The following is a 57,671-nucleotide window of genomic DNA, read 5'->3' as shown; positions in this document are numbered from 1 at the left end:
AACTAAAATACGATTGTTGGGGTCTAGCGATACCACGTCAGCGACAGTGCCTAGTGCGACTATATCAAGTAGTTCAGCTAAATTAGGTTCTATAATACCTTGCACCGCATACCAGTTGCGGCTGCGAAGCTCTGCACGAATTGCTGTCATTAAATAAAAAGCGACCCCAACACCTGCAATGGATTTACTGGCAAATTGGCAACCAGGCTGATTAGGATTAACAATGGCATCAGCTTCGGGTAAGATTTTGCCCGCAAGATGATGATCGGTCACAACCACTTGCATACCGTAAGCTTTGGCAGCTTTTACGCCGTCTATCGACGAGATACCATTATCAACCGTGATAAGTAGTTGCGCCTTTTTACTGTGGGCAACAGCGACAATTTCAGGACTCAAACCATAACCGTAGTCAAAACGATTAGGGATTAAATAATCCACTTGAGTCGCACCCATCATTCTCAAAGCGAGTAAACAAACACAAGTAGACGTGGCGCCATCGGCATCAAAGTCACCCACGATTAATATTTGCTGCTGAGCATGCATCGCATCGGCTACTAATTTAGCGGCAACATCTAACCCTTTCATGGTATTAGGACGCAGTAATTTAGCTAACACTAGCTCACAATCATCTTGCCCCACACCACGTCGAGCATATAACTGTCTCAATAAGGGAGGTAAAGTAATAGGAAGATGTGAATCATCAACTTGAAGACGACGAGTGATTTTATGAGACAAAACAAACCCTAATGCAGTGATATGTGAAAAAGGTGACCAATAAAAAGGTGAGCTATTGCTCACCTTAGTCAGTTGACTATCGAGATTCGAGGGTTTTCAATAAGTCATTTGGAGGCTGATAACCTGGCACCATGCTACCGTCTGCAAGTATCATCGCTGGCGTACCGTTAACGCCAAATGAACGTCCAAGATCAAATTGTTTGCTAATATCAATATCACACGATGCCGCTTTAATATTCTTACCTTCTTTAGCATCAGTCATTGCTTGCAATGGATCTTTAGCACACCATACAGCTTGCATTTCATCGGCGTTAGCTGAAGGGATCCCTGCGCGAGGATAAGCTAAGTAACGGATCGTAATGCCTAAGTCATTATATTCACTCATTTGATTGTGCAGTTTACGGCAATAGCCGCAGTCTACATCAGTGAATACCGTGACCACATGCTTTTCATTTTTAGCTTTATAAACCAACATGTCTTTCTCAAGTGGTTTAAGCATATCTATGCGAGGCCCGGCTAAAGCAGCCTCAGTTAAGTTGTTCATGCGGTTATTTAGGTCATACATATTGCCATGGATCAATTTAGATCCATCTTCAGTAATATAGAGCACACCACGATCGGTTAACGCTTGCACAATACCCTTTATCGGCGATGCTTGAAGACTCATCACCTCAACACCTAACATGTCTGATATTTTTTGTTTTAACTCACTATTTTCAGTATCAGTTGTGGCTGCTGCATAGCTCATTACAGGAACAACTAAACTGGCGACAAGAATTAAGGCTTTAGATAACTTCATAATTATTCCTAATTTACACGGGATTAAATGACTAGACCCGACTTTGATTGCAAAACTTACAGATTTAGTACGATTAACGCAACTATGCTAAAAGCTTTTTAATGTAACGAAAGGCTACCCAATAGGTTAACCTCGCGGATGATGCTGTTGATGAAGCTGCTGCAGACGGGCTTTAGCAACATGAGTGTAAATTTGAGTCGTGGATAAATCACTGTGGCCTAAGAGTAATTGTACAACTCGTAAATCAGCGCCGTGATTCAGTAAATGAGTCGCAAAGGCATGGCGTAAAGTATGTGGCGATAAGTGTACCCTGATCCCTGCTCGTGCACTGTATAACTTAATGCGATGCCAGAAAGTTTGTCGAGTCATCATCTGCGCACGCCTCGACGGAAATAACACATCAGATTGCTTCATATGTAAAAGTGTTGGCCTAGCAGTTTTTAAATATAATTCGACTTCACTAATAGCTAATTCACCTAGCGGAACTAAACGCTCTTTACCGCCCTTACCCATCACCCTAACGACTCCTTGGCGCAAACTTATTTGCTCCATGGTTAAACTCACTAATTCGGTCACCCTCAGCCCTGTTGCATATAATAATTCAAGCATCGCTTTGTCACGGCATTCGATTGGATCATCGATATCGGGCTCGGATAGTAAGGCATCTACTTGCGCTTCAGATAATGCATCAGGCAATTTGCGTGGCAGTTTAGGTGACTCAATTAACGCAGTAGGATCGACATCAATCAACTTATTCACAATTAAATAACCGTAAAAGCGTCGTAAGCTACTCATCAATCTTGCGGTACTGGTTTTAGCATATTGTTGCTCAAATCGATATGCGAGATACGCTTTTAATAGCAATGAATCGGCATCAACAAGGCAAGACTTTTGACTTAATACAAAACGTTCGAAATGCGCTACATCAGTTCGATACGATGCTAACGTATTATCGCTTAAGCCTTTTGTTGACCATATATCGTCAATGAATTGTTCGATTAGGGGGTGCGGAGAGTATTGATTTGATTTCACGTAAGACTCTATTTAACACGCTAGATATGCTAGCTATAGATTAGCATATCTAGCGGTCAAATATTAGCAATCCTTACTGATAAGCAATTAGCTGATAAGCATTTATGCCGCAGAGGTTGCTTGATCACTTTTAGGTAAAAACAAACATACCGCAGAAACGATAGCGGTTGGCAGTACCCAAGCCATGCCTTCTGCATGTAACGGTAAGAAATTAAACATCGACATATCAAAGCCACCGGTTTTTAATCCATCTAATACGCCAAAAGCTAGCGCAACGCTTAGAATTAATCGTTGTGACAATTCAGGACGAGCAAATTGTGGCGTAATAAAAGTCACTAATACCAATGCAATGGCCACTGGATAAATCGTCATCAATACAGGAATACTAATTATAATTAATTGTGATAAACCCACGTTAGCAACAGTGGCACACACCACACTGAAAATAATCACAAAACGTTGGTATGACACTGACGGTAGAAGCTCATTGAAAAACTCAGAACACGCAGTTACCAGACCGATCGCGGTAGTCAAACACGCCAAACCAACGACAGTAGACAGCATAACAATACCTAACATGCCGAAGTTATGGTCAACATAGTTAGTTAAAATGACACCACCGTTTGATGCTCCCTTAGCTAAATCACCTGCTGAAGCACCTAGAAAGAATAGTGATATATACACAAATGCCAATCCAGATGCGGCAATAATGGCGGCGCGGATCAGATACTTGGTTTGATCTGCAACATTATTAACGCCTTTTTTACGCAGTAAATCGATAATAAGCATACCAAACATCAGTGATGCCAAGGTATCCATAGTGTTATAACCTTCAATAATCCCCTTTGATAAAGGACTTGCCAGATATTCCGCAGAAGGAGAGCCTACCGTTGAGCCAGAGATAAACATCACACTCATTGCTAAAGCAACCAACAAGGTCAGTAAAATAGGCGTAAGTACTTTGCCGGCGTTATCCAAAAGTTTGCCAGGATAAAGTGACATAAACATCACAATCGTGAAAAACACTAAGGTAAATATCAGCTGGGCTATATTGATTGCTTGACCCGCTATCATCACCACCGCATCAGGGTCTGCTATAAACGGACGAGCGCCTATTTCAAAGGCGACCAAACTGGTTCGAGGCGCCGCAAATGCAGGCCCTATAATAATATAAATAGCAATGGCCAGAGCTGTAGCAGCAAATGGTGGCAAATAGGCCATAATTTTACCATTGGATTTAGCTACAGCAATCAATCCTATCAGTGGCATTCCCACCGCGGTTAATAAAAAGCCAACCATAGCCAGTGACATGTTCTCACCCGCTAAAAAGCCCGCAAAAGGCGGGAATATAAGATTACCTGCACCCAAGAAGAATGCGAAAGCCATAAACCCTAGGCCAAAGGTATCGATGATCGATAATTTAGTTGTTTGCACGTTAACATCTCTTTTTGTTGTATTTGTTCTTTAACCAACTTAAGTGATCAAATTCATTTTAGCTACTGCTAATAATGAACACGTCACAGATCGTAATAGTATATTTACACCCTAAGCTATCTAAATACATTAAATTTAGTGCAAAAAATAATCATTGTTGATCTGTTTATATAACCCTTAGTTAGTGTTTGAATGAATCAAGCCATTACAAGCGGTTTTACCTTGAAAGAGCAGCCTGAACTAATAGCAAAGATGCTAATAATACGCAATAGAGACTGAGTATATTCAGTTATTTAGATTTCAAGCCTGAAACAATTACCAAAAGCACTAAACATAACTAGCACAGCCTTTAATAAGCGATAACATAAATTAACAACCTGGTAATTAGGACCTTATATTTATATTATGGCCGCCACCACATTGACTGAGGGTTAAACACCAGTAGAAGTAATACTGCATGTTTTAAAATAAGCCATCATCAATCAATTAACACGCTGGTGTAATTTGTTATAATCAACCTTTAATTCGCTCGCACTGTAGCCCTTAATGCCATTCACATTTAAACAATTTCATATCGATGATAGCCATTGCGGCATGAGTGTAAGCACTGACGGGGTGCTGTTAGGTGCTTGGGCGGGCTTAACTAACGCAACACGTATTATTGATATTGGCGCAGGAAGTGGCTTATTGAGCTTAATGGCTGCACAAAGAACATCGACAAAAACTCACATTACTGCAATAGAGTTAGATACATCTGCAGCTCAAGATTGCCTCAATAATATCGCCCAAAGCCAATGGGCTAAAAAAATTGAATTGATACAATCCAGCATTCAAGATTTTTGCTTACAGCAGCAAAATATAGCCGCAAGCAGTCGCCAATGCTTTGATCATATTATTTGCAACCCTCCCTACTTTACCAATGGCCCGCAAACTCAGGATCGTGCCCGCGCAACGGCAAGACACACTAATCAACTGGATTTTACAGACTTAGTACAATCCATTTACGCTTTATTAGCCAAAGATGGCGTGGCCAGTATCATTATTCCGGTTCAGAGTGAAGCGATGTTCAAACCAGCATTATCTGGCATTGGCTTAGAAATAACTCAACGTATTGAAGTCAGCAGCGTTACAGGAAAACCACCTAATCGGCTATTGCTGGCGATTAAACATCCTGCTTCCGAACAAAAATATGTTACCGGCTCGATCGATATACGTGATAAACAAGGTCAGTATTCGGTAACAATGACAGATTTATGCAAGGATTTTTACTTAAAACTTTAGCCTGTGTGATTCGTCAGCTATAATAGACGGCTACTTTTAAGCGAGACCCACGTGCATGTTATTTGAAGATTTCGATTTAGACCCAAGGTTATTAGATTCACTGAAAGCCATGGGCCACAAAAGCCCCACGACAGTTCAACAACAAGCTATTCCTATGGCGATGGAGCAACGGGATATTCTTGCGCGTGCGCCAACAGGGACTGGTAAAACAGCAAGTTTCTTATTGCCAGCCTTACAGCACCTGATTGATTTCCCTCGTCGTTTCGAAGGACAAGCCCGCATCATGGTGTTAACACCTACCCGTGAGCTAGCCAGTCAAATTCATCGTTATGCATGTCATCTCGCAACTGACTTAGATTTAGATATTGCCATTATTACTGGTGGCGTTCCTTATGGGCCGCAAGAAGAAGCCCTTGCAGGTAATATCGATATATTAATCGCCACACCAGGCCGATTGATGGAATACCTAGACAAAAGAAAATTCGATGCTACTGAGGTCGATATTCTAGTGATTGATGAAGCCGACCGCATGTTAGACATGGGATTCTCTTCAGTGGTGCAAGCCATTGCGATTGAAGCACAAGGTCGTAAACAAAACATGTTGTTCTCTGCCACTTTAGAAGGCAGCGGGGTTGAGCGTTTCGCACGTGATCTATTGAAAGATCCTGTCACCATAGATGTAGAAGCACCTCGCAGCGAAAAAGCTAAAATTCATCAGTGGGCGCATTTAGCTGACGATAAAGATCATAAATTTGCCCTACTGTGTAACATCTTAAGACAAGAGCAAGTTAAGCGAACAATCGTATTTGTTAAAACCCGTGAAGCGGTGGCTAGCCTTGAAGGATTATTATTAAAAGCCAATATACCTTGTGCGTTTATGCGTGGCGACATGGAACAAAAGAAACGTTTTCAAGCCCTAGGACGTTTTACAAAAGGTGAAGTCAATGTGCTATTGGCTACCGATGTGGCAGCCCGTGGTATTGACGTTGATGATATTACTCATGTAATTAACTTTGACATGCCACGTTCAGCTGACACTTATGTGCACCGTATTGGTCGCACAGGGCGCGCTGGCGCTAAAGGTACTGCTATTTCATTAATGGAAGCACATGATGTACGAATTGTCGGTAAAATTGAGCGCTACATTGAGCAAACGTTAAAACGCCGTGTCATTGAAGAGCTTCGTCCTAAACATAAAGAAGCTAAAGTGCCGGGTAAGAAAAAAGCCAATGCCAAGGACCCTAAAAAATTCTCTAAGAAGTCAAAAAAGAAAAAATAATTAATATTGGTAGGTAATCTGCTTACTGTAATATTTAAATATAAATAAAAACGAACCTAAACAGGTTCGTTTTTTTATTGCCTGTATTATATTTAGGTTGATATTTAAAAAATTCATCGTCCGCACATGCTAATTTATTTATCAAATCGCCCAAGATGTTAACAACCGCAACATCCTGCTACAGCTAATTTACATAAATCAGTTTAGCTGAATCATAAAATCTGCTAATTTAGACAGATTACTGATAAGAATAAAAAAATGTACAAATATTGCCTAAAAATACCGCGCATTGTACAAAATATATTCATCAGCATCATTTCAGCATGGATACGCAAAAAGAATGAAAACTATTTTAAGAAGACTGACCCCCCTTTTTATCTTGATCGTGGCAATTGGATTTGCACAGCTACTAATGCAAACCCAAGAAGCTCCTGAACAAAAAGACGAAGCAGAAATTCTCACTATTATTGATGTGATGACAGTAAAGCAACAAACGGTTTCATTAAACCTACCTTCGTATGGTGTGGTTAATCCCAAATATAAAACTCAGCTCGTAACAGAAGTACAAGGGCGACTACAAAATATATCTGCCGAGTTTGTTGCGGGCGGCATAGTTAAAAAAGGCGATCAATTAGCGTTAATTGAACCTTCTGATTATGAAGCTGACTTGATGCAAGCAGAAGCCAATGTGGCACAGGCTACTGCAATGCTAAACGAAGAAATGGCCCGTGGCCAAGTGGCTAAAATAGAATTTAAAGATTTCGATAGCGGCGTTGCCCCAGAATTAGGCTTACGTATCCCGCAGCTTAAAAAAGAACAAGCAAATGTAAAGTCGTCTAAAGCTGCACTGGCCCGTGCGCAACGTAATCTTGAACGTACCATTATTCGCGCACCGTTTGACGGCATCATTAAAGCGCGTCATGTCGACCTAGGCCAATACGTCACGTTAGGCACTAATTTAGGCGAGCTATACGATACCAGTACCGCAGAGATTCGTTTACCGCTGACCAATAATGACTTGGCGTATTTAGAGTCAATTGACAATCCAGACACCGAAGTCACCTTAAGCGCTTCTCTAGCAGGTCAAAACATGACCTGGAATGGCAATATTATCCGCAGCGAAAATGTCATCGATGAACAAAACCGTATGGTTTACCTCGTTGCTGAAGTCATTGACCCTTATCTTATAAAGTCAAGAAATAATAAACAGTTACCATTGAAATACGGCAGCTTTGTCACCGCAGTCATTAAAGGTCGCAGCGTAAGCGGTATTGTGCAGCTTCCACGTCATGTACTACGTAATGACCAAGTCGCCATTGTCAGTGATGATAATATCATTGAGATGCGCAGTGTTAACCTAGTCAGAACCGACATTGACAGTGTCTATATTAAAGACAGCTTTACCGATGGAGAGCGCATCTCAATGACCAATGTCGCCAACCTATCTAATGGTCAAAAAGTAAAAATATTAGGTGAGGACGATAAGTTAACCCCCACAGATGATGTATCTGATGATGAGCTAACCCCTGCAGGAGAGCTGTGATGCAGAGCCATTCAGGAATCATATCTTGGTTTGCTCGCAATAACGTTGCAGCAAACTTACTCATGCTAGTACTGATTATCGGTGGATTATTCAGTGCCGTAATAATTAATAAAGAAATTTTCCCCAGCTTTTCACTTAATCTTATCAATATCACTGTGGCCTACCCAGGTGCTGCCCCGCAAGAAATTGAAGAAGGGATCAACATCAAAATTGAGGAAGCCATTCAAGATATTTCTGGGATTAAAAAAACCACCTCTGTGGCTAGCGATAGTATAGGGTCTGTCACCATTGAAGTTGAGGATGGTTTCGATGTTCAGCAAGTGCTTGATGAAGCTAAGCTGCGTATTGATGCTATAGCTACCTTTCCTGATAACATTGAAAAGCCAAATATTTTTCAAATAAAGCCTGAAAACAATGTTATTTGGGTGTCGGTTTATGGCGACATGTCAGCCCATGACATGAAAGAGATGGCTAAATCAATTCGTGAAGACCTCACCGATTTACCCGGCGTAACACGGGCTAAGCTAACAGGTGTAAGAGATTACGAAATTGGCATTGAAGTGTCTGAAGATAAGCTACGCGAATATGGTTTAAGTTTTAGCCAAGTGGCGCAGGCGGTCCAAAATGCCTCTATTGATCTACCCGGCGGCTCTATTCGTGCTCAAGATGGCGACATATTATTGCGCACCAAAGGCCAAGCCTATACTGGCGAAGACTTTGCTAAAATTGTGGTACTAACCCGCACCGACGGCAGCCGTATTATGCTGCCTCAAGTGGCGAATATTAAAGATGGCTTTGAAGAAAGATTAGAATACACCCGTTTTAATGGCAAGCCAGCGGCAATTATTGAAGTCACCAGTATTGATGATCAAGACGCGTTAGCGATATCTACACAGGTAAAAGCCTATATAGCCGAGCGTCAAAGCACCCTGCCCGCTAATATACAAGTAGATACTTGGGGGGACTTAACTCACTATCTTCAAGGCCGCTTAAACATGATGTTATCTAACATGTTTTACGGTGCACTGTTGGTATTTATTATTCTTGCCCTGTTTCTTGACCTTAAATTAGCTTTTTGGGTGATGATGGGGTTACCTGTGTGTTTCTTAGGGGCAATGTTGTTAATGCCCGCGGTTGGCATGTCGATTAACATGTTGACCTTATTTGCTTTTATCTTGGTACTGGGGATTGTCGTCGATGATGCCATTGTGATAGGTGAAAGTGCCTACAGTGAAGTTGAAGAAAACGGTCATTCTTTACACAACGTGATAACAGGTGTGCACAAAGTTGCTATGCCTGCCACCTTTGGGGTACTGACCACCATTGCCGCTTTCACGCCAATGATTTTGGTATCAGGTCCGATGGGCATTATTTGGAAGTCTATCGGCATGATTGTTATTTTGTGTTTAGCCTTCTCACTCATTGAATCAAAATTCATCTTGCCAGCACATTTGGCACACATGAAAGTCAAAAAGAAAACCGCACCGACTAATGTATTTTCGCGTTTTAAAGTTGGCTTAAATGACAAGCTACAATTCTTTATTCACCATAAATATCGACACTTTTTAGAAGCCTGCATTAGGCAACGCTATAATGTTGTTGCAGTCTTTGTCGGGGTATTAATTCTCTCTATCGCTTTGGTTGCTAGCGGGAAAGTGCGTTGGGTATTTTTTCCTGATATTCCATCTGACTTTATTCAAGTTCAACTAGAAATGGATGAAGGTAGCTCTGAACTCAATACCTTAGCCACGGTCCAGCAGGTAGAAGATGCTTTATATCGAATGAATGATGTTATGGAGCAGGAATATGGCACAGGTGTAGTTAAACACAGTTTTGTGTCATTAAGCTCACGTACTTCAGCGTTTATTTTTACTGAGTTAACTAAAGGTGAAGACAGGGACGTTGATGGCGTATCTATTGCCGAAGAGTGGCGCAAACAGTTACCTGAATTACTGTCGGTTAAAAAACTCAATATTAATGCCAGCACTAATGAGACCGGCGGAGATTTATCCTTTAGATTAACCTCAACCGATTTAGATCAACTGGCCCTCGCCTCTAAAGAAATTAAAGATAAACTGGCAACCTATGAAGGTGTATATGATATTTCAGACAACTTTTCGTCGGGCAGCCAGGAAATTCGTCTTAATATTCTGCCAGAAGCACAGGCACAGGGGTTAACTCTGTCTGACTTAGCGCGCCAAGTGCGTTACGGCTTTTATGGTTACGAAGCACAACGTATTTTGCGTAATAAAGAAGAAGTTAAAGTGATGATCCGCTACCCACTGGAGCAGCGACGCACCGTGGGGCATCTTGAAAATATGATGATCCGCACCAGTAACGGCCAAACGGTACCATTTTCAAGTGTAGCCGCAATAGAGTTAGGCGACTCTTATGCATCTATTACCCGTGTAGATGGTCGCCGTGCAATTACCATTAGCGCTAATGCAAATACCAACAAAGTAGAGCCTAGTAAAGTTGTTGATGAGGTACAGTCTGAATTTATCCCCTACTTATCAGCAAAATATCCCCATGTATCGGCCTCATTAGATGGCAGCAGTCTGGATGAGCAAAATGCCATGTTAGGCTTAATACAGGGCTTTTTCTTCGCCATGTTCACTATTTATGCCTTAATGGCTATTCCACTTAAATCATATACTCAACCTTTAATCATCATGTCAGTCATCCCCTTTGGGATGATTGGCGCGTTAGTCGGCCATTACATGCTGGGATTATCAATGAGTGTATTGAGTTTATGTGGCATCGTGGCGTTGGCTGGTGTGGTAGTCAATGATTCGTTAATCCTAGTGGATTTTGTGAATAAATCCCGCGAAGAAGGCAAGTCGATTATGCAATCAGCAATCGACTCAGGCTGTTATCGATTCAGAGCAATTATTCTTACCTCGTTAACCACCTTTGTTGGCCTTGTTCCAATTATTATGGAAAAAAGCTTACAAGCTAAAATTGTTATCCCTATGGCAACCTCATTAGCTTTTGGTATTTTGTTTTCCACCGTGGTGACGCTAATTTTAGTGCCCGTTCTGTATATTATTTTGGATGACATTAAACGTCTGCTGAAACGCTTTTATTTATGGTGGTGGAGACCTAAAACTACAGATGCGGATTATTATTAATCTGTAGCCAGTATCGATTATGAATCGTTATAGTTTTCAAACAAAACAGCGCTTATTTAGCGCTGTTTTTGTTTGTCTAATCTGAGATCTGTCCAGCATTCATTTATTAATGCATGGGTTAACATAAAGCAACATCCACAACTTCAGCATGCAATGTCGCAAACTCAGCCTACAGACCATACGACGACTCACAACACCTTGGTTTATGATATTCGCCACAGTCGCTATATCAATTTAACCAGTCGTTGCACCTTACGTTGCAAATTTTGCCCTAAACATAATGGTAGCAAGCAAGTTGCTCAATATGATTTAACCTTAAGCAAAACCGTTACTGCTGACGATATATTGCCATTATTCGGACAGGTAGATAAGTTTGAAGAGTATGTGTTCTGCGGATATGGAGAACCGACACTGAATTTAGACGCCCTGCTGACAATAGCGAAAGAATTGCAAAGTCGTGGCGCCCAAGTCAGGCTTAATACCGGCGGATTAGGTAACCTATTTCATCGTCGCAATATTTTACCTGAACTGGCCACGTGTATTGATGCGATGTCGATATCACTCAATGCAGACACAGAGCAGGCCTATGTTGAACATTGCCAACCCAAATTAACACACGCTTATAGTGCTGTGCGTGAGTTCATCACCTTAGCCCCACAATATATCCAATCAGTATCGGTCAGCGCAATAAACGGGCTAGCTGGTGTTGATATTGAGAAGTGCCGAACAATTGCGTTTGATGCTAATTGTCACTTTACTGAACGCCAACTTGATATCGTGGGTTAGCATGATTTAATTAACTAATTCATGCTAATATTAGCGTCCACTTCACTTTAGTGTAGTTTGGCTACTTATACAGACAAAGTTGGCGCAATGTTTAAAAGAAAAACAACAATTTCAGGTATTACATCCCTCATTGCTTCAGTCCAAGATATTCATTGGTCTCGCACCCAAATTTTATCACTTTTTAGTCAGGTTATTTTATTGCTGATTGGGCTGATTATTATCAGTAGTACCATCATTGATATGGGTGAGCGCAGACTACAGGAAGACTGGGCTGGCCAACGATATAGCGAATTACAAACAGTAGCCTCACTCGCCACTGACAAAATGGGGTTTTTACAATTTAGAACCCAAACATTTGCTAATGGGGAGTTGCTTCGTCAATACCTTTCTAGCCCGAATGAAGAACAAAAACAAAAACTTTTTCAAAGCTGGAACTCTCTAACACAAAACATTCCTGAATTACTTGGCCTGGCATTGTATGACCCACAAGGAAAACTTAAATTTTCCACATCAAATAATTTAGAAAACTTAACCCTACCCCAAAAATTATTGAAAGGGAAAAGCACCATGGGAGGTGCTGAAATATACTCCTCTGATATGGCATTTACCCCGATTGATGGCAAACTCGAACCCTATATATATCAACTTGCATGGTTAGAAAACCTTGATCAATCTATCAATGGTTATCTAGTCACATTTAACTCTGTTACCCGATTATTAGATACCATAAAACCGGCTTTTTTTAATCCTAACTCGCCGTTATTGTTATTAGATAGTCAGAGTTTTTTATATGCTGGCGCAAATCAGCCTAGTCCATTAAATAATATGCCTGATACCTTAGGAGCAAGTTTAAAACAAACCAACCCTGAGCTGTGGCAATCTATGGCGATGAACAATTTCGGCCAATTTCACAGTAAAGACTCAACATTTGTTTATTTGAAGGTGGAGCTTACCGGGCAAAGTGAATCGAAAAAAGAATATTTCTTTTTATCTTATATTCGTCACCAGGATATCGCTGCACGTTTTGATCCCTGGAAAATGGTACTTATCGTTGCCAGTATTGTGATCGGGTTATTGGGCATAGGGTTAATTGTTTTTCGCCAGCGTTATTTAATGGAAAATAAGGCCAGAAATAATAGTATTCGCTTGTCGAATGGATTATTTAATACCGAGTTAAGTTACGCTATCGTCAATGATAGTGGCCGAATTCTGGGAATTAACAACAGTGCTGCAAACTCATTAAATTATCAACTAAACACCTTAACCGATCGCAGTTTACAGCGAGTGATCAATCTTTCTGACGACAAATTTGAAGCGCTGAAAACAATTTTACGTACCGACCAGTATTGGTCTGGCTGTGTCAGTTTAGAAGATGATAACCATCAGGTTAATATCCACATACACCGCCAAGCACTATCGCAAAAGGAACATTACTGGATTGTGGTATTTAATGACATCAGTGAATTAGTTGCTAGTCGTCAACAGGCTTTCCTCAATCAATTGCTCAGCGAAAACGCAATAGCAACCACATTAACTAACGCTGAGGGAAAAGTAATTAACTGCAACCATAGCTTTGATAATTTAATGCAGCTGCGCGGCGAACACCAGGTTGATATTAAGACACTGCTGGGCAGCGAAATTAGTGATATTTGGAGTAATATTCTTACCCAGGTGACCCTGCAAGGTGAGTGGCAAGGTCATGTTACGCCATTTGATCAAAGCCGTTTTATTGAAAACTTAAAAATTACCGTCATGGGCCATATGTCTCTTGAAGGGGATATTGAATACCTTATCTTTACTGTCGAAACCAATGCCACGGGTCCTATCATCAATCAAAATATGATCACCCCAAAAAGCAGTATGGTGATGCGGTTAGTTGATTTAGAAAACTACTTCAACAATACCAGTGAAAACATTAAAGCCAGCTCAAGCTTACTGGTCATGGATATCAATCCAGAAGGTATTTTTAGTAACATGGGCGACATCAGTCAGCTTGAAAAGCGCCAGCAAGATATTGAGGTTCAAATGTTGATAGACTTACCGGCAAACTATCAATTAGCTCACTGGCAATTGGGTAAGTTAGTGCTATTTTTACCGCACACTGATGCCACCCGAACCCATTTATTTGCTATTGAGATGCTTAAAAAGCTCGCAACAAAACACTTAGATGAAGGTATAAATATTGGTATCGCAGGCTATTGTGCTCCTCAAAGCCTTGAGCAATACCTCATCAATGCAGATGTGGCATTAAAGCGCGCTAAGCAATCAGGTGACCAAAATATTTGCCAAGCCTTTACCCGGACCTTTGATTATGAAAGCAAGTCACCTCTGGAATAAGCACACTATTCCTGTTCAATACTAAATGGATTCACATTGTCAGGTAATTTGCTTTCAGTTATTTCAATAATACTTGAGCGGTTCATGGTCACTTTAAAACGAGCATACTCAGGCGCTTCTTTGCCATCTTTGAGCACCGCAACTAAATTGAGTTGATAACGGCGCTCTACAGATTCATGACTCACCTTCCCCTCTGATTCATGGTAGATTTTTGCGTTACCGCGCTCAAGGTATCTAGCAAAGGGAATTAAGCTGAAATTTACTTGCTCTTGAATTTGCGAATATCCTGCCTCAAAGGGTTTATTGGTGACTTTAGTCGCAATACGGTAGTGCAATGTTGTCGTGTCGACCTTATTTTGGCTATGACGTTGTTTCATAATTTCGGCGACATGTTTTGGAATATCTTGCGGGCGAATAAACTCCAACCACACTAACTGCTTAGCAACGATTGCTTGCGTAGTGGTATCACGCAATATTCGACTCCAACGCGGTCGTCCGCGCTGAATAAGGCGCCACATGGCATTGCGAATATCTTCTTTAAATATCTCACGAAAACCATATATCACTGCCAAAGTCAGTAATAAGGTCATCGTTAGACCATTGAAGAATCCTTGAGCCTTAAAAATAAGCGCTGACACAACAAGCATAACTAACCCTGTGGCTAATCCAGTCACAAACTTCTTTAACCCGATCCCTAAAGGCTTTAATTCTTCTTTTAATACTACCCCTTGCTGAATAAGCCGACGAAGCAGTAACATTTTATTAGAAATACGATTTGCATCTTGCTTAGTTTGAGTCGAGTTATAACGCTTTTCTACTTCACGATATTGATTTTCGCTGCGACACAGTAAAATAACTTTCTCTGTAATGTCATTATATTCAGCACTACGAGGTCGAGACGCTAAGGTTTTAAGTAATTGTTGCTCGCAAAACCAGGACAAATAATTGTCGGCGTGCTCAAAGTATGACTTCCATTTTTCTTCACTGGGTTCATTACGGCGGAATTTTTTTAGTAACTGTGCGACGAGTTCGCACAAATCATTTAAGACGGGATAAAATTCATTTGCCTCTGACTTTTGACGTAACTCTTTAGCATCGGTTTCAATCGCAACAGCAAATTGATAAGCAAATAGATTAAGATATAAACGAAACTCTTCTAAAGTACGCTTATTCAAACTGGCAAAACGAGATTGAACTAGCGGTAAATGCAGCCCTTTGGAGTAATATGAGCGTCGGCCAACTATACCGCTATGATAATATTCCTCCTCATTTAAGGTATTACTACCGATCGACATTTCATTAGGTAAAAAAAAGTACAAATCAAAAGTTCGTTGAACGCCTGTGCCCATTTGATGGCTAAATTTAACCGAAAGCGCTTCTTCTTGTTTAACTTTTACCTTTGCCACTGATCCACTCTACTCGCATATTCGATGCTAATAATCTTACTATAGATTAGTTAAATCTCTTACAATCTTAATTTAATTTAATTTAATCAGTTACAACCAAGATTAAAGTGTAACAGTCTGAAAATTAAGTCACTAATTTGTTAGATACAATAATTTAAATCTCATCGTTTAAGTTGCATAGTTTACATACAATAAACCATCTTTTAAAAGATATTTGGGGTATAAATTAGCTATAAAGCTCAAATCTTCGCCATGATACTGACAGGAGGTGAAAAACTGAAATATAGATAAACACACACAATGATGATCAATATTAGCATCAAAAAATATAACCTATAGGGCATGGTTTTATAGGGCAAACCTAATAAACTAGATGCACGAACCACATTCCTTTTATACAGTACGGCTCCTTGTCCTGGAATGTATTCGAGTAAGCAAGCTTGCTCTTTACCTAAAAAATGGACTAATGATTCAATCGTTTTTGAGACACTTACGTGGGTCATAGACGATGATGCGAGCTGACTTATTGGAACGACCTGGCCTCGATGCAGAACTAGCTGTTCAAGCACCCAAAATTCTTGATCATTTAAAGGCCAGCTGAGGTCTCTTGAGGGATCAACGAATAATTTATTGGGCCGATCAAACCAACAACTCCCGATTTGCATGCCTTACTCTCGCTAGGTTCTAAAAGGTGATCTAGCCTCACATTTTAAGTGCTTACCGACCATGTAAATGCCTTTACAACGTCGAAGTCATTCAACATTATTTGCCATATTGTGCACCTAACTAGCGATTAAAATCGTGAACCTGAGCGCGAATCGAACATATTAAAGTAATAATATCGATTTTATAAAACGGGGATAGCAGTGAAATCAAGAGAAATACTTTAAATTCAAGCTAGAGTGCAAAAATATAGCTGGTAAATACCAGCTATATTGAGGTAAAAACACTCAAACAGAAAGATTAAAAGGCATATAACAAGGTCATATTAGTTTCTGTATCAGTGCTTTCTTTACCTTCAAGCGGATCGCTATTATAACGCACAATAACGGCGAACTTCATTGCTAGTGCGCCAACAATGTTTGCGGTTAATGATGTTTCTGAGCGTGCATCTAATTTTTCACCCCAGTCGGCAACAAAACGTTGTTGGAATTTAGATGAATCACTGATTTTAGTTTGATAATTTAACACGGCGTGAGCAACAACGCTGTCTTCAGAATCATAGCCTTCAGCCAGTGCCGTTTCTTCATCTAAACCTTGATAAATATAACCGGGACCAATTTCAGCTTGTAGAGATGTATCTGCAGTATCAATAAGGCGATGACCATAACCTGAAGAGGTTGTTGAGGTAAAATCATAACCAGTAAAAGGATCGACTTCATAATTGGTGTTAGCGAAAATATAGCTACGCTCATTAATTTGATAGTTACCTTGAGCACCGACAAAATAACGTTTTGCAGTGACATCACCGGTATCTTCTTTATAAAGCCCCTCGAATAAGTATTGGTTTTCCCAATTATCTAGCTCATGCTTCAAATCTAAACGTGCTTTAAAAGAAGATGTATCTGTGTTGCCTGTCGTTAAGGTTGCCCCTAATTCAGCTTCCCCACCAAATGTGTCATCACCTTCAACAAAATCAGCACCAGCTTGAGCTGTGAATGGTATTGCAAATGTTATTGCAGCAGCTAAAAGCAATTTTCTCATATTATTAGATCCTTTTCCGTACGTTAATCCTCTCAAAATCGGACGTATATTAACACTTTGATAATAAAATTGAAAAACTGACTGAACGGTATGCCTTACTAAATATTGATTAATCATGCTCTAGTACTAGACTTTTTGATTGCCAGCGTCCACTGCGCCAGCGCCATAACATGGCTAATCCACGCACCCACTCATCAACCGCCAAAGCGGCCCATATGCCAACTAAGCCATACTCTAAATGAATACCGAGCCAATATGCCCCAGGAACCGCAATACACCACATAGAGAAAACACCAACAAAAAACGGAAATTTGGCATCACCACTGGCGCGTAATGCATTAATCACCACTAAATTAAATGTGCGTCCAGGCTCCATAAACAAGGTGAGAATAAATAACGGTGCCACTAATTGCAGCACATCGGTTTCATCGGTAAACAATGCCACAAGATCTTGGCCCCAAATAGCGGCTAATGCGGCCACTGAAGTGGTGACTATTAACCCCAACTTCAAAGCACGATACATTTGTTTTTCAGCAGCCTTAATAGCTTTAGCTCCCACTAAGTGACCGATAATGATTTCATTACCAATACCTATGGATAATCCAAACAACAAAATAAACATACAGATTTGAAAGTATAACGACTGTGCGGCTAATGCTTTATCGCCCATCAAACCAACAAATGAGGTCACCACTAAAAACTGCAACATCCAGGACAAATTCTCTCCCGCTGCGGGCAAACCAATGTGAAACACTTTTTTAAGCATTGTCCATTTTGGTTTAATAATTGAAGGGACATGCAGGCGAATTCCGGTATAACGTACAAAAAGAACCAACATGATGCATACACCGATAATACGCCCCGTGACAGTGCTAATTGCCACACCGGCCACGCCCATTTCAGGTAAGCCAAACCAGCCATAGAGTAAGAGTAAATTACCGATAAATGTGATGATATTAATCGCTAATGTTACCCACATAGCTTGCAAAGTATGACCATGGGCGCGCATTGCTCCAGCAATACACATCGCCATAGCTTCAGGAATTAAACATAAGCCGACAATTTGTAAATATAACTTACCGTCTGCAAGTAAGTGCTCAGGTAAATTCATTAAATAAAGAATAGAGCTGGCACCTGCAACAACGCCAAACGCCGCAACCACTCCCACACCTAGGTTAAAACCGATAGCTGAGTAAACAACATCACGGGCAGCAGCTTTATTTTTAGCACCAAGATATTGGGTTATCACCACACTTGCACCAATACTGACAAAGCTAAATAAGGTAATGGCTAGTTGAAACACCATATTGCCAACAGACAAGGCTGCAACACCTTGATATGAAACATGACTTATCATAAATGTGTTTAACGCTGCGGTTAAAAAGTGCAGTGCAAAATCAATAAATAATGGCCAGGTTAAGCTAAATAATGATAACGGTTTATCTGTCGTGGTTTGCATAATTGCGGTTTCACTAATGTTTGTGATTAATAATGAACAAGAGAGTAGGTCGATATTTAAATTCGACTCGGATTAACAGATTACAATTACAGTATGACGAAAATGCACCAACTAACAAAAAACTATAAATGCTATCAAACAAAAAGCCCGCCGAAACCTAAGTCTGACGGGCTTTAACGCGGCTATAAATTAGACTATTTTTGGGTCTAACTCGCCAGATTGATAAGCTTTATACATAGCCTGTAACGACTTAGGCTTAATTTTAGATGCCATACCAGCACAACCAAACGCTTCATAGCGCGTAGTACAAATGTCTGCCATAGCTTCCATTGATGCTTTTAAGAATTTACGTGGATCAAATTCTGCTGGATTTTCAGCTAAGAATTTACGAACTGCACCAGTAGATGCTAAACGCAAATCGGTATCAATATTCACTTTACGTACGCCATGCTTAATCCCTTCAACGATTTCCTCTAAAGGCACACCGTAAGTTTCAGGGATCTGACCGCCATACTGATTGATAATCTTTAACCACTCTTGTGGTACTGAAGATGAACCATGCATTACTAGGTGAGTATTAGGAATACGGGCATGGATTTCTTTAATGCGATCTATTCGTAAAACATCACCTGTAGGCTTACGACTAAACTTGTAAGCACCATGGCTAGTACCAATAGCGATAGCTAGCGCATCTACATGGGTATCAGCCACAAAACGTGCCGCTTCCTCTGGGGTTGTTAGCATTTGGTCCATAGTCAGAATACCTGCAGCGCCGATACCATCTTCTTCGCCAGCTTCGCCTGTTTCTAAACTGCCTAAACAACCAATTTCGCCTTCAACAGACACACCACATGCGTGTGCGAAAGCAACAGTGCGACGAGTCACATCCACGTTATATTCATATGAAGCTGGTGTTTTACCATCGGCCATTAACGAGCCGTCCATCATAACTGACGACATACCTAATTGAATAGAACGCTGACAAATATCAGGATCGGTACCGTGATCTTGGTGAATACACACTGGAATATCTGGATATTGCTCAAGCGCTGCAGCCATTAGATACTTTAAAAACTGTGGACGAGCATATTTACGTGCACCCGCAGAGGCTTGCACAATAACAGGGCTGTCTGTTGCTTCAGCCGCTTGCATAATTGCACGCATTTGCTCAAGGTTGTTTACGTTAAAAGCAGGTACGCCATAACCATGTTCAGCAGCATGGTCTAGCATTTGTCGTAGAGAGATAAGAGCCATTTTTGTTCTCCAATTATAGGGTGATTACTCACCTAGGTCGCTATTTTTTGGATGGATTTTTATATTCCTTAAGCTAACAATTGTTAGGTCTGTTAACTTAAGGAACGGTTTTTTATAATAATTATTATTTTTATCGCTTAACGCTTATTCTGCGCCGCGTTGTTCAAGCATTTCTACAGCAGGAAGCTTTTTGCCTTCTAAAAACTCTAAAAAAGCACCGCCGCCGGTCGAAATGTATGAAACTTTATCTGCAATATTGTATTTATCCACTGCCGCTAAGGTGTCACCACCGCCAGCAATAGAGAAGGCTTTTGAATTTGCAATGGCCAGGGCGATACGTTCAGTGCCTTTACCAAATTGATCAAACTCAAATACGCCAACAGGACCGTTCCACACTATCGTGCCAGCTTGTTCAATAATTTTTGCCAAAGCTTCGGCACTTTCTGGGCCGATATCAAAAATCATGTCAGTATCACTCACATCGCTCACAGACTTTAGTGTCGCTTCAGCCGTTGGGCTGAATTGGCTAGCAACCACAACATCTGTAGGGACAGGAATGTCAGCACCGCGACTCTTAGCGTTAGCGACTAAACGCTTAGCTTCATCAAGTAAGTCTGCCTCATATAATGATTTGCCTACATTGTGACCCGCTGCAGCAATAAAGGTATTGGCAATACCGCCGCCCACAACGAGTTGATCAACAATACCGGACAAGCTTTCTAGCACAGTTAACTTAGTAGAGACTTTAGAGCCACCAACAATTGCCACTAACGGACGAGCTGGGTTATCCATTGCTTTGGTTAAAGCATCTAACTCTTGGGCCAATAATGGGCCAGCACAAGCGATAGGAGCAAACAGACCAACACCATGGGTTGATGCCTGGGCGCGATGTGCGGTGCCAAAAGCGTCCATAACGTACACATCACATAATGCTGCCATTTGCTTCGCGAGTGCTTGATCGTTTTTGCCTTCGCCAACGTTAAAACGCACGTTTTCAAACACAACCACTTCACCCGCTTTAGCGTCAACACCGTTAAGGTAGTCATCAGCTAAACGAACTGGGCAATCCAGTGCGTTAACTAAATAATCGACAACTGGTTGCATCGAAAACTCAGCATTGAATTCGCCTTCAGTTGGACGTCCAAGGTGAGACATCACCATCACAGCAGCACCTTTTTCAAGTGCAAGCTTGATTGTTGGTAATGCAGCACGTAAGCGTGCATCACTTGTTACAACACCGTCTTTAACAGGTACGTTTAAATCTTCACGGATAAGCACGCGCTTATTTTGCAGATCTAAATCGACCATATTGATAATAGCCATAATTAGCCTTTCCTTATAAATGTAAAAATTAAAAAACAAATCTGTTGTTCACCGCCGATGCATCATCCACGGTTAAAAATCATTCATGCCCTTTGATTTAGTTATTTAGTTATTTAGTTATTTTTAGCATAAATCATCAGGAGTATTATTTTGACTGCTTAGCTTGGATCATCGCCAAGCTGGTGTCGAGCATGCGATTAGCAAAACCCCACTCGTTGTCACACCATAAGAGTAATTTTACCAAATGCCCGGCGCTGACACGCGTTTGGGTGCCATCAACAATACTCGACCGCGGGTCATGGTTAAAATCACATGACACTAATGGCTCTTCTGTATATCCCAAAATACCATTAAAACTGCCATTTGAGGCCAAGGCTAACACCTGATTAATTTGGGCTATATCGACTTTTTTCTCAAGGGTAACGGACAAATCAATCGCTGTAACATTGATTGTTGGCACGCGCACTGAAATGGCCTCAAACATATCTTTCATGTGGGGCAATATACGCTCAATACCGCGTGCTAACTTGGTATCCACTGGAATAATTGACTGACTGGCGGCGCGGGTGCGACGTAAATCATCATGATATGCATCAATCACTTGCTGGTCATTCATCGCCGAATGGATCGTGGTAATTGCGCCACTTTTAACCGTAAAATGCCTATCTAACACATCGATAACTGGCACAATACAATTGGTTGTACAGGATGCATTGGACACGACTGTATGCTCAGGGCGCAGTAAATCATGATTCACCCCATAGACTATAGTGCCATCAACATCGGGAGAAGAAGGATGAGAAATAAGGACTTGTTTAGCACCTGCTTGAATATGCACTTCACATTCTTGACGATCATTTAAGCTACCCGTCGCTTCATAAACAATATCGATATCCAGTTCAGCCCAAGGTAGTTGACTTGGGTCAGACTGATTAAGCAATAGAATGGCATCATCACCAATAATAAGATGATTGTCTTTTAAGCTGACCTGATGTTTAAAACGACCATGGGTTGTATCGTATTGGGTAAGATGACGAATAGCGTCGGGTTTTGCGAGTTCGTTAATCGCAACTATTTGAATTTGGTCACGCTTCCCTGATTCATATAACGCCCTCAGAATGGAGCGACCAATACGACCATAACCATTTATTGCAACTCGAATCATTCCATTCCCAGCATAAAGAGAGAGATTATTAAGGCAGAAAAATAAAAAACGGCCAACACATAAAGTGTCGGCCGCCATATTATACACAATTAAGCACTTAACATATAAGCGCTAATTTGAGTCAATCGTGGATCATGTTTTTAAGCCAGTGCTTTGACTTTGCTAACCACATTATCAACGGTGAAGCCAAAGTGCTTCAATAAGTCGCCACCCGGTGCTGACTCGCCGAAGGTTGTCATGCCGACAACATCGCCATCAAAGCCAACATACTTATGCCAGAAATCAACATGAGCCGCTTCAATTGCTACGCGTTTAGTCACAGATCGAGGTAATACAGACTCTTTGTAAGCTGCATCTTGCTTGTCAAACACATTGGTCGACGGCATAGACACTACGCGTACTTTGATGCCATCGACAGTTAATGCTGCAGCAGAATCAACCGCTAACTGCACTTCTGAACCGGTAGCAATTAAGATAACGTCCGCAGCGCCTTCACAATCAAGCAGCACATAACCACCTTTAGCGACATTGGCTAATTGCTCAGCGCTACGCGCTTGAGCCTTAAGACCTTGACGGCTAAAAATTAAAGACGTTGGCGATTTGCGAGTTTCAATTGCAGACTTCCAAGATACTGCTGTTTCAGCAGCATCACATGGACGCCATACAGTCATGTTAGGTGTCATACGTAAGTTAGCTAATTGCTCAACAGGTTGGTGAGTTGGGCCATCTTCACCTTGACCGATTGAGTCATGGGTATAAACGAAAATGTTCTGAATACCCATTAATGCAGACATACGTACCGCATTACGTGCGTATTCCATAAACATCATGAAAGTTGCGCCGTAATTGATGAAGCCGCCGTGTAATGAGGCGCCATTCATAATGCCACTCATACCAAACTCACGCACACCGTAATAAATGTAGTTACCGGCTGCATCGTCTTGAATACCTTTTGAACCTGACCATAGCGTAAGGTTTGAACCCGCTAAGTCTGCGCTACCACCAAGTAACTCAGGTAACATAGCACCAAAGAAACCAATTGCATTTTGTGATGCTTTACGACTTGCAATGCCTTCAGCTTTATCTTGGCATTCTTGAATAAATGCTTGTGCTTTTGCTTCAAAGTCTGCCGGTAAATCACCGTTTAAGACACGACGTTCAAACTCTGCCGCTAATGCTGGGTGAGCCACTTTGTATTCAGCAAATTTGTCATTCCATAATGACTCATTAGCCACACCTTTATGCTTAGCATCCCAACCAGCATAAACATCTGATGGAATGTCAAAAGGAGCATGTGGCCAGTTTAAGAATTCGCGAGCCGCTGCAATTTCTGCATCACCTAATGGTGCGCCGTGACAATCATGGCTACCCGATTTATTCGGTGAACCAAAACCAATAATTGTTTTACAACAGATCATTGTAGGCTTATCAGTTACAGACTTAGCTTGTTCAATTGCGGCGCGGATTGCATCAGGATTATGACCGTCAACATCAGCAATAACATGCCAACCGTATGCTTCAAAACGCTTAGGCGTATCGTCAGTAAACCAACCTTCAACGTGACCATCGATAGAAATACCGTTGTCATCCCAGAATGTAATTAGTTTACCTAAACCTAATGTGCCAGCTAATGAACAGGCTTCATGTGAAATGCCTTCCATTAAACAACCGTCGCCTAAGAAACAGTAAGTGAAGTGATCAACGATATCGTGGCCATCACGGTTAAACTGTGCCGCTAAGGTTTTCTCAGCAATCGCCATACCAACGGCATTACTGATACCTGCACCTAATGGACCCGTGGTGGTTTCAACACCAGGGGTATAACCATATTCAGGGTGACCAGGCGTTTTAGAGTGCAACTGACGGAAATTTTTAAGCTCTTCAATTGGAAGCTCATAACCCGAAAGATGTAATAGAGAGTAAATAAGCATTGAGCCATGGCCATTAGATAAAATAAAGCGGTCACGGTCAGCCCAGTTAGGGTTGGTTGGATTATGCTTTAGGAAATCATTCCATAATACTTCAGCAATATCTGCCATACCCATTGGTGCGCCTGGGTGTCCAGAATTGGCTTTTTGAACGGCATCCATACTTAACGCACGAATTGCGTTTGCGAGTTCTTTACGAGATGACATGCTCTCTCCTGCTTGTTTAATGAGGTCTAGCGGGCAATTGTGGAGACATATTTTCCCCTACTAGGCGGCGCGACGCAAATTAATATTTTTCGTGTGTATCAATTCAAACATCAGATTGGCTAATAAAGCGCAATAATTGCCATAAATTGGCTTAATATAGCAGCTTAAATAGTGGCATTAAGCTTCCATCAAAGCGGACATTATTGGTTCAGGTAATTTATTTATTGGGTTTATATTGTCTAATTATGTATACAGTTACGTTAAAACCTCACGTTCGAAATGTCACTTAAACCTTAAATTTCATCACGTTAATTACACAGAATAGCAAACAGCTTATCTTGCTGTTTAACATTTTCATGAAACATTGCACAATTCTACGCTTTAATTCGTATAGTGGGGTGTTATCAAAATCAATTTCGACTAGAATAGACGTCTAGACGTATATAAATTTATATTTTTTATCAGCAAACGATGAGATTTCCGACTATGGCAAAGCACTTGTTCACTTCTGAATCAGTTTCAGAAGGTCATCCAGATAAAATCGCCGATCAGATTTCTGATGCGGTATTAGACGCAATACTTGAGCAAGACCCAAAAGCTCGTGTTGCGTGTGAAACCTATGTCAAAACAGGCATGGTATTAGTGGGTGGCGAAGTGACCACTTCTGCTTGGGTTGATATCGAAGAAATTGCTCGTAAAACCGTGCGTGACATTGGTTATACTCATTCTGATATGGGTTTTGACGCTGATTCCTGTGCAGTTTTGAATGCAATTGGTAAGCAATCTCCTGATATTAACCAAGGTGTTGACCGAAGCGATCCTGCTGAGCAAGGTGCTGGCGACCAAGGATTAATGTTTGGTTATGCGAGTAACGAAACTGATGTGTTAATGCCTGCACCTATTACTTACGCGCACAAATTAGTTAAACGTCAATCAGAAGTGCGTAAAGATGGCACCTTACCTTGGTTACGCCCTGATGCAAAAAGCCAAATCACCTTTGCTTATAACGATGGCAAAATTGTCGGTATTGATGCAGTTGTGTTATCAACCCAACATAAAGAAGAAGTTAAACAGGCTGATTTAATTGAAGCTGTGATGGAAACCATCATCAAACCAGTATTGCCTTCACACTGGTTAACTAAAGATACTAAATACTTTATTAACCCTACTGGTCGTTTTGTTATTGGTGGTCCTGTTGGCGATTGTGGTTTAACCGGTCGTAAAATCATCGTAGATACCTATGGCGGCATGGCTCGTCATGGTGGCGGCGCTTTTTCGGGTAAAGATCCATCAAAAGTTGACCGTAGTGCGGCTTATGCTGCGCGTTATGTGGCTAAAAACATCGTCGCTGCTGGGTTAGCTGATCGCTGTGAGTTACAAGTGTCTTATGCCATTGGTGTTGCAGAGCCGACTTCAATTAGCATTGAAACATTTGGCACAGGTAAAGTATCAGAAGAGCTACTGATCAAGTTAGTGCGTCAACATTTCGAGTTACGTCCATATGGCTTAACTGCAATGTTAGATTTGGCTCGCCCTATCTACCAAAAGACTGCGGCTTATGGCCACTTTGGCCGCAGTGAGTTCCCATGGGAAGCAACTGATAAAGCTGAAATTTTACGTGCTGATGCAGGTTTATAATCAATACTGTTAGCCTAAATTAAAAAACCGCCATTAAGGCGGTTTTTTATTGTCTGCATTCCAAGAGCCGTTAAATCTACACGTCGCAAAAATGGAGCGCTAATGTAATCGGCAATCAGCAGTGATCAAAATGAGCGCTTTCGGCGCACATAAAACCGATTTGCTGCATGGTCATAATCGGTACAGTGATTGTGTTCACGACTTGAATATTGCTGCCTTGTACATCTATGGGATCAATTAGGCTAAATCCTACTTCATATTGATTTATCTTGCCACAATCTATCCAGCAATAATCCATCTCATGACATTCATTATCACAGCCATCACTTTCTTGATTATCACTTAACCCTAACCACTTAATGGCATAACGCGGTGTCGAGTGAACCGTGTTATTGGTGATTAATATTATCTCAGCGGCATGATATTTATATTGATGTTGCGCTAGCACAGCGACAACTAATTTGGCGTTATCGAATGCACTCAAACGCAATCCAAGATAAGGCGCAAACAACTCATCAAATTTAGGCGGTATATTCAGCATTTTTATCTCAATAAATCACTCGAACTAACAAGTAAAAATCACGCTGTTGAAAACTAAAGAAATCGACAACTTGCATATCGGCATATTGAGTATGGGCACTGAAGGAACGGCTATTATCTTCAGCAATATAGGCAACTAAATATCTAACCTTGCTGCTCACCGCCTCGGCAATATGATTAACTAAGTGAGCAAAAATGCCTTGGCCACGATACTGTTCAGCTATCCATATTGGTCCATATTGACAACTATTGGTTTGAGTAAGCGCTAATTTAACACCATCACGTTCAATGTCTAATTGCGGCAGCTTTTGAATTATTTTTTGGTACAGTGCTTGTTTAGCAAAGAAGTCCCATTTAGCAGCAATAACGTAACCGACAATCTGCTGGTTATCTAGCGCCAGCATGATCCAATGTTGATTGATTAATAAAGTCACTTGCGCAGCCGTTAAAGCCTGCCCTTGAAGACTGGGATCAAACTGGCCTAGCTCAGCATTAACATGGGTGCGTTCTAGCTCGACTAACTGCGAGACATCCGCGAGATTGGCTTTGCGATATAGAATCACTCTTTTTCCTGCGGCTTGTCGGATGGGGAATTTTCAGATTTAGGTGCTTCAGCTTTATCACTTTCAACTGACGGAGGCTTAGCTAAAGCAGTATCTTGTTTTTTAGCCCATTCGATGACTAATGCTACAGGATAGGGCGTCATCATTGTTAAACCTAGGCCAATAAGGCTCGCCACCATCAACATTCCCTGAGCACGCTGGCTAGATTCGGTAAAAATCAGTAAATAGCTGCCCGCAAATAACAGTAATGACCCTAAGTAATGAAGCCCTTTTAACCATTTAATCATATCGATTTCTCACTAATAGGCCGATGACGTGTTATCACTTTGACACAGTATCAAGTAGAATAGCTTCAATTGAAGCAATTTAGGCAAATACAGTAAACATGATAAAGCATTTTTTAGGCGCCGCAGCAGTTATTTTTTCATTAAGCGCATGCCAAAGTTATTCAGATATTGATAACACCACAACACTTGTTGGCCAGTGGCATATTGAATCCGTGCTGTCAGAACCAACTATTGATTACAGTCCTGCAAAATTAGTTTTTTCTGACAACGGTCAGTTAACAGGCAACACTAGTTGTAATCCATTTATGGGTCAATATTCACTTAAAAATGATTTGCTGACGCTTTCACCCGCGGGCTCAACCCGCAAAGCTTGTATCGAAGCACTCATGGTACAAGAACAAAGAGTGATGCAAGCACTACCTTTAGTTTATAGCGCCAAGCTTAATCAAAATAAGTTACGTTTAGTCAATAAAAGCGGCCAAACCATTATGGTGCTAAGCAAATTAAACAAATAGCTTAACCTTCCCAACTTGTGACTAAGTAAACTATTTACTACACTTCACACAGTGCTTTAAATTGAATTTATATTCACAAAAAATGGACTTTTCTTGACTCAAGATTCATTTCTATTCAAAATGTAGCGTTTTTTTGAATAACAACTATAAGAAGAAAATACAATATGCCAACCAATAAAAATCAGGATGATCTGGTCAGAACATTTAAAGCAATCTTAAAAGAAGAACGCTTTGGCAGCCAAAGTGAAATCGTTAATGCGCTTCAGGCTGAAGGATTTGGCAATATTAACCAATCTAAAGTATCGCGAATGCTGAGCAAATTTGGCGCAGTAAGAACCCGTAATGCCAAACAAGAAATGGTCTATTGCTTACCCGCTGAATTAGGCGTGCCTACAGCTGGCAGCCCGCTGAAGAACTTGGTACTTGATGTTGACCATAACCAAGCCATGATAGTGGTACGTACCAGCCCTGGAGCAGCCCAGTTAATTGCACGACTATTGGACTCAATAGGCAAACCTGAGGGTATTCTAGGCACTATTGCCGGTGACGATACTATCTTTATTAGCCCTTCAAGCATCAAAACAATTGATGATACGCTTGAAACGGTTAAGTCTCTGTTTAACTTCACTGAGTAACTGCTTAGTTATACTAAAAAGCAGCTGTTGGCTATCATTGAATCCCGAAATATCAATGCTTGCCACTAAATACCCAATAAAAAAGCAATGCTTTGGCATTGCTTTTTTATTGGGTATTTTTGTTAACAGCGACGGCTAATAATCATTATTAATGACAGCTGCTACTCATCTACCGTAGACATTACTCTTCTTCCCACTGGGTGAGAAAATCCAATGAAGGTGCAAAAAAAGATGACCCGGTTAATGCTTTAGTAAACAGCATTAAATGGTCATGGTTACCATGCCCATCACCATAAATCATGCTACGTAGCATTTGCTCAAAGTTATCAGGTGTCTTGCAGCTAGAGATAAACATCAGTCCCTGCTCTTTAACTGAGCCGTATGGCATACTTTGACGTAAAATTTCCATAGTATTGCCATCAGCATCTTTTAAATTAACCCGTTTGGTATGGCTGGTTAACGGCTTATCGGCAGATTCATATTCAATATCATCTTGTTTAGTCCGGCCGAAAATATCTTCTTGCTTCTTAACAGGCAAACGTTGCCACTTACTTAAGTTGTGAGCAAATTTCTGTACATGGATATAGCTACCTGACTTAAATTCAGGATCTTCCTCTGCCACCAAAGCCACCTGTTGACGATGACGACCTTTAGGATTTTCAGTACCATCAACAAAGCCAGTTAAATCTCGGCTATCCATAAAACGGAAACCGCGCTCCTCATCAATCAGCTCAACCAAGTCTTCAAACATTTGGTTAATTTCATTGGCTACCAGATGCAAAATATCGAAACGGTCACAACGAATATGAATAAATAAGTCATATTCGATAGCCGGCGCATCACGGTTACCCTCATTCATTGCAGGGAAAGGTTTTAACAGTGCGGGGCGGGCCTGTGGATAATATGTGTCCCAAAAATTAGCCCCAATACCAACAAAGCCATTAAAGGCACTATCAGCATATTGATCTGTTAGCTCATAGATATATTGCGCTACATTAGCAATCGAAGGACGCAGTTTATCTTCAACGCCGTCATTGGCATTAAACATCAAATAAATACTATGTAAATTACCTTCAGCACATATCCCTAATTGCTCGCGCGGCATAACCTGATTATCCATATTGAAACAAACCACCTAGATTGTTATCGGAAAGGAAGACTTAAACTGAACGATTTAATTCAGTGTTCAATCAATTGAAACTCTTATAATCATCATAAAATAATTTTTCAATAACACAAATCAAAAAATAACCAAGGGGTGCGTTGGTGCAAATAAATTAACTTTTTGCCCTGGCGATAACTGTAACATTTGGCTTTTTACTTCCAAACAATGCTCTTCAACTTTGACCCAATAATGACAAACCGTTCCTAAAAACCTTCTATCCACGATAGTGGCGACGCCATTATCATCAGCAACCAGTTCAACTTGTTGCGGTCTAAGCAATAAGTGCCCTTGATAATCTACAGGATAATTTATAGCCGCACTACTTTGGAGTAAACCAATTGGTGATGATACTTGCTGACTATTTGTTACCTTTATTGGTAAATAATTTCCAGCACCTAAAAACTCAGCAACATAACGGTCTGTAGGGTAAGCATAAAGGTCTTCAGCCAAACCGTGTTGAATAATAGCGCCCTGCTTAAATAAAGCTAATTTGTCAGCAAATACAAATGCTTCATCTTTACTATGGGTGACAAATACAGCACTGACATTACGTTGCTTCAAAATGCTTCTTATTTCAAGCATCATCTCATTACGTACTTGAGCATCTATGTTAGAAAAAGGTTCATCAAGCAAGAGTAACTGGGGTTCATAGGCCAGCGCGCGTGCAATGGATACACGTTGTTGCTGCCCGCCAGACAACTCATGGGGGTAACGTTGGCCTAAGCCGTTTAGCTTAACTAGTTCTAGCATTTCATCTAAACGCGCTTGACGCTCAATTTTATTCAAACCTTTGACGCCGAAAAGAATGTTATCGGCCACATTGAGGTGAGGAAACAAAGCATAATCTTGAAAAATCATTCCTACCCCGCGCAGCTCACTAGGTATAAATATTCCATCACCGGTAAGAGTATTGCCATTGATTTGAATTGTGCCCTGACTAATGGGCTGTAAGCCAGCAATAGCGCGAAGTAAGGTGGTTTTACCACAGCCACTGGGGCCAAGCAAAGCGACAATTTCGCCTTGTTGCAGGGTAAGATTGAGCCCGTTTAAAATCACCTGTCCTTGGTAATCACTGGAGACATTTTCGATGGTAAGAGTCGACATATTAGCGAGTATGCTCCAATGAACGGTTAAGATAAATCAACGGAATAAGTCCAACAAATACAATTACAATAGCTGCCAGAGCGCCATGCTCGAGCTTTTCATCAGACACAAATTGGAAAACATAGGTCGCTAGATTTTCAAAGCCAATTGGCCTTAATAATAGCGCTGCGGGCAACTCTTTCATACTTTCAATGAATACCAGTAGCGCACCAGCCAATAAGCCCTTGCGCAATAGTGGCAAATGAACACGCATTAGTAGCTGTTTAGGCTTTTGGCCCATAGTAATACTGGCCATATCTAACGATGGTGATATGCGCTTATAACTACTCTCAAGGCTACCAATTGCTATCGCTAAAAAACGCACCGTGAATGCAAATACAAGCGCAAAAACACTACCCGTAAAAAACAAACCAGGGCCGCGAGCGCCAAACCAGTCATAAATATCATTAACCGCAAAATCTAAATAGGTCAAAGGTACTAGCACACCAATCGCTAAAACTGTGCCAGGTAAGGCGTAACCAGTGCTACTTAAACGCGATGGCAGGGAGTCCGATTGCCTAGGACTCACTCGACGTACAAACATCAATATTAAAGCTAATAATAAACATATTAAGCTAACGAGTACCGCAATGTACAAACTATTCCAGCTATATTGCCAAAAACGATCATCCCAACTTTGGTCAAAATAATCGATGGCATAAGCGCTCAAAATTATAAACGGTAGTAAAAATGCAAATAATAATAGTGCACTACAGTATGCCCAAGCTGCAAAAGATTTAATCCCTGTCAGTCGATATCTATCATTGTCACTCAGCGCTGATTGCTTTTGAAATAACTCTTGCTTGCGCCGGGCAAATCGCTCAACGCCAACCATAGTAAAAATCACTAATAACATAATCGCTGACAATTTGGCTGCCGCGGTTAAACTGCCATAGCCCAGCCAAGTGTCATATACCGCCGTGGTTAATGTTGGTACAGCAAAATAGCTTACGGTGGCATAGTCGGCAGCGGTTTCCATTGCAACCAGTGCCACACCAACCGCCAACGCTGGACGTGACATAGGTAAAGCTACCCGCCAAAAGCTGCGCCAAGGGCTAGACCCCATAATGCGCGATGCATGTAATAAACTAGAAGACTGCTCCATAAAAGCGGTACGAGCCAATAAATAGATATAAGGGAACAGCACTAACGATAACATGATCGCTGCACCACCTAGGCTACGAATAGCAGGAAAATAATAATCGTGTGGAGAACTCCACTGAAACAAATCTCTTAGGACACGTTGTACAGGACCTGCATAGTCCAGCATATCAGTATAAACATAGGCGACTATATAGGCTGGCATAGCCAAAGGTAATAGCAATAACCATTGAAAATATCGACGCCCAGGAAACTCACAACGGGCAACAAACCATGCTGCAGGGACGGCAATGACTAACGAGCCAATACCCACCAGCAGCATAAGCAATAAGCTATTAGCAATATAGGTTGGAAGTACGGTATCAAACAGGTGCTTAAAAACGGCTTCATCGGGAAATGTGGCTTGCATTATTAATGCAATAAGCGGCAGTGTGATCACCGCCGCTATTAAGTAACCAGTAAGCGACCAGCTTCTGGATAAACCTAAAATCATAACAACTATCCAGTTAAATCAATACGGTGCAATCCTCGACACTGTATTGAGTGACAATGCAAAAACTGGCGTAATATCAATATTGATATTAAAGGTCGAATTTTACTTCATCAAGTAGCTTCACTGCCGCTTGATGATTTTCAGCCAATTTATAAATAGGAAGTGAATCTGCTTTGAAGTCGCCCCATGATGCCACAAGTTTTGACGGCTTCACATCAGCTTTAACCGGATATTCCATGTTAACGTCCGCATAGGCTTGCTGAGCAACATTAGAGGTTAAAAACTCCATTAATTTTATTGCATTATCTTTGCTTGGCGCAAACTTAGCTAGCGCCATACCAGAGACGTTAATGTGTGCACCTCTGTTAGCCTGATTAGGGAAGTTTATCTCAACGGCTTCAGCCCAGCTTTTTTGATTCTCATCCATCATCATATTGCCATAGTAATAACTATTACCAATAGCAACATCACACATTCCCTCTTTAACCGCTAACACTTGGTCGCGATCATTACCCTGGGGTTTGCGCGCTAGGTTAGCTTTGACGCCTGAAAGCCAGGTTTTAGTTTCTGCTTCGCCATGATGCGCGATCATAGAGGCCACTAAAGCGACATTGTATGGGTGCTTACCACTACGAGTACAAATTTTACCTTTGTATTCCGGTTTAGCTAGGTCTTCATAATCGATATCAATCTTGCCGGTGCGCTCTTTTGAAGAATACACATTACGTACGCGCATAGTTAGTGCATACCAATCATTCGTAGGTGAACGATAAACCTCAGGAATATTGCTATTAATCACATCATTGTTAACTGGAGAGACAAGATCTTTTTCAACTAATTCCATTAAACGAGAAAAGTCAGAGGTTAATACAACATCAACTGGAGACAAACGGCCTTCACGTTCAATTCGTTCTGCAATTCCATCTTTAGCGAATACAACATTGACCTTAATACCAGTATTTTGAGTAAACTGCTCTAGGATAGGTTCAACCAAAAATGCTTGTCGATATGAATATACAGTTAACGCCTCATCCGCCATTGCAGAACTGGCTAAACATGCTAAACCTAAAATCGCAGTGCCTTGTACCATTTTCATTTCCACATTCTCCTTGGTTGATTTAAACTGCCAAAAGCAACTAACAATGATAATAGTTATCAATCGCGACAAGGGTAAATGATCAGCACAAAAGGAGCAAGCGCATTTTATTAAATTTGTATTGATGTTGACTTAGATCTCGCTCAGTACTGCAAGCATATAACACTGTGGCTTATTACCAGTACTTCTCTACTGTTATTTGCCCAGGAGCCCTTCTTAGGTTTTTAGTTAACCCTAATTCTAATAGTGCGGTTTGTGCATCAGAAATCATCCCAGGATTACCACAAATCATCACTTGAGAGTCTTCTGCATTAATCGTTAATGACGCTTTTTGTTGTAACAGACCATTATTAATCGCATCGGGAATACGACACATTAACGCATCTTCGTAGGATTCACGGGTAACAATAGGAATAAAGTGAAATTGTTGAGAATATTTTGCTTGTAGCTGCTTAATAGATTCTAAATACGCTAAGTCCGACGCTAAGCGTACACCATAGACCAAAACAACTTTTTCAAATCGCTGCCAAGGCTCGTCAGTTAACAACATTGAAATAAAGGGACCAACAGCGGTGCCAGTAGAAATCAACCACAAATGCTTACCTTGCAGTGCGCCATGGGGAATTTCATCTAGGGTCATGAATCCGGTCGCCTTGGGTGTCACTTCAATTGTGTCACCGGGGTTAAGTGATTGCAGATCGGGTGACAATTGACCATTTTCAACAGCTACAGCTAATATTTCGATATAATCGCTGCCTGGTGGGTTAACCACTGAATAAGCCCGAGCAATACGTTTTTCATCTCGGATTTGGCTTAACTTAATAAACTGCCCTGCGATATAAGGTTCAACAGGCGCTTTAATCTTTAAGGAAAAAAGCTTTTCATTCCAATCAATTCGCTCAATTACTTCACCAGTTACCCACATAACACACCCTTATTCTTTTGCGTCTTTAGTAGAAGGTAACATGTCTAACTTAAACTTAGCTAATCCACTTTGAATATGCTCATAGGTACTATCCACACCAGCGACAATATCGCCTTGAAGCACTTTCAAACCTGACAATATGGCTTTGGCTTGTCCAAAGCCGTCATCTATCGCCTTAGATATCTTATCCATAAAGCTATTAAGCTGAGTCTCGAAATCATCTTCGGGGTTTTGTTGCTGATATAAGCCAAAAAAACCTGTGGCAAATTGTACTATTCGATCTGCTGTGGCTGTAGGCGAGTAATCAACTTCAACCTCCATTGATTTGGAGGGTTTATTTTCACCCAAGACTAAATCAAGCTCAGCATCTATGGCATCAATGGCACTGCGATATAACAATGCCAGTGATTGATCTCCGGAAGATAACGTCACTTTCTCCTGTGCCGCCAGAATTTGTCCATTCATTAATCGCTTAGTAATTTGGCTAACAGACATATTGGCTTGCTTAACCTCTGACCGCACACCCTGATTACTGACGTTATCAACAGCCTGTTTATCTTTCTCTGTATTTTTTGACAATGATGTAAACTGGGTCATATTTCTATTGGGTTTAATTTCCATGAAGCCTGCTCCATTTTTGAAATCTATATCTCTTTATCGACGAATAAAAATTAACCTAAAGTGATATTTTTAAAAATCACCCTTACACTCAACATTAGCATCAGATACTTTATTTAACGGCATAGATTAACGTTTCGATTACTGCATCGAATGAATATTGTTAAGCTTTAGACTATTCATTTAGTTGTTTTGACTAGTCATAAACTCGTTATTTCAGCTAGATTGATCTTATTCTTGATACTCAGTATAAGTTTCAACTGTAGTAGGTAATCTTCAACTATATTGATTAATCAATCTGTTGAGACAAATTTAACTCGCTTAATTTAAGGATAATACATGCAATTGCAACCGTGGATTTTATGGGGGATAGATCTGTTCGCAGGCCTGTTTCTAATGCTATTTTGGGCCGTTATCATTGGTGTAGTGTATATGTACATCGCTGATAAGCTTCAGACAAAACAAGCTATTAGGCATAATTATCCGGTTATTGGTCGATTTCGTTATTTATTTGAGAAACAAGGTGAGTTTTTTAGACAATACTTTTTTGCTAACGACCGCGAAGAGTTACCTTTTAATCGTGCTGAGCGCAGCTGGGTATATCGAGCAGCAAAAAACGTAGAGCGCACCATTGCTTTTGGCTCAACTCAGCCCTTAGACAAGCAGGGCAGTATTTTATTTCTCAACTCAGCATTTCCTATCAGTGATCACATTCATGTTGCACCAGCCACAGTAACGGTTGGCGAGCAATGTGATGTGCCCTATACCACAGACAAAATTTGCCACATTTCAGCCATGAGCTTTGGTGCATTATCAAGACCTGCAATAACCGCATTATCCCACGGTGCAGCAAAAGCAGGCTGCTGGTTAAATACTGGAGAAGGGGGATTAAGCCCACATCATCTTAAAGGTAATTGTGACTTAGTATTTCAAATTGGCACCGCAAAATATGGCGTACGTAATGCAGAAGGTCACCTTGATAACGAAAAATTGAAACAAGTAGCAGCTAACCCACAAGTTAAAATGTTTGAAATTAAACTCAGCCAAGGTGCTAAACCAGGTAAAGGCGGTATACTTCCAGGCCTAAAAGTCACTGAAGAAATAGCTAATATTAGGGGGATTCCCATTGGAGAGGACTCTATCAGCCCTAACGGTCATATTGAAATTACCTGTGTAGCAGATATTTTAGACATGGTTGCCCAAGTAAGAAATGCAACAGGAAAACCAACTGGTATCAAAGCGGTTATAGGCGATATCACCTGGATTGAAGATATGTGTGAAGAAATTGCTCTAAGGGGGTTTGAGCATGCACCAGACTTTTTCACCTTAGACAGCGCAGATGGTGGAACAGGTGCCGCGCCTCAAGCTCTAATGGACAATGTTGGCTTACCACTGCGAGAAAGCCTGCCAAGGTTAGTCGACTTACTTATTCAAAAAGGGCTACGTCAGCGGATAAAAATTATTGCGACTGGAAAGTTAGTCATGCCATCTTATGTTGCATGGGCACTCGCTACAGGTGCAGATTTTATCGCATCAGCCAGAGGTAACATGTTTGCGTTGGGCTGTATTCAATCACTACAATGCAATAAAGATACTTGTCCGACAGGTATCACCACCCACGATAAGCGATTACAGCGAGGACTCGACCCCAAAGATAAATCGACTCGTGTAGCCAACTACAATCATTTCTTACATTATGATTTAACAATGATAGCTCACTCCTGCGGTGTTAACGATGCGAGACAATTGACGCGAAAACATGCACACATTGTAATTTCTAGTGGTGTTTCCGTTTCTCTAGATAAACATTATAAGCATCTGATTAATTAAGCTATTCGAATACAGTCCCAAAGTATTACTTTAAAGCTTTTTGATTATCAGTTAGACTAGAAGGTGATGCATAGATCACATTACAGAGGTAAAGTGTAAGATGCATCACCTATAGTGACTAGCTGATAGCGACTACCAGATAGTGACTAAAAGTCGATAAAAATGCTTTAAAGGATACAATCTTGAATTTAAAGAACGTTCAAACTGCAATAAAAGGAAAAACAGCAAGTTACAGCTGTAAAAATTGCGATCGTCTAACTGAAATTGAAGGCGAGATGGTGTGTTTTGAACAAGGTAAAATTATTAGGCTTGTTCCATTAACAGAGCCCGATACCTTAATAAAACTGGTTTGTATTGGTTGGCAAAAAAAATAGCTCTATTGATAACTCCTAAGCACTATTGGTAACTACTAAATATTTCAGCACTCACTCTCCAACTAAAGCCTTAAGTCGAGCTTCTCTAAATACAAACCTATATCAGCAAATCCTTATTTTCAGATTGCTTAATAATTTTCTTGTCCATTTCATTAATAGACTGCTTCGCTAATGTTACCCCACGTGTTGTCACTCTTAATCCTGCACACAATTCATTATAAACACGGTTAATTTCATCATCTGATAATTCACGCGCTTTTAACATAGCAACAATAGCAAACCAATCTGTACTCACCTGATGTTGAGTACCTTCTAGGGCTGCGATTAAAAGAATATTCTGCATCAGCCACCTCCATATGTTATAAGCATTTTAACACTAGCATTTAAAAAAAAAGCACTTGAGACATGCTGTCAAACCATCCAAATCTAGTGTGCGGCTTTTTAATAAACAACCCATAATCCTGTTAAATAGTTGAGTTAATTATACTCAAACACTATTAATAAACACTAGTTATACCTTGTTTCTTGCAACAGGTTAACAATTCAACTTAACCTCACTCGAGTTATGAAATACGTTCAATTTGCTAAATCTAACACGTTTAACCTATTTCATAGCAAACTTGTTAATTGTTTTGAACACAAGGCAAATTATCACCTAAATAGCTGGTTTGCCGTAAGTTAATGCAACACAAAAACAAATATAAGCCAATGTTTAATAAGGTTTACATCACGGAAAGAGGTTGTTTAAGTTTGTTCATTCTGAATAGTCCATAAGTGTGCATACAAGCCTTTGTTATTGATCAATTCCGCGTGGGTGCCTGTTTCAACTATTTGCCCTTTGCTTAGTACGACTATCATATCAGCATCGATAATTGTTGATAAACGATGTGCTACCACTAGACTTGTATGTCCTTTAGCTGCATCACGTAGAGCGTTTAAAATGGCTTTCTCAGAGCGGCTATCCAAAGATGATGTTGCTTCATCGAATACTAAAAAGGGCGCAGATTTTAATACTGCGCGTGCGATAGAGACCCGTTGTTTTTCCCCACCAGATAACTTTAATCCACGCTCACCAACTTTGGTTTGCCATTGCTTAGGGAGCACATTAATAAACTCACTCAAATGAGCGAGTTCAGCGGCTTGCTCTATTTCAACTTGGGTTGCATTGGGTCTACCATAGCGAATATTTTCAAATAAAGAATCATTAAATAACACTGTATCTTGGGGAACAATCGCAATAGCGCGCCTTAATGCTTGTTGAGTCATATCGCGAATATCAACATCATTTATGGTAATACGGCCATTATTAACATCGTAAAAGCGGAACAGTAATTTAATCAAGGTCGATTTACCGGCTCCACTGTCACCAACCACAGCCACTTTTTTACCTAGAGGAACTTCAAAACTAACATTATTTAATATTTGCCTTTCATCATATTGAAAACTGACATTCTCAAACTTAATCTTACCGAGCTCTGGGGGTTGATCACTGGCGTGCTCCCTATCAACTACGGTAGGTTGTTTATCCAAAATATCAAACATACGTTCAATATTGGCCAGTGCACCTCTGATCTCTCTGTAAACAAAGCCTAAAAAATTAAGTGGAATAAATAGCTGCATCATAAAGGCATTAATCAGTACAAAATCACCAATTGTCATGGTTTTTTCAGTCACCTCGACAGCAGCAAGCCACATCATGGCTGTCATCGCAATCGCTATAATCGACGCCTGTCCAGCATTTAGGGCAAATAATGATAAACGGTTGTTTCGCTTTGCCACTTCCCATTCTGAAAGAGCAGAGTCATAACGCGCGGCCTCATGGGCTTCATTATTGAAATATTTAACTGTTTCATAATTCAATAAACTATCAATAGCACGGGTGTTAGATAAAGAATCTGCCCTAGCGGCTTCTCGTACAAATTCAGTACGCCACTCAGTCGCCATAACCGAATAGCCGATATAAGCCACTACAGAAACAAGTGTGATTAACGCAAAGCTAATCCCGTATTGATAGAAAAAAATACCAATCACTAAGGTGATTTCCAGCAAGGTCGGTACAATATTAAATACCATAAAACGCATTAAAAAGCTTACACCGCTTGTACCGCGTTCAATATCCCTGGATAAACCACCGGTTCTACGATCTAAATGAAAATCTAAATCTAATCGATGCAAATGTTCAAATACAGCCAAACCTAATCGCCGCATGGCTCTTTCTGTTACTCGGCCAAAAAGCGTGTCACGAATTTCACCGATCACCACGTTGAGGAATCTGATTGCACCATATGCGAGCACTAATACGATTGGAGCGGCGACAATGACATTTGCAGCTGAAGTATTACTATCAAGCGTATCGACTAACTCTTTTAAAATAAACGGTAAACCCACGCTGGCCAACTTCGCCACAACCAAGCAGGTCATAGCTAAAAAAATACGCCCCTTAAATTCTAATAAATAAGGCCAAAGCATACCTAATACTGTCCAATTAAGTTTCCCTACAGGTCCTTCAAAATAAGCGGATGGCCGCATAAATAGCTCCAATTAATCAAGGGCGATAAATATTGAGATAGAGACGATTTCCTCTGTGGGCATGGTAACACCGCACTCACAGCAATGATGTTAACAAATGCAAAATTCGTCATATAAGAATAATCTGCATAATTTAAAATATTCAGAAACAATCTCAAACGAAAGCAGCATGACACTATTAAATCGATTAAAGCAGTACTTTTAACCTACTAAATTAAATTAAAGCACTCCAAAAATACTAGTTAATTGAAAATAAATTGCCTTTTAGCGGTTTTTGACTCGAATAAGAGTTATTTCTAAGATCAGAATTTGTTACTCTTTAACCGTACTAGGTTACCCAAAAGAATTAGCACTATAAGCTAATGGCGTAATCGTTAATTGAATAAGATTGGTAGGAAGCTTTATGCTAGACAGTGAGAATATAAAATACCCTCCACTACAGTTAATTCAAACATGGGTTTGGATGATGATAGAGTCAAATAACCCTGAATTACAAGACAAAGGGCGTAACAATCTCATTTTAGCATTTGGAACACTTGCCAAAGCAAATGAGTATTTAACACAAAGCATTAAAAAATAAGGCGCGTAAGGCGCCATATTTATTAAGCCTTAAATTAAATCTCTTTTTAGCCTCTTCGTTTTATTACGCTGTTGCTAAGCGTGGCTAAAAGCGCTTCGGTATCTTGCCAACCTATACATGCGTCGGTGACACTTTGGCCGTAACATGCAACTTTGCCATCAACGATATCCTGGCGTCCTTCAACTAGATGGCTTTCAACCATCACACCAAAAATACCATGATTACCTGCAGCAATCTGAGCTGCTACATCTTCAGCAACTAGCATCTGACGTTTATAATCCTTAGCACTATTGGCATGGCTAAAGTCGATCATAATATTGTCAGCTAATTGAGACGAGATAAGTTGTGATTGGATTTTACTGACATCTTCTGCACTGTAGTTAGGCTTTTTACCTCCGCGTAAAATGATATGACAATCAGGATTTCCTTTGGTAGATACAATAGCAGAATGACCAAACTTGGTAACAGATAGAAAATGATGCGGGGCATTAGCTGCTCCAATCGCATCTATGGCCACTTTTATGGTGCCATCAGTACCATTTTTAAAACCGACTGGGCATGACAATCCTGATGCCAGCTCACGGTGAACTTGAGATTCTGTGGTACGTGCGCCAATAGCGCCCCAACACATCATATCAGCCACATATTGCGGGGTAATCATATCTAAATATTCACCAGCTGTGGGAATACCAAGATCATTTAAGTCAACCAGCAGTTTACGTGCAGTGCGCAGTCCATCATTTAATTTAAAGCTGTTATCCATAAAAGGATCATTAATGAGCCCTTTCCAACCAACGGTTGTCCGTGGTTTTTCAAAATACACTCGCATGACCACTTCAAGCTCATCGGCATATTTTTCACGCATAATAGCTAAACGTTGACCGTATTCAAGTGCAGCTTTAGTGTCATGAATTGAACAGGGCCCTATCACCACGAGTAAGCGGTCATCTTTTCTAGCCAAGATATTATGAATACTATTGCGCGCAGTAAATACCGTTTCAGATGCATTTTCAGATGCCGGAAATCGCTCTAAAATGGCTATAGGGGGAAGTAACTCTTTGACTTCATTGATGCGCACATCATCATTTTGATAATACATATAATACAACTCCGGCTTGCAGGCTAAATTTCAATCGTTTTGCAAAAAATTGTCCCAAATGAATGGTATTTACATAAACATGACATTAAAATTTACCCACTATCCATCAACAAATCAATAAACTATTCAAATATAAACATATTGTTTTTATACCATTGTTTATATTAAAGATATAATTTACTTCATCTCATTTTTAGATTTGTTAATCTCATCAAAAAATAACACCATAAAATATCTTCTGCAGGATCATAATGAGCTTGTTATACTCCAGTCACATCTGAATAATAGTTACTCAATAAACTTTACAGGTAACGATGCAGTTTTATAAGGTGAAATAATTTGAGATTACTAAGTCGCGCCCTTAAACCGCACAGTAAACTAAGCCATTTGGGATCATTAATCTGTCTGTGTACTCTCATGCAAATTTCTCCCACACTTTGCTCAACTGAATTGACCTATACTGGTGAAGACCTTACTGATGTTAGCTTGGCTGGTGTCGATGCAGCTGAACCTATATCAAACAATATGCCAATAACTTTTACAACCAGTAGCAGTATTGAACCTTACTTTTTTGTCGATCAAAAAGGCGGGCTACAATATCACTTATTAGCTTCAGCATTACAGATGAGCCACCTTAAGTTAGGGAGTATTACTTACGCAACTAACTTACGGGCATTGAGATTAGTAAAAACGAAACAAGTCGATTGTATTATTAATGCACCAGCTACTGATGATGGCTTATTTCTGACTCAAAGTTTAATCGAATACCAAAATAGCCTGTTTTATTTAACCAAGAACAAACTCAAAATCGACACCATTAGCGATCTCAAAAAATACTCTTTGATCAGTTTCCAAAATGCCAGTCAATATTTGGGGGATGAATTTATCGAAGTATCAAAACAACACCAAGATTATACTGAAATTGCTAGTCAACAAAGTCAGGTGCTAATGTTATTTGGCGAGCATACGCAAATGGTTATTTTAGAGCAGCGTATTTTTGATTATTACCGTCGTAAAGTTCAACACAAAATCAAACACCCTTACGAAGTCACTCAGGTAATCCTGTTCGACTCTGCACCTCGCTATATTGCTTGTCATGATCAACAAACTGCCATTTTAGTTGATGAGGCAATATCCCTACTAAAACAGAGTAATCTGTACCAGCGAATATTACTTGATGCAGAGCAAGGTAAATATAACACTCAGTATGTTGAACACTAACATCCGGGTCTAAAGCGGCTCAATACAACTTGAGCACGACTTTTTATGCTCAAGTTATATTCTTACCAACTTTTCATTGCCTGCAGCTTATTTTGATATCGACGTTTATCATCGATATCCCCCGTTAATGCCAATGCTTTTTGCATATTCTTTTGCGCTAAACCTCGCTCACCCGTTGCCCAATAGGTCTTTGATAGACCGAAGTAGAACTCATGCCGATAATCTGCCTTTTCGAGTGCTCTTTTATACCACACCACCGCCTCTTGGTAATGCTGCTCAAAATAGGCTTGCTGCGCCATATCATAATAATAAAATGGGTTGTTGATTCTCTGTAACTCCAAAATTTTATGTACAGCCGCCCATTCATCTAACCTATCTTGCTCACCCAGAATCAAGGCTAAATTAAATAAAGTCGTCATGTCTTGATTATCGACCGACAACGCAGCTTGATATGCTTGTTCAGCTTTTTTATCGTCGCCCTTATGTCGATATATCACTGCGAGTGTATTGATACTGGCTACAAACTTAGGATCCAATCTAATCGCTTGTTTAATCAAGGCATAAGCTAAGTCATACTGTTGCTCCACCAATGCTTCTGCGGCAATATTGTTGTAATACATTGCGGTCAAGGTTTGCTTATTGACTCGTTTTTGACCAAAACCACGCACAGCCCTTTCAGGTAGAAAATCAACTAATATCTTGCTGTCACGAAATGAAACAGTATTAGCATCAGTAGTGGCGACTAAGAATAAATTAACATGGCCATTTACAAGATAAAATCCACCTCGTCTATCCCAAACAGGCTCAACATCAATATCTTGAAATTCTACAGGTATATTAAACACATCCGCTAATGCGGCTGATAATACTACCAGCGACATACAGTTGCCCTGCCGATTAATGGCCGTTTCACTGGCAGGGCGTGTGTAATGGTCTCGGTATTCAAAGCCGCCATTTTGCGCTCCAATATATTGGGCCAGCCACTGGTGAATAGGCATTTTTCGATGTTGAGTGGCATTGTCTCTTGAATAAACTTGCTTTATTTGGGCGACATAAGAAGAAGGTAAGCTATAAATTTGCTCAGGTGAGATGATCTCAGTTGTGGTAAATAGCTCGTCATGAAATAGTGATTCCAAATCAATGGGCTCTACTGAAACAGACGTGGACTGACAGCCAGACAGTGGCAAAAAAAGTGCAAACATTACCAATATAGGTAACACTCTTTGCTTAAGTTGATGTAAGCCAGTAATAGGATTGACGTACTTTTGAAAGGTAATAGACCACATAACCCAACCCTCTTAATCGAAATACGAATAAGGTAAGTTTAGTCAAGTAAACCCTTTTCAGCCAAAAAGACGTGAATTTAACAACGGGCATCCACCAGTTCAACTCAGATTAACAGAGTACTATTTAGGTTGTGCTGGATGCTTAGGCGGATCTATTTTAATAAATAACTCTTTATTTTGATAGTCATACGGACGATAAGCAAAGCCATTACAGCTAAAATATCGATACGGCAAAGCAAATGGAATACAGCCCACTGGCAGGGCCTGTAAAATTTCAATTTGCTGCTGCATTCTGAGCGCCTCTTGCCATTCGAACTCTTTAGCAATTTGATCGCGAACGGCAAAAGCATCAAATTGTTCAGATGACTTTCTTACTACAACTTGCCCTGCGCTAAGTGAATAACTGACCATAGAACTTATCGCGATTACCGTAAAAGTCATAAAGTGATTGAAGGTATTCATAGGCCGTCTCAAATGATGTCATAAACAATAAATCTAGCACATAAAAAAACAGAGCCCTAAAGGACTCTGCTTAAATATTACGACACTTGTAAAATTAGCTACCGTTTTTTACGCTAACAAACTCAGGATAAGCGTCAATACCACAGTCAGATGCATCCATACCGACATACTCTTCCTCTTCACTAACACGAATACCCATAGTCACCTTGAGAACAAACCAAACTAAAAGTGACGCTGAGAATACCCAGCCAAAGATAACTGCTGCACCGAATAACTGCGACCCAAAGCTTGCATCAGCATTTGATAATGGCACTAGCATTAGTCCTAATAAACCTGCTACTCCATGAACTGAGATTGCGCCCACTGGATCGTCAATTTTGATACGGTCAAAACCAATAATTGAGAAAATAACCACACCACCAGCAACTAAGCCAATGACACCAGCCATAACAAGTGAAGGCGATAATGGATCTGCCGTAATTGCCACAAGACCTGCTAAAGCACCGTTTAATATCATAGTTAAATCAGCTTTACCCCACACCACTTTACACACAATCAAGGCGGCTATAGCACCGAATGCGGCGGCGGAGTTAGTGTTGACGAAAACCTTAGCCACGGCTGACGCATTTTCAGCATCAGACACCAATAACTGTGAACCACCGTTAAAGCCAAACCAACCCATCCACAGAATAAACATCCCTAAGGTTGCCATTGGTAAATTAGAGCCTGGAATTGGATTAACCTGGCCGTTAGCACCGTATTTGCCTTTACGAGCACCCAGTAATAATACACCAGCAACAGCCGCTGCTGCACCCGCCATGTGTACTATGCCACTGCCCGCAAAATCAACAAAACCAGCTTCTGATAAAAATCCACCGCCCCAAGTCCAATAGCCTTCAACAGGATAAATAATCGTCGTCATAAACACTGAAAATGCCAGGAAAGCCCATAACTTCATGCGTTCTGCAACTGCACCCGATACAATCGACATCGCGGTAGCAACAAATACAACTTGAAAGAAAAAGTCAGACTCTAATGCGTGGTCAGCATCAGCAGCTTGCGAACCAATTAATGCTCCAAATGAAGGAATAATACCGCCTTCAGCGTTGTCGACATACATGATGTTATATCCAACAAGCAGGTAGGTTACACAAGCGATAGCATATAGACATACGTTTTTAGTTAAAATTTCAGTGGTATTTTTTGAACGTACTAAGCCAGCTTCCAACATGGCAAACCCTGCAGCCATCCACATCACTAATGCACCAGAGATCAAAAAATAGAAAGTATCTAATGCAAAGCGTAACTCGCTAACAGTTAGTCCTAATTTTGCTAATTCTTCCATTATCATTGCCCCTTATAATGCTTCGTTATCAACTTCACCGGTACGAATACGCACGGCTTGTTCTAAATTAGTTACAAAAATCTTACCGTCACCAATTTTGCCGGTATGCGCTGCAGTGGTAATAGCCTCAATTAACATATCTAGGTTTTCTTCTTTAGTGGCTATTTCTAATTTTACTTTAGGTAAAAAATCAACTTGATATTCAGCACCACGATAAAGCTCAGTGTGACCTTTTTGACGACCAAAACCTTTCACCTCAGTAACTGTCATACCCTCAATGCCCATACCAGCTATTGCTTCACGGACATCATCCAATTTAAATGGTTTGATGATTGCGCTGACGAGTTTCATCCCGACCTCCAAAAATTAATAAAATATGAATTTGTTATATATTTGTTGATAAAACAGATTCAATCATCAGGCCAGTTTTTTAAGTTAATGTTTTAAATAGAAATAGAGTAAATTTTCAATAAAAATAGCGACAATTTAGCACCATAATGGTGCACTAAAAACTAGGCCGCTTGATATTGGTGCAGCTCTACGATGAAATGAGCGAAGAAAAGATTAGTGTTAGCCAAGTGATAAACCGCATAAAAAAAAGCCCTCTTTCGAGGGCTTTACTAAAGCATTTAGCTAATTCAAGTTAACTCTTCAAAGTTGCCTTGAGTAAACTTACAACTTACTTATAAGTCGCTTCGCGTTTTTTTGCTTCTTCTTGCCATTTAGGCACTAGATTTTTCTTGAATGCTTCTTTTTCTGCATTCATTGTTTTCATGTCCATGCCTAATGCTGCTTGCGCTTTTGCTTTAGTCGACGTGTCAGGATAAGCAATGGGTTGCTTAACACCTTTAGCCGCCAATAGGTGAGCAAGCTTAATACGTGCATTAGCCGCTTTATCAACCGCGGTGCCTAAAATACGTAACGCTTCATCAGCTGCGTGAGCCGCAACACCATGTGATGCAGTTGCATAGTCCCAACGCCACTGTGAATGACGGATATCCATAAGGATAGGCTTCATTTCAGCTTCAGTTGCACCCGCATCCCAAGCCGCTTTTGCTTCAAAGTGAGCTTTAACTAATTGTGCTTCAGCACTGGCTTTAAGTTCACCTACTTTTTGCTTGCGTTCATTAGTTAAATTAACCATGAACTCTTTGCTTTGGCTATGGCAGGTAGCACAGGTTTCATCAAAACGATCGAACGGATTACCCACTTTGTGATCGGTAAACTTACCTTTACCATTTGCTTTAGCCACTTTAGGCATATGACAATCTGTACAGGTTACGTTGTTTTTTCCGTGCACACCTGCTTTCCAAGTTTCATAACCTGGATGCTGTGCTTTAAGCATAGGAGTTCGAGATACAGCATGGGTCCAATCAGAGAACTCCATATTGTCGTAGTAAACTTCCATTTGCTCAACAGTAGTTCCCATATCCCACGGGAACTTCACAAAACCAGGTTTATCAGCGGTTTTCTCGAAGTAGTACTCTACATGGCACTGCGCACAAACCATAGATTGCTTATCTTTACGTGACGCTTTATCAAAAGGTGTGCCAATTGCACCTAATGCACGATCGACATATGGACGAGAGATGCGTAATTTAGGCGATCCTTTTTCATGACAGTCACTACAACCGATTGTGTTAACAATTTCAGGTCCGCCTTTAGCCCATTTGCCCGTAAAATAGCCATCTTCGCCTTGCTCTTCGATTACACGGGGAACATCTGGACTTTTACAACTCCAACATGCCATCGGCATTGGGCCGTCTTCAGCATTTTTAGGGGCGCCAGTACGTAATGTGTTAGTGACGTCAGTAACCGCATAATGGTGACCACGTGGTGCATTATAATCTTTTGCGAAACCGTAACCTGCCCATAAAACCACTAAGCTAGGTACCTCTTCCAGCATATCAACAATTTCTTTACTTTCGCTGGTATCATGCCAAGACTCATACTGAGCAGAATACTTATCTTTATATACTTCACTGCGGGGTTCAGTCTTATCACTTGCTATTGCACCAGCAGCTAAAAAGCTGGTCGCAATGACTGCACTTAATACAGTATTTGTTATGTTCATCTTCATCACCTTCACTCCGTGTTACTTTATAATTAATTTATAACCACGATCTTTCCAAGGTCAAAATTAGCTATTTAAGCCTTAATTAAGAATACCCCTTTCGGGGTATAGAGATAGAAGTATGCGCCAGATCAATATGTGAACGTGTTGTATCTCACATTTTTTCAATTCTGTTAATGTATTAAAGCGCTAGCTAATGTAGAACTCTCTTTTCACCTGTGTTTCAGTGGTGTTTTAAGTAGATAAACATGTCACACTAATTCAGCTGAAAAACGTCATAAAATGGATCGAAAATGTTAAAACGCGGTAGTTTAACCTCTACGATACTGGGAGTAATGTTAGTGCTAATCTTACTTTCTTCAAGTTTAGCTGTGTACTCAATTATTAATTTATCATTCAGCATTGGTGATGCCCGAGCAATCAATGCCTCAGGTTCATTACGTATGCAAAGTTATCGACTATTGCTATCTGCCAACACAGAAAATGACCAAGTCAACGCCAAAATTGAAGAGTTTGAAAACACTCTCAACTCAAATGAACTGCAAAATTCCCTCGCATGGTACAGCCCAAAAACCTTATCAAAACAGTACTTACTAGTGATAGATAAATGGCAGTTAATGAGAACCTATGCAGAAACTGGTGAAACCAAGCTTTATAGTGAAGCGTTAACCGATTTTGTTGATACCGTCGATACTCTGGTATTAGAAATCGAACGTTTTTCCGCCGATAAATTGAGGTTACTGGTCCTGAGTCAAGTTATTGGGTTGACATTAATGTTAATCGTTGCCGCTATTGCCGTTATGTTTACCCGCAGGCGAGTGGTAAAACCGCTGCAATTATTAATGGATAGTGCAATTACTATTTCACAAGGTAATTTCGATGTCGATATGCCTAAAACGGATTACATAGAGCTAACGGCATTAAGTAATGCACTGAAAAAAACGGCCTCAGAATTATCAAATTTATATCAAGATCTTGAACAACAGGTATCTGATAAGACCTTAGCGCTAACACGTGCCAACAATGAACTCTATTTCTTATATGATAACTTGATTATGTTGCATTCAGACCGGCTTGACTACAAAGCACTAAAGTCAGCGTTAGATCAACTTCAAACATATGAAAAATTAGACTTTTTAAGATTAGTCATTGAACATGAAGACCAATCTCAAGACGTTATTGAGGCCAGTAAAGGTTGGCCTTCGACACCTCAAAATAGCGTGTGTTTTCCGCTACAATTAGAGCAAACCCGCCAGGGCTATTTAGAAGTCATTTCCACACATAAGCTCAATACACCCTTATTTATTAATTTTGCGGTGATGTTAGCACGATCAATTACCATCCATAATGCGACTGAGCAAAGGCAACAACTCGCGCTAATGGAAGAGCGCGCTGTTATTGCCCGTGAGTTACATGATTCTTTAGGGCAGTTATTGTCATTTTTAAAAATCCAGGTCAGCTTGTTACGTAAAAAATTACCTGATAATTGCCGTAATGAAGCAGTAGAGCTTCAAATAACTGAAATTAACGATGGCGTCAGCTTTGCCTATGCCCAACTGCGAGAATTATTATCGACTTTTCGCTTAACCATTAAAGAGCCTAATTTAAACCACGCCTTAGAAGTGATGCTTGATCAGCTAAGGCCCCAAACAGATATTCAGTTGAGTTTACAATATGCATTGTCAGCGCATTTACTTGAAGCAAAACAACATATTCATATTTTACATTTAACCCGTGAGGCCACGTTAAATGCAATTAAACACGCCAAAGCAAAACATATCGTGATAGATTGTCACTTAACATCATCAGCAATAATTAACATCACTATTTCAGATGACGGCATGGGTGTGTCACATTTAAAAGAGCGTGATCAACACTTTGGCATTGGTATAATGCATGAGCGTGCCAGCAAATTAAATGGCCAACTGTCCTTTAGTGCTAACACTACTGGCGGCACCACAGTAACACTTAGTTTTCCACCACAGCAGGAGCCTTTAAATGGGTAAGCCATATTCAGTACTCGTTGTCGACGATCACCCCTTACTTCGTCGTGGTATTTGCCAACTCATTACCTCTGATGGAGATTTTACTCTATTCGGTGAAGTCGGTACCGGCTTAGATGCGTTAACTGCATTAAGCGCTAATGAGCCGGACATTATATTGCTAGACTTAAACATGAAGGGCATGTCGGGTTTAGATACCTTAAATGCCATGCGTCAGGAAGGGGTAACCGCTCGCATTGTAATTCTAACGGTGTCAGATGCGAAACAAGATGTTATTCGTCTACTTCGTGCTGGTGCTGATGGATATTTATTAAAAGACACTGAGCCAGAGTTACTGTTAGAGCAGCTTAAAAAGGCCATGTCAGGCCACCGCGTGATCAGCGCTGAAGTTGAGGCCTATCTATACGAATTGAAGACCGCACCGGATGATAATGGATGGATTGAAAGCCTTACCCCACGAGAACTGCAAATTTTACAGGAATTGGCCGAAGGCAAAAGTAATAGAGTGATTTCAGAAGATTTACATATCAGCGAAGGCACTGTAAAAGTGCATGTTAAAAACTTATTGCGCAAAGCAAATGCTAAATCACGTACAGAGATGGCGGTAAGGTACCTAAACCAATAAGCTACTGTAATACTTTGATTTATGATTAATTCACGATAACTAAAATCAATACAAAGGCGATGGCTGATGCTTCTGTACAATCTAATGCTTTATCCGTTGAAAAGGCGCGCTTGAAAAGCGCGCTTAAATAACATTTCTATCTGCAGCAAACACCAATTAAATCTGAAAAATTTATTCTTGAATAAATACCAACCAGCTTTTAAGCGCTTTTTCAAAGTCTTCTAGGCCACAATACCCCTCTGATTCAGCATTATACAATGCCATACCGTCCTCAAGATTATGCTCTTCGTCAAAATCAATCGCGTTAACAAAAATACGGACCTGCTCAATGTCGGCATCAAGGGTTAAATCATTACCAATGTCCCGCCATTGGGTGTTAACCCCAGCGATTAATTGGGCAATGTGAGTCAGCACTTGCTGAGCACGTGTCACATCAGCGCCTAACTCTTCGGCAAACCAGCGACCAAACACTTCATGATCCATGCTGAAGCTGGCAAATACAGTGTCATCTAGACGATTACGTCGAAATTCGAATTCCATTTTATACTCTTAATTATGCTCAGGCTTTTAATAATTATTGGCCATAACTCAATTTGCTATAACCTATTTTAAACCATAAATGATATTTTGCTGTAAATGACAGTACGATACCTATTGGGCGCTGCCAGTATATATCGTAAAGTAGCCCTAATTCATCAGAATTGATTTTCAAATACAATTCGTTAAGGAAATGCCTTATGCACAAAGGATTTATTTATCGTTTACTGCTAACTGGCCCAAATGCAGGTCAAACGCTATCAGAAGAGCAGTTAGCCAGTTGGAAGCCCGAAGATGGTTTGCTTTGGGTGCATTTAAAATATAAATCAACCGATGCCCGTCATTGGTTGAACAATCAAAACTTAGAAAAAGCCGAAAGAGATACCTTACTGGCGTCCGACACTCGCCCTAGGGTAGTTCATTCAGCTAATGGTATTTTATTAACATTACGTGGAGTGAACCTCAACCCTAACTCAGATCCTGAGGACATGGTTTCAATACGTATTTATATTGAAGAACATCGGATTATTTCTACTTGTGAGCGCCAATTACAATCAATTACAGAAGTGGCTGACAGTATTCAGTTAGCCAAAGGGCCTGTTGATAGTGCCGGGTTTATTTTATCAGTTGTCGATCACCTTACGCTGCGCCAAGTGGGTTACATTAACAAACTTGAAGAACTGATGGATGAATTAGAAGAGCGAGTTGTCACAGACACCAATAAATCATTACGCATAGATATTGCTGAGTTACGCCGTCAAACCGTAGTGTTAAGAAGATACCTTGCACCACAACGTGAAGCATTAGGAAAAATCCTGCATGAAAACAGCCTACTACTTGACCAGCAAGATAAAATTCGTTTGCGGGAAACTCAGGATAACCTGATAAGAGTGATAGAAGACTTAGATGCCATACGCGATCGTGCCAGCTTCACTCAAGAGGAGCTTCAATCACGACAAGCCGAGCAGCTCAATCAACGTTTGTATTTCTTATCACTTATTTCTGCGATCTTTTTACCACTGGGGTTTTTAACCGGTTTACTCGGGGTGAATATCGGCGGCATTCCAGGAGCAGAATCAAGTTGGGCATTTGCCGCATTTTGTGGTGGATTAATAGCCTTAATCGCGATGCAAATGTACTTGTTTTATCGCCTAAAATGGATTTAATACGCTATCTCAATCATGAAATACTGCGTAAATATACCTATTTAAAATACATAAAAAATGGGCGCTAATTAGCGCCCATTTTTGATATTAATTATTAACGATTAGCTAATAAGTTATTTTGCAGCCGCTTCAGCAGGTGCCTTTTCAATTGAAATTAATTCAACTTCAAACACTAATGTCGAGTTAGCTGGAATAGTACCAGTATCACGATCGCCATAAGCTAATTCAGCTGGAATAACAAACTTGTATTTTGCACCAACAGACATTAACTGAACGCCTTCGGTCCAACCTGGAATTACGCGGTTAAGCGGGAATTTTGCAGGCTCGCCACGAGTGTATGAGCTATCAAACTCAGTACCGTCGGTTAATGTGCCACGATAATGCACTTCTACTGTATCTTCAGCAGCAGGCTTATCGCCTTCACCTGCAGTTAATACTTCATACTGTAATCCAGATTCTGTCGTTACAACGCCTTCTTTAGCTTTGTTGTCACTTAGAAACTTCTGGCCTTCTTCAATCGCTTTAGCCGCTAAGGTTTCAGCTTGCTCTAAACGCTTGTCATTTAATTTTTTGTCTAGACCTTGTAAAACCGTTTGCATTTCTTCTTCGGTCAAGTCGGTAGTATCAACTAAACCATCGCTGAAACCTTGGATGATCAAAGTACGATCAACAGCAAAGCCAAGCTCTTCTTGTTCTTTGATATGGCCAGACATGTACTTACCGATAGATGCACCTACACTGTAAGCTTCTTTTTGAGCTTCAGTTGTAAGCTCAACTTTTTTCGCTACAGCTTCTTCCTGGTTACATGCAGTTAGACCTACAACGGCTAATGCAACTAACGATAATTTATAAATTGATTTCATTAAAGCTTCCTCAGCATCCTTAAGTGGTTACAATAAGCACATCATTGTCTGTAATGAGACAATTAGGCTAATGTTAGTGAGCCACTTTATACTAACTATTTCTGATATACCATTGGGTTGAGTCCTTATGGACAAATTTTTAAGGAGCAAGTTCATGTTACGCGTTTTACTGCTGATTTTTTGCTCTATTTCACTCATTGCTTGCCAACCTAAGGCAGATAATACCGTGGTACTCACTTCAGATGCGAGTTACCACGCCACCTTATCAAAAGATGGTCAATATGCATTAATTAGTACCGCCAATAATGGCGTACAGTTCTGGTCTCTCGCTGATAAAGCAATCAAGTATCAATGGGTACATGGTGCGAGTAATAGCAGCAATGTATTTGACACTGCCATTTCAACTAACAATGCCTACGCCGCCACCTTATCCAGTGACTCTGTAGCAATATGGAATATCGATAATGGCCACTCTGTCGGCTGGTGGACATTACCTGCTTACGCTCAAAGTGTCGCTATTGCTAACAATGGTCATGCGTTAATCGGTTTGGCTGATGGCTCTGTCATGTCGCTTCAACCTGATAATCAGGGATTAATCCAGTTTTTAGGGCATCAGGAAAAAGTGAATAGCGTGTCTATTTCTGATGATGGATTAGTTGCCTTAAGTGGTGGCAATGATGGACAAATCCTTTTATGGCAAGCACAAACAGGCCAGCCTTTACAGCAATGGCAATTAGATTCAAGAATTACTAAAGTTTTACTCAGTGGTGATGGCACCCTAAGCTTTGCCGGTGATATCACTGGCAATGCAGCAATTTGGCAATCAAACTCAGGCAAAAAAATCAGTGCACTGTTAATTGAACGTCGCCAAATGAATGTGTCTAGCGCACGCTTTGTTAACCAAAATACTCAGCTGCTAACCGGTACTCCGTCTAAAGAAATATTTTTATGGCAAGTCAACTCTGGTGAACGCCAGCAAAGATGGCAAGTTGAGGTGACTAAAAACAGCCAAAATAGAGGCGCTGTAGTATACTCTGTCACCCAGCCCAGTACTGGCAAAGTGATGAGTGTTAGCAGCCAAGGTTTATTAGAAGCCTGGGATTTATAAATGTTATTGTCGAGGTTTGAATGGAACAGTTGTTAACCAAAATTGATGATTTAGAAACTAAGATGGCGTTTCAAGAAATTACTTTGGAAGAATTGAATCAAGAAGTGATTAAGTTAAATGATATTGTGTCGCGCCAGCAACATCAAATTATGCTAATGGTTAATAAATTACATGCGATTGAACCCAGTAATATGGCCAGTCACGCAGATGAAACACCACCGCCGCATTACTAATGCGGTTAATTAGCTGGAACGCTAAATCTAATACTGACTCACATTAACGAATATTATCTGCAAAGGATGTTTATGCCTGATGCTATTTTGTTGCCAATAGCTGTTACGGGGGAAAATATTTTAACCTTAACAGCTGAAAAAGTGACCCTATTTGATCAGTCTATTCAATTATTAGCCGCCAATATGCTGGCAACCATGACGGCTGCAAACGGAGTAGGCATTGCCGCACCACAGGTTTTTAGCACTGTGGCGATGTTTATTATGGCCTCCAGGCCTAATGAACGTTATCCCACCGCGCCAACTATGACCCCTATTGTGGTAATTAACCCGACTATATTGGCCGCCTCTGAGTTAATGGAATCTGCCGATGAAGGTTGTCTATCTATACCAGGGCAGCGAATTAATATTTGGCGTCATGCGGATATTAAAGTGCAATATCAACAACTAAATGGTAATTTGGTGACTCAAAATTTAACTGGGTTTATTGCGCGCATTTTTCAGCATGAATTTGACCATCTTCAAGGCATTACCTTGCTTGAGCGAAGCCTAATGAGCGAACAAACTAAGCAAAATGCGTATATTTAAATCTACGTTAGCGTTTAAAATTTTCAATGGGTCACTTAACAGTAAGGATAATGAATGAAACTGAATGCTTTCTTGATACCACGTTCAACCATTATCAGTATCTTGATGTGTTTGACTCTATCAGGCTGTGCGTTCAACAGTATATTCATTAATTATCCATCACAAATAATCCCTTACAAACAACAAATCAACAGCCCTAGCCCATCACTTGACCTTGATGATATTGCTAATGAAATCGACTCTAATGACGGCTTACTATATGCACAGGAATCTGGACGTTTAGCGCAAATCAATGGCAGTTTTGAACAAAGTAAACACTATTACCAACAAGCGATGGAAGCTTATAAAGCCTTTGATGATAAAGCTAAAATCAGCGTCACTGACATGGGCTCCAAAGCCAGTAGTTTATTATTAAACGATAATGCTATTCCCTATCGCGGCCCTGGCTATGAGCGGATTATGCTGCACCAGTACCAAGCCTTAAACTACCTGTTTTCAGGTGATTCACAGGGCGCAATGGTAGAATTAAGACGCAGTAATGAATTGCAAAGCAGTGAGCAAGCTCGCTACCAAAAGTCACAAAAATCAGTCCAGGCGATGGCAAACGGCACAATAGACGCTGAAGTAAACAAGTTAGGCCAATCAGCCGGAACAGTAACCAGCTCATTTTTAAATGCATACAGTTATTACACCACAGGTTTGCTTTACGAATTACTCGGTGAGTCCAACGACGCCTATATTGATTACCGTAAAGCCGCTCAAATATCACCTAATAATAAATACTTACAACAGGATTTAGTTAGGCTGGCTAAGCAACTTTCGATGCCACAATATGACGACTTTTCACGGCGTTGGGGCGATGCAGTTTTAGCCACCCCAAAACAAGGCCAAGTGGTGTTTTTAATTGAGCGTGGTTTTGTGCCTGAAAAGCAAAGTCTGACAGTCCCCTTTACCATCGATGGTAACTGGCAAACCGTGTCACTGGCGACATATCAACCTGCGATGAATAATAGCGCGCCGGTCTCTATTCAGGGGCTTGGCAGCGCCCTTAAAGCTGAAACCATAGCCAATATCGACGCGCTGGCAATTAATGCGTTAAAAGAAGACTTGCCAGCAGCATTGGTGAGACAGGCGTTAAGGGTTTATGCTAAAGCTGAAATGGCACAAAGCGTACGCAGTGAAAGTAAGCGCCGTAACGACCAAATTGATGCTGGCGTGATTGCAATGCAAATTTTTAATGTTATTACAGAACAAGCTGATCGCAGAAGCTGGTTAACCCTACCTAATCACGCGCAAATTGCTCGGCAATATGTTGACCCAGGCGAATATGAAATTAGCCTAGATAATACACAAAAGACTAAAATTGAGATTAAATCAGATAAAACTACATTAATTTGGGTTATAGATACTGGTAATCGTACCCGTTTTTATTCGATAATCCTGTAATTGCACCACCAACTTATGGAATTGATTATGAAACCAATGAAACTAATATTTGTTCTTGCCGCAGTGTTGGGGCTAGCCGCTTGTCAATCCAAAGTGGAATATGGCGACGCTACAGAAGTCGAAACCGTTAACGAAAACTTCGGCTCTACTGATTTACAAGCTATTGCGGCTAAAATGGTTGATAGCATGATGACCTTCCCACCGGTTGTGGTGATGACTCAAAATAACCGTCCAATTATTTTTGTCGACAAAATTAAAAACAAAACCTCTGAACATATCGATACTGAGTCAGTTACCGACACCATCAGTAACAAGTTACTTCGCTCTGGTAAGTTTCGTTTTATTGACATGACCAAGGTAGATGCCGTTCGCAAACAGCTCGATTATCAAAACAATGCGGGTATGGTTGACCCAACTACAGCGATTAAGTTTGGTCGCCAAATTGGTGCGCAATTTATGCTTTATGGCAACTTATCTAGCATAGTTAAGCAAGATGGCAGCACCAAAGATGTGTACTACAAAATGACCATGCGTTTAATGGACTTGGAAACAGGTTTAATTGAATGGTCTGATGAAAAAGAAATTCGTAAAACTAAGTCTAAGTCTTTCTTAGGTATGTAAAATTTAATTTATATATTATTAAAGCCGACATTCATGTCGGCTTTCTTATATCTGCAACAACTTTTGCTGTGCAACGTTAGGAAAACCATTAAGTGAAATTGCGACACGCCTTTATAGTAAAACTACTCGGTATTTGTGTATCAGCCACGGCAATAACCGGCT

The 57,671-nt window shown here is 40.5% G+C and carries 51 protein-coding genes (1 of these 51 only partly in view); 21 read left to right on the top strand and 30 right to left on the bottom strand.

Annotated features, from left to right (window positions below):
• The 4 genes from recJ to brnQ form a co-directional block, all read right to left on the bottom strand.
• Positions 1 to 735 carry the beginning of a single-stranded-DNA-specific exonuclease RecJ gene (gene recJ / locus ACRWQN_RS05780; RefSeq protein ID WP_434940093.1) on the bottom strand. 990 nt of this gene lie to the left of the window's left edge, so only the first 735 of its 1,725 coding nucleotides appear in the window; the start codon lies at positions 733 to 735; its stop codon lies off the left edge, out of view.
• Positions 736 to 811: 76 nt separating this feature from the next.
• Entirely contained in the window at positions 812 to 1,534 is a 723-nt protein-coding gene (dsbC, locus tag ACRWQN_RS05775; RefSeq protein WP_226410924.1) for a bifunctional protein-disulfide isomerase/oxidoreductase DsbC, read from the bottom strand.
• A gap of 126 nt (positions 1,535 to 1,660) precedes the next feature.
• Complete coding sequence (xerD, locus tag ACRWQN_RS05770) at positions 1,661 to 2,566, bottom strand: site-specific tyrosine recombinase XerD (RefSeq protein WP_434940090.1); 906 nt, start codon at positions 2,564 to 2,566, stop codon at positions 1,661 to 1,663.
• A 102-nt stretch (positions 2,567 to 2,668) separates the two neighbouring features.
• Positions 2,669 to 4,000 carry a branched-chain amino acid transport system II carrier protein gene (gene brnQ, locus ACRWQN_RS05765; RefSeq protein WP_434940088.1) on the bottom strand — a complete coding sequence of 444 codons (1,332 nt, stop codon included), beginning with the start codon at positions 3,998 to 4,000 and terminating at the stop codon, positions 2,669 to 2,671.
• A 546-nt stretch (positions 4,001 to 4,546) separates the two neighbouring features.
• Between brnQ and ACRWQN_RS05760 the strand changes: the two genes are divergently transcribed.
• The 6 genes from ACRWQN_RS05760 to ACRWQN_RS05735 all read left to right on the top strand — a co-directional run bounded on the left by ACRWQN_RS05760 (position 4,547) and on the right by ACRWQN_RS05735 (position 14,357).
• On the top strand, positions 4,547 to 5,281 hold the full coding sequence (locus tag ACRWQN_RS05760; RefSeq protein ID WP_434940086.1) for a tRNA1(Val) (adenine(37)-N6)-methyltransferase: 735 nt from the start codon (positions 4,547 to 4,549) through the stop codon (positions 5,279 to 5,281).
• 55 nt (positions 5,282 to 5,336) lie between these two features.
• Positions 5,337 to 6,560, top strand: coding sequence for an ATP-dependent RNA helicase SrmB (gene srmB, locus ACRWQN_RS05755; protein WP_226410928.1), 1,224 nt, complete (start codon positions 5,337 to 5,339; stop codon positions 6,558 to 6,560).
• 340 nt (positions 6,561 to 6,900) lie between these two features.
• Complete coding sequence (locus ACRWQN_RS05750) at positions 6,901 to 8,103, top strand: efflux RND transporter periplasmic adaptor subunit (RefSeq protein WP_434940084.1); 1,203 nt, start codon at positions 6,901 to 6,903, stop codon at positions 8,101 to 8,103.
• Entirely contained in the window at positions 8,103 to 11,234 is a 3,132-nt protein-coding gene (locus tag ACRWQN_RS05745) for an efflux RND transporter permease subunit (protein ID WP_434928398.1), read from the top strand. The genes ACRWQN_RS05750 and ACRWQN_RS05745 overlap by 1 nt, the downstream gene beginning before the upstream one ends.
• 153 nt (positions 11,235 to 11,387) lie before the next feature.
• The gene (locus tag ACRWQN_RS05740) at positions 11,388 to 12,020 is read left to right on the top strand and encodes a TatD family nuclease-associated radical SAM protein (protein WP_434940601.1); all 633 of its coding nucleotides are present in this window, start codon (positions 11,388 to 11,390) and stop codon (positions 12,018 to 12,020) included.
• Between the two features lie 87 nt (positions 12,021 to 12,107).
• Positions 12,108 to 14,357 (top strand): PAS domain-containing protein, encoded by a 2,250-nt coding sequence (locus tag ACRWQN_RS05735; protein WP_434940083.1) that lies wholly within the window; start codon positions 12,108 to 12,110, stop codon positions 14,355 to 14,357.
• Between the two features lie 5 nt (positions 14,358 to 14,362).
• Here ACRWQN_RS05735 and ACRWQN_RS05730 read toward each other — a convergent pair whose 3' ends face one another.
• The 7 genes from ACRWQN_RS05730 to tkt all read right to left on the bottom strand — a co-directional run bounded on the left by ACRWQN_RS05730 (position 14,363) and on the right by tkt (position 24,803).
• Positions 14,363 to 15,763, bottom strand: coding sequence for a hypothetical protein (locus ACRWQN_RS05730; protein WP_434930403.1), 1,401 nt, complete (start codon positions 15,761 to 15,763; stop codon positions 14,363 to 14,365).
• 963 nt (positions 15,764 to 16,726) lie between these two features.
• Positions 16,727 to 17,467, bottom strand: coding sequence for a DUF481 domain-containing protein (locus ACRWQN_RS05725; RefSeq protein WP_226410933.1), 741 nt, complete (start codon positions 17,465 to 17,467; stop codon positions 16,727 to 16,729).
• Positions 17,468 to 17,576: 109 nt separating this feature from the next.
• Complete coding sequence (locus ACRWQN_RS05720; protein ID WP_434940081.1) at positions 17,577 to 18,926, bottom strand: MATE family efflux transporter; 1,350 nt, start codon at positions 18,924 to 18,926, stop codon at positions 17,577 to 17,579.
• A gap of 189 nt (positions 18,927 to 19,115) precedes the next feature.
• A complete protein-coding gene (gene fba / locus ACRWQN_RS05715; RefSeq protein WP_226410935.1) occupies positions 19,116 to 20,180 on the bottom strand; it encodes a class II fructose-bisphosphate aldolase in 1,065 nt (354 codons plus the stop codon).
• A gap of 144 nt (positions 20,181 to 20,324) precedes the next feature.
• The gene (locus ACRWQN_RS05710; RefSeq protein WP_434940078.1) at positions 20,325 to 21,503 is read right to left on the bottom strand and encodes a phosphoglycerate kinase; all 1,179 of its coding nucleotides are present in this window, start codon (positions 21,501 to 21,503) and stop codon (positions 20,325 to 20,327) included.
• Positions 21,504 to 21,648: 145 nt separating this feature from the next.
• The gene (gene epd, locus ACRWQN_RS05705; RefSeq protein WP_226410937.1) at positions 21,649 to 22,668 is read right to left on the bottom strand and encodes an erythrose-4-phosphate dehydrogenase; all 1,020 of its coding nucleotides are present in this window, start codon (positions 22,666 to 22,668) and stop codon (positions 21,649 to 21,651) included.
• Between the two features lie 140 nt (positions 22,669 to 22,808).
• A complete protein-coding gene (tkt, locus tag ACRWQN_RS05700) occupies positions 22,809 to 24,803 on the bottom strand; it encodes a transketolase (protein ID WP_434930405.1) in 1,995 nt (664 codons plus the stop codon).
• Positions 24,804 to 25,289: 486 nt separating this feature from the next.
• Here tkt and metK point away from each other — a divergent pair, with 486 nt between their 5' ends.
• Positions 25,290 to 26,441: a methionine adenosyltransferase gene (gene metK, locus ACRWQN_RS05695; protein ID WP_434928389.1), complete on the top strand. Its 1,152-nt coding sequence runs from the start codon at positions 25,290 to 25,292 to the stop codon at positions 26,439 to 26,441.
• A gap of 115 nt (positions 26,442 to 26,556) precedes the next feature.
• Here the strand turns inward: metK and ACRWQN_RS05690 are convergent, their stop codons facing one another.
• The 3 genes from ACRWQN_RS05690 to ACRWQN_RS05680 are packed head-to-tail and all read right to left on the bottom strand — an operon-like array spanning position 26,557 to position 27,831.
• Positions 26,557 to 26,982: a hypothetical protein gene (locus ACRWQN_RS05690; RefSeq protein WP_434940075.1), complete on the bottom strand. Its 426-nt coding sequence runs from the start codon at positions 26,980 to 26,982 to the stop codon at positions 26,557 to 26,559.
• Positions 26,983 to 26,989: 7 nt separating this feature from the next.
• Positions 26,990 to 27,544, bottom strand: a complete 555-nt coding sequence (locus tag ACRWQN_RS05685) for a GNAT family N-acetyltransferase (RefSeq protein WP_434928387.1) — start codon at positions 27,542 to 27,544, stop codon at positions 26,990 to 26,992.
• Entirely contained in the window at positions 27,541 to 27,831 is a 291-nt protein-coding gene (locus ACRWQN_RS05680) for a hypothetical protein (protein WP_434940074.1), read from the bottom strand. The genes ACRWQN_RS05685 and ACRWQN_RS05680 overlap by 4 nt, the downstream gene beginning before the upstream one ends.
• Before the next feature lie 98 nt (positions 27,832 to 27,929).
• Between ACRWQN_RS05680 and ACRWQN_RS05675 the strand changes: the two genes are divergently transcribed.
• Together ACRWQN_RS05675 and argR are read left to right on the top strand one after the other, a co-directional pair.
• Positions 27,930 to 28,346 (top strand): META domain-containing protein, encoded by a 417-nt coding sequence (locus ACRWQN_RS05675; protein ID WP_434928385.1) that lies wholly within the window; start codon positions 27,930 to 27,932, stop codon positions 28,344 to 28,346.
• A gap of 164 nt (positions 28,347 to 28,510) precedes the next feature.
• Positions 28,511 to 28,981 carry a transcriptional regulator ArgR gene (gene argR, locus ACRWQN_RS05670; RefSeq protein WP_226410943.1) on the top strand — a complete coding sequence of 157 codons (471 nt, stop codon included), beginning with the start codon at positions 28,511 to 28,513 and terminating at the stop codon, positions 28,979 to 28,981.
• A gap of 181 nt (positions 28,982 to 29,162) precedes the next feature.
• On the opposite strand, the gene ACRWQN_RS05665 is transcribed toward argR, so the two are convergent.
• From ACRWQN_RS05665 to ACRWQN_RS05640, 6 genes are all read right to left on the bottom strand, one after another.
• Complete coding sequence (locus tag ACRWQN_RS05665) at positions 29,163 to 30,101, bottom strand: Dyp-type peroxidase (protein ID WP_434940072.1); 939 nt, start codon at positions 30,099 to 30,101, stop codon at positions 29,163 to 29,165.
• 120 nt (positions 30,102 to 30,221) lie between these two features.
• On the bottom strand, positions 30,222 to 31,250 hold the full coding sequence (locus tag ACRWQN_RS05660; protein WP_434940071.1) for an ABC transporter ATP-binding protein: 1,029 nt from the start codon (positions 31,248 to 31,250) through the stop codon (positions 30,222 to 30,224).
• 1 nt (position 31,251) lies between these two features.
• Positions 31,252 to 32,883, bottom strand: coding sequence for an ABC transporter permease (locus tag ACRWQN_RS05655; RefSeq protein WP_434940068.1), 1,632 nt, complete (start codon positions 32,881 to 32,883; stop codon positions 31,252 to 31,254).
• A gap of 88 nt (positions 32,884 to 32,971) precedes the next feature.
• A complete protein-coding gene (locus tag ACRWQN_RS05650) occupies positions 32,972 to 33,979 on the bottom strand; it encodes a Fe(3+) ABC transporter substrate-binding protein (RefSeq protein ID WP_226410947.1) in 1,008 nt (335 codons plus the stop codon).
• A 175-nt stretch (positions 33,980 to 34,154) separates the two neighbouring features.
• A complete protein-coding gene (locus ACRWQN_RS05645) occupies positions 34,155 to 34,904 on the bottom strand; it encodes a ferredoxin--NADP reductase (RefSeq protein WP_434940066.1) in 750 nt (249 codons plus the stop codon).
• A gap of 9 nt (positions 34,905 to 34,913) precedes the next feature.
• Positions 34,914 to 35,525: a DUF5610 domain-containing protein gene (locus ACRWQN_RS05640; protein ID WP_434940063.1), complete on the bottom strand. Its 612-nt coding sequence runs from the start codon at positions 35,523 to 35,525 to the stop codon at positions 34,914 to 34,916.
• Between the two features lie 336 nt (positions 35,526 to 35,861).
• Here ACRWQN_RS05640 and ACRWQN_RS05635 point away from each other — a divergent pair, with 336 nt between their 5' ends.
• Together ACRWQN_RS05635 and ACRWQN_RS05630 are read left to right on the top strand one after the other, a co-directional pair.
• The gene (locus ACRWQN_RS05635) at positions 35,862 to 37,352 is read left to right on the top strand and encodes an FMN-binding glutamate synthase family protein (RefSeq protein WP_434940062.1); all 1,491 of its coding nucleotides are present in this window, start codon (positions 35,862 to 35,864) and stop codon (positions 37,350 to 37,352) included.
• Positions 37,353 to 37,534: 182 nt separating this feature from the next.
• Positions 37,535 to 37,726 (top strand): hypothetical protein, encoded by a 192-nt coding sequence (locus tag ACRWQN_RS05630; RefSeq protein ID WP_434928378.1) that lies wholly within the window; start codon positions 37,535 to 37,537, stop codon positions 37,724 to 37,726.
• Between the two features lie 97 nt (positions 37,727 to 37,823).
• On the opposite strand, the gene ACRWQN_RS05625 is transcribed toward ACRWQN_RS05630, so the two are convergent.
• Together ACRWQN_RS05625 and ACRWQN_RS05620 are read right to left on the bottom strand one after the other, a co-directional pair.
• Complete coding sequence (locus ACRWQN_RS05625; RefSeq protein ID WP_226410952.1) at positions 37,824 to 38,069, bottom strand: hypothetical protein; 246 nt, start codon at positions 38,067 to 38,069, stop codon at positions 37,824 to 37,826.
• 401 nt (positions 38,070 to 38,470) lie between these two features.
• Complete coding sequence (locus ACRWQN_RS05620) at positions 38,471 to 40,255, bottom strand: ABCB family ABC transporter ATP-binding protein/permease (RefSeq protein ID WP_434928377.1); 1,785 nt, start codon at positions 40,253 to 40,255, stop codon at positions 38,471 to 38,473.
• Between the two features lie 403 nt (positions 40,256 to 40,658).
• On the opposite strand from ACRWQN_RS05620, the gene ACRWQN_RS05615 reads away from it, so the two are divergent.
• Positions 40,659 to 40,835 carry a hypothetical protein gene (locus ACRWQN_RS05615; RefSeq protein ID WP_434928376.1) on the top strand — a complete coding sequence of 59 codons (177 nt, stop codon included), beginning with the start codon at positions 40,659 to 40,661 and terminating at the stop codon, positions 40,833 to 40,835.
• Positions 40,836 to 40,881: 46 nt separating this feature from the next.
• Here ACRWQN_RS05615 and aroG read toward each other — a convergent pair whose 3' ends face one another.
• Complete coding sequence (gene aroG / locus ACRWQN_RS05610) at positions 40,882 to 41,934, bottom strand: 3-deoxy-7-phosphoheptulonate synthase AroG (RefSeq protein WP_434940061.1); 1,053 nt, start codon at positions 41,932 to 41,934, stop codon at positions 40,882 to 40,884.
• A 417-nt stretch (positions 41,935 to 42,351) separates the two neighbouring features.
• On the opposite strand from aroG, the gene ACRWQN_RS05605 reads away from it, so the two are divergent.
• Complete coding sequence (locus tag ACRWQN_RS05605; RefSeq protein WP_434940060.1) at positions 42,352 to 43,155, top strand: substrate-binding periplasmic protein; 804 nt, start codon at positions 42,352 to 42,354, stop codon at positions 43,153 to 43,155.
• A gap of 62 nt (positions 43,156 to 43,217) precedes the next feature.
• Here the strand turns inward: ACRWQN_RS05605 and ACRWQN_RS05600 are convergent, their stop codons facing one another.
• The 5 genes from ACRWQN_RS05600 to nrfA all read right to left on the bottom strand — a co-directional run bounded on the left by ACRWQN_RS05600 (position 43,218) and on the right by nrfA (position 48,322).
• A complete protein-coding gene (locus tag ACRWQN_RS05600) occupies positions 43,218 to 44,357 on the bottom strand; it encodes a tetratricopeptide repeat protein (protein WP_434940600.1) in 1,140 nt (379 codons plus the stop codon).
• 204 nt (positions 44,358 to 44,561) lie between these two features.
• Positions 44,562 to 44,882 (bottom strand): hypothetical protein, encoded by a 321-nt coding sequence (locus ACRWQN_RS05595; RefSeq protein ID WP_434940599.1) that lies wholly within the window; start codon positions 44,880 to 44,882, stop codon positions 44,562 to 44,564.
• 115 nt (positions 44,883 to 44,997) lie between these two features.
• Positions 44,998 to 46,248, bottom strand: coding sequence for an ammonium transporter (locus ACRWQN_RS05590; protein ID WP_434940059.1), 1,251 nt, complete (start codon positions 46,246 to 46,248; stop codon positions 44,998 to 45,000).
• Positions 46,249 to 46,260: 12 nt separating this feature from the next.
• Positions 46,261 to 46,599 carry a P-II family nitrogen regulator gene (locus tag ACRWQN_RS05585; RefSeq protein WP_226410960.1) on the bottom strand — a complete coding sequence of 113 codons (339 nt, stop codon included), beginning with the start codon at positions 46,597 to 46,599 and terminating at the stop codon, positions 46,261 to 46,263.
• A 328-nt stretch (positions 46,600 to 46,927) separates the two neighbouring features.
• Positions 46,928 to 48,322, bottom strand: a complete 1,395-nt coding sequence (gene nrfA / locus ACRWQN_RS05580) for an ammonia-forming nitrite reductase cytochrome c552 subunit (RefSeq protein WP_434940058.1) — start codon at positions 48,320 to 48,322, stop codon at positions 46,928 to 46,930.
• Positions 48,323 to 48,615: 293 nt separating this feature from the next.
• Here nrfA and narQ point away from each other — a divergent pair, with 293 nt between their 5' ends.
• Together narQ and ACRWQN_RS05570 are read left to right on the top strand one after the other, a co-directional pair.
• Positions 48,616 to 50,328: a nitrate/nitrite two-component system sensor histidine kinase NarQ gene (gene narQ / locus ACRWQN_RS05575; protein ID WP_434928369.1), complete on the top strand. Its 1,713-nt coding sequence runs from the start codon at positions 48,616 to 48,618 to the stop codon at positions 50,326 to 50,328.
• Positions 50,321 to 50,950: a response regulator gene (locus ACRWQN_RS05570; RefSeq protein ID WP_226410963.1), complete on the top strand. Its 630-nt coding sequence runs from the start codon at positions 50,321 to 50,323 to the stop codon at positions 50,948 to 50,950. The genes narQ and ACRWQN_RS05570 overlap by 8 nt, the downstream gene beginning before the upstream one ends.
• A 171-nt stretch (positions 50,951 to 51,121) precedes the next feature.
• Here the strand turns inward: ACRWQN_RS05570 and ACRWQN_RS05565 are convergent, their stop codons facing one another.
• Positions 51,122 to 51,490, bottom strand: a complete 369-nt coding sequence (locus ACRWQN_RS05565; RefSeq protein WP_434930425.1) for a YacL family protein — start codon at positions 51,488 to 51,490, stop codon at positions 51,122 to 51,124.
• A gap of 197 nt (positions 51,491 to 51,687) precedes the next feature.
• On the opposite strand from ACRWQN_RS05565, the gene ACRWQN_RS05560 reads away from it, so the two are divergent.
• Entirely contained in the window at positions 51,688 to 52,653 is a 966-nt protein-coding gene (locus tag ACRWQN_RS05560) for a zinc transporter ZntB (RefSeq protein ID WP_434928367.1), read from the top strand.
• Positions 52,654 to 52,766: 113 nt separating this feature from the next.
• Here ACRWQN_RS05560 and fkpA read toward each other — a convergent pair whose 3' ends face one another.
• Positions 52,767 to 53,516, bottom strand: a complete 750-nt coding sequence (fkpA, locus tag ACRWQN_RS05555) for an FKBP-type peptidyl-prolyl cis-trans isomerase (protein ID WP_434928366.1) — start codon at positions 53,514 to 53,516, stop codon at positions 52,767 to 52,769.
• A gap of 154 nt (positions 53,517 to 53,670) precedes the next feature.
• On the opposite strand from fkpA, the gene ACRWQN_RS05550 reads away from it, so the two are divergent.
• The 5 genes from ACRWQN_RS05550 (at position 53,671) to lpoB (ending at position 57,509) form a co-directional block, all read left to right on the top strand.
• Entirely contained in the window at positions 53,671 to 54,624 is a 954-nt protein-coding gene (locus ACRWQN_RS05550) for a WD40 repeat domain-containing protein (RefSeq protein ID WP_434940056.1), read from the top strand.
• 20 nt (positions 54,625 to 54,644) lie between these two features.
• Positions 54,645 to 54,857: a SlyX family protein gene (locus ACRWQN_RS05545; RefSeq protein WP_226410968.1), complete on the top strand. Its 213-nt coding sequence runs from the start codon at positions 54,645 to 54,647 to the stop codon at positions 54,855 to 54,857.
• Between the two features lie 72 nt (positions 54,858 to 54,929).
• Positions 54,930 to 55,442 carry a peptide deformylase gene (gene def, locus ACRWQN_RS05540; protein WP_434940054.1) on the top strand — a complete coding sequence of 171 codons (513 nt, stop codon included), beginning with the start codon at positions 54,930 to 54,932 and terminating at the stop codon, positions 55,440 to 55,442.
• A 54-nt stretch (positions 55,443 to 55,496) separates the two neighbouring features.
• A complete protein-coding gene (locus ACRWQN_RS05535; protein ID WP_434940053.1) occupies positions 55,497 to 56,888 on the top strand; it encodes a COG3014 family protein in 1,392 nt (463 codons plus the stop codon).
• Between the two features lie 27 nt (positions 56,889 to 56,915).
• Positions 56,916 to 57,509, top strand: a complete 594-nt coding sequence (gene lpoB / locus ACRWQN_RS05530) for a penicillin-binding protein activator LpoB (protein ID WP_226410971.1) — start codon at positions 56,916 to 56,918, stop codon at positions 57,507 to 57,509.
• The last annotated feature ends 162 nt before the right edge of the window (positions 57,510 to 57,671 follow it).

Origin of the sequence: Shewanella sp. HL-SH8 (assembly GCF_051165765.1) — a bacterium.
Classification (GTDB): domain Bacteria; phylum Pseudomonadota; class Gammaproteobacteria; order Enterobacterales; family Shewanellaceae; genus Shewanella; species Shewanella glacialimarina.
The sequence above is the reverse complement of the archived record's forward strand: the minus strand, read 5'-3'. Positions and strand labels throughout refer to the sequence as shown.

Excerpts from the sequence above, each read along its gene's own strand:
- dsbC (WP_226410924.1), bottom strand. The coding sequence starts at position 1,534 with ATGAAGTTATCTAAAGCCTTAATTCTTGTCGCCAGTTTAGTTGTTCCT.
- ACRWQN_RS05760 (WP_434940086.1), top strand. The coding sequence starts at position 4,547 with ATGCCATTCACATTTAAACAATTTCATATCGATGATAGCCATTGCGGC.
- srmB (WP_226410928.1), top strand. The coding sequence starts at position 5,337 with ATGTTATTTGAAGATTTCGATTTAGACCCAAGGTTATTAGATTCACTG.
- ACRWQN_RS05750 (WP_434940084.1), top strand. The coding sequence starts at position 6,901 with ATGAAAACTATTTTAAGAAGACTGACCCCCCTTTTTATCTTGATCGTG.
- ACRWQN_RS05745 (WP_434928398.1), top strand. The coding sequence starts at position 8,103 with ATGCAGAGCCATTCAGGAATCATATCTTGGTTTGCTCGCAATAACGTT.
- ACRWQN_RS05740 (WP_434940601.1), top strand. The coding sequence starts at position 11,388 with ATGTCGCAAACTCAGCCTACAGACCATACGACGACTCACAACACCTTG.
- ACRWQN_RS05735 (WP_434940083.1), top strand. The coding sequence starts at position 12,108 with ATGTTTAAAAGAAAAACAACAATTTCAGGTATTACATCCCTCATTGCT.
- ACRWQN_RS05725 (WP_226410933.1), bottom strand. The coding sequence starts at position 17,467 with ATGAGAAAATTGCTTTTAGCTGCTGCAATAACATTTGCAATACCATTC.
- ACRWQN_RS05720 (WP_434940081.1), bottom strand. The coding sequence starts at position 18,926 with ATGCAAACCACGACAGATAAACCGTTATCATTATTTAGCTTAACCTGG.
- fba (WP_226410935.1), bottom strand. The coding sequence starts at position 20,180 with ATGGCTCTTATCTCTCTACGACAAATGCTAGACCATGCTGCTGAACAT.
- ACRWQN_RS05710 (WP_434940078.1), bottom strand. The coding sequence starts at position 21,503 with ATGGCTATTATCAATATGGTCGATTTAGATCTGCAAAATAAGCGCGTG.
- epd (WP_226410937.1), bottom strand. The coding sequence starts at position 22,668 with ATGATTCGAGTTGCAATAAATGGTTATGGTCGTATTGGTCGCTCCATT.
- tkt (WP_434930405.1), bottom strand. The coding sequence starts at position 24,803 with ATGTCATCTCGTAAAGAACTCGCAAACGCAATTCGTGCGTTAAGTATG.
- metK (WP_434928389.1), top strand. The coding sequence starts at position 25,290 with ATGGCAAAGCACTTGTTCACTTCTGAATCAGTTTCAGAAGGTCATCCA.
- ACRWQN_RS05690 (WP_434940075.1), bottom strand. The coding sequence starts at position 26,982 with ATGCTGAATATACCGCCTAAATTTGATGAGTTGTTTGCGCCTTATCTT.
- ACRWQN_RS05680 (WP_434940074.1), bottom strand. The coding sequence starts at position 27,831 with ATGATTAAATGGTTAAAAGGGCTTCATTACTTAGGGTCATTACTGTTA.
- ACRWQN_RS05675 (WP_434928385.1), top strand. The coding sequence starts at position 27,930 with ATGATAAAGCATTTTTTAGGCGCCGCAGCAGTTATTTTTTCATTAAGC.
- argR (WP_226410943.1), top strand. The coding sequence starts at position 28,511 with ATGCCAACCAATAAAAATCAGGATGATCTGGTCAGAACATTTAAAGCA.
- ACRWQN_RS05665 (WP_434940072.1), bottom strand. The coding sequence starts at position 30,101 with ATGGATAATCAGGTTATGCCGCGCGAGCAATTAGGGATATGTGCTGAA.
- ACRWQN_RS05660 (WP_434940071.1), bottom strand. The coding sequence starts at position 31,250 with ATGTCGACTCTTACCATCGAAAATGTCTCCAGTGATTACCAAGGACAG.
- ACRWQN_RS05655 (WP_434940068.1), bottom strand. The coding sequence starts at position 32,883 with ATGATTTTAGGTTTATCCAGAAGCTGGTCGCTTACTGGTTACTTAATA.
- ACRWQN_RS05650 (WP_226410947.1), bottom strand. The coding sequence starts at position 33,979 with ATGAAAATGGTACAAGGCACTGCGATTTTAGGTTTAGCATGTTTAGCC.
- ACRWQN_RS05645 (WP_434940066.1), bottom strand. The coding sequence starts at position 34,904 with ATGTGGGTAACTGGTGAAGTAATTGAGCGAATTGATTGGAATGAAAAG.
- ACRWQN_RS05640 (WP_434940063.1), bottom strand. The coding sequence starts at position 35,525 with ATGGAAATTAAACCCAATAGAAATATGACCCAGTTTACATCATTGTCA.
- ACRWQN_RS05635 (WP_434940062.1), top strand. The coding sequence starts at position 35,862 with ATGCAATTGCAACCGTGGATTTTATGGGGGATAGATCTGTTCGCAGGC.
- ACRWQN_RS05625 (WP_226410952.1), bottom strand. The coding sequence starts at position 38,069 with ATGCAGAATATTCTTTTAATCGCAGCCCTAGAAGGTACTCAACATCAG.
- ACRWQN_RS05620 (WP_434928377.1), bottom strand. The coding sequence starts at position 40,255 with ATGCGGCCATCCGCTTATTTTGAAGGACCTGTAGGGAAACTTAATTGG.
- ACRWQN_RS05615 (WP_434928376.1), top strand. The coding sequence starts at position 40,659 with ATGCTAGACAGTGAGAATATAAAATACCCTCCACTACAGTTAATTCAA.
- aroG (WP_434940061.1), bottom strand. The coding sequence starts at position 41,934 with ATGTATTATCAAAATGATGATGTGCGCATCAATGAAGTCAAAGAGTTA.
- ACRWQN_RS05605 (WP_434940060.1), top strand. The coding sequence starts at position 42,352 with ATGCAAATTTCTCCCACACTTTGCTCAACTGAATTGACCTATACTGGT.
- ACRWQN_RS05600 (WP_434940600.1), bottom strand. The coding sequence starts at position 44,357 with ATGTTTGCACTTTTTTTGCCACTGTCTGGCTGTCAGTCCACGTCTGTT.
- ACRWQN_RS05595 (WP_434940599.1), bottom strand. The coding sequence starts at position 44,882 with ATGACTTTTACGGTAATCGCGATAAGTTCTATGGTCAGTTATTCACTT.
- ACRWQN_RS05590 (WP_434940059.1), bottom strand. The coding sequence starts at position 46,248 with ATGGAAGAATTAGCAAAATTAGGACTAACTGTTAGCGAGTTACGCTTT.
- ACRWQN_RS05585 (WP_226410960.1), bottom strand. The coding sequence starts at position 46,599 with ATGAAACTCGTCAGCGCAATCATCAAACCATTTAAATTGGATGATGTC.
- nrfA (WP_434940058.1), bottom strand. The coding sequence starts at position 48,322 with ATGAACATAACAAATACTGTATTAAGTGCAGTCATTGCGACCAGCTTT.
- narQ (WP_434928369.1), top strand. The coding sequence starts at position 48,616 with ATGTTAAAACGCGGTAGTTTAACCTCTACGATACTGGGAGTAATGTTA.
- ACRWQN_RS05570 (WP_226410963.1), top strand. The coding sequence starts at position 50,321 with ATGGGTAAGCCATATTCAGTACTCGTTGTCGACGATCACCCCTTACTT.
- ACRWQN_RS05565 (WP_434930425.1), bottom strand. The coding sequence starts at position 51,490 with ATGGAATTCGAATTTCGACGTAATCGTCTAGATGACACTGTATTTGCC.
- ACRWQN_RS05560 (WP_434928367.1), top strand. The coding sequence starts at position 51,688 with ATGCACAAAGGATTTATTTATCGTTTACTGCTAACTGGCCCAAATGCA.
- fkpA (WP_434928366.1), bottom strand. The coding sequence starts at position 53,516 with ATGAAATCAATTTATAAATTATCGTTAGTTGCATTAGCCGTTGTAGGT.
- ACRWQN_RS05550 (WP_434940056.1), top strand. The coding sequence starts at position 53,671 with ATGTTACGCGTTTTACTGCTGATTTTTTGCTCTATTTCACTCATTGCT.
- ACRWQN_RS05545 (WP_226410968.1), top strand. The coding sequence starts at position 54,645 with ATGGAACAGTTGTTAACCAAAATTGATGATTTAGAAACTAAGATGGCG.
- def (WP_434940054.1), top strand. The coding sequence starts at position 54,930 with ATGCCTGATGCTATTTTGTTGCCAATAGCTGTTACGGGGGAAAATATT.
- ACRWQN_RS05535 (WP_434940053.1), top strand. The coding sequence starts at position 55,497 with ATGAAACTGAATGCTTTCTTGATACCACGTTCAACCATTATCAGTATC.
- lpoB (WP_226410971.1), top strand. The coding sequence starts at position 56,916 with ATGAAACCAATGAAACTAATATTTGTTCTTGCCGCAGTGTTGGGGCTA.